The 57,396-nt window shown below is 71.4% G+C and carries 44 protein-coding genes, 8 tRNA genes, 2 pseudogenes and 1 riboswitch (2 of these 55 only partly in view); of the genes and pseudogenes, 27 read left to right on the forward strand and 27 right to left on the reverse strand.

The genetic code is table 11. The annotated features are described in order from the left end of the window. A protein-coding gene (locus N6H00_RS21355) for an adenylosuccinate synthase (RefSeq protein WP_268973413.1) crosses the window boundary here: on the forward strand, positions 1 to 521 show its 3' portion. Its footprint begins 763 nt before the window's first position; only the last 521 of its 1,284 coding nucleotides appear in the window; the start codon falls outside the window, past its left edge; the stop codon is at positions 519 to 521. Positions 522 to 588: 67 nt separating this feature from the next. On the opposite strand, the gene N6H00_RS21360 is transcribed toward N6H00_RS21355, so the two are convergent. Continuing rightward, positions 589 to 2,460 carry a protein kinase domain-containing protein gene (locus tag N6H00_RS21360; protein ID WP_329618689.1) on the reverse strand — a complete coding sequence of 624 codons (1,872 nt, stop codon included), beginning with the start codon at positions 2,458 to 2,460 and terminating at the stop codon, positions 589 to 591. Between the two features lie 1,730 nt (positions 2,461 to 4,190). Next, a pseudogene (locus N6H00_RS21365) lies at positions 4,191 to 5,540 on the reverse strand (serine/threonine-protein kinase); the annotation flags it as partial. Positions 5,541 to 5,893: 353 nt separating this feature from the next. On the opposite strand from N6H00_RS21365, the gene N6H00_RS21370 reads away from it, so the two are divergent. Both N6H00_RS21370 and N6H00_RS21375 read left to right on the forward strand, forming a co-directional pair. Next, positions 5,894 to 6,628 carry a GntR family transcriptional regulator gene (locus tag N6H00_RS21370; RefSeq protein WP_268973415.1) on the forward strand — a complete coding sequence of 245 codons (735 nt, stop codon included), beginning with the start codon at positions 5,894 to 5,896 and terminating at the stop codon, positions 6,626 to 6,628. 127 nt (positions 6,629 to 6,755) lie between these two features. Continuing rightward, positions 6,756 to 7,406 (forward strand): hypothetical protein, encoded by a 651-nt coding sequence (locus N6H00_RS21375; RefSeq protein ID WP_268973416.1) that lies wholly within the window; start codon positions 6,756 to 6,758, stop codon positions 7,404 to 7,406. A 38-nt stretch (positions 7,407 to 7,444) separates the two neighbouring features. On the opposite strand, the gene N6H00_RS21380 is transcribed toward N6H00_RS21375, so the two are convergent. Then, a complete protein-coding gene (locus tag N6H00_RS21380) occupies positions 7,445 to 8,179 on the reverse strand; it encodes an SLATT domain-containing protein (protein ID WP_268973417.1) in 735 nt (244 codons plus the stop codon). Between the two features lie 315 nt (positions 8,180 to 8,494). Here N6H00_RS21380 and purD point away from each other — a divergent pair, with 315 nt between their 5' ends. From purD to N6H00_RS21395, 3 genes are all read left to right on the forward strand, one after another. After that, complete coding sequence (gene purD, locus N6H00_RS21385; protein WP_268973419.1) at positions 8,495 to 9,760, forward strand: phosphoribosylamine--glycine ligase; 1,266 nt, start codon at positions 8,495 to 8,497, stop codon at positions 9,758 to 9,760. 312 nt (positions 9,761 to 10,072) lie between these two features. Then, positions 10,073 to 11,923, forward strand: a complete 1,851-nt coding sequence (locus tag N6H00_RS21390; RefSeq protein ID WP_443073002.1) for a hypothetical protein — start codon at positions 10,073 to 10,075, stop codon at positions 11,921 to 11,923. A 272-nt stretch (positions 11,924 to 12,195) separates the two neighbouring features. Then, positions 12,196 to 13,695, forward strand: coding sequence for a N,N-dimethylformamidase beta subunit family domain-containing protein (locus tag N6H00_RS21395; RefSeq protein ID WP_268973421.1), 1,500 nt, complete (start codon positions 12,196 to 12,198; stop codon positions 13,693 to 13,695). Positions 13,696 to 13,871: 176 nt separating this feature from the next. Here the strand turns inward: N6H00_RS21395 and N6H00_RS21400 are convergent, their stop codons facing one another. After that, a complete protein-coding gene (locus N6H00_RS21400; protein ID WP_268973422.1) occupies positions 13,872 to 15,332 on the reverse strand; it encodes a phytoene desaturase family protein in 1,461 nt (486 codons plus the stop codon). A gap of 230 nt (positions 15,333 to 15,562) precedes the next feature. On the opposite strand from N6H00_RS21400, the gene N6H00_RS21405 reads away from it, so the two are divergent. After that, entirely contained in the window at positions 15,563 to 16,483 is a 921-nt protein-coding gene (locus tag N6H00_RS21405; protein WP_268973423.1) for a phosphoribosylaminoimidazolesuccinocarboxamide synthase, read from the forward strand. Positions 16,484 to 16,606: 123 nt separating this feature from the next. On the opposite strand, the gene N6H00_RS21410 is transcribed toward N6H00_RS21405, so the two are convergent. The 8 genes from N6H00_RS21410 to N6H00_RS21445 form a co-directional block, all read right to left on the reverse strand. Next, positions 16,607 to 16,679, reverse strand: a tRNA-Gly gene (locus N6H00_RS21410). Between the two features lie 127 nt (positions 16,680 to 16,806). Next, on the reverse strand, positions 16,807 to 17,427 hold the full coding sequence (locus N6H00_RS21415; RefSeq protein WP_268973424.1) for a response regulator transcription factor: 621 nt from the start codon (positions 17,425 to 17,427) through the stop codon (positions 16,807 to 16,809). Further along, complete coding sequence (locus N6H00_RS21420; RefSeq protein ID WP_268973425.1) at positions 17,424 to 18,770, reverse strand: sensor histidine kinase; 1,347 nt, start codon at positions 18,768 to 18,770, stop codon at positions 17,424 to 17,426. The genes N6H00_RS21415 and N6H00_RS21420 overlap by 4 nt, the downstream gene beginning before the upstream one ends. Positions 18,771 to 18,798: 28 nt before the next feature. Beyond that, positions 18,799 to 19,623 carry an ABC transporter permease gene (locus N6H00_RS21425; protein ID WP_268973426.1) on the reverse strand — a complete coding sequence of 275 codons (825 nt, stop codon included), beginning with the start codon at positions 19,621 to 19,623 and terminating at the stop codon, positions 18,799 to 18,801. Further along, positions 19,620 to 20,621, reverse strand: a complete 1,002-nt coding sequence (locus N6H00_RS21430) for an ABC transporter ATP-binding protein (protein WP_268973428.1) — start codon at positions 20,619 to 20,621, stop codon at positions 19,620 to 19,622. The genes N6H00_RS21425 and N6H00_RS21430 overlap by 4 nt, the downstream gene beginning before the upstream one ends. Positions 20,622 to 20,786: 165 nt before the next feature. Then, positions 20,787 to 20,862: transfer RNA gene (locus N6H00_RS21435), tRNA-Gly, on the reverse strand. An 80-nt stretch (positions 20,863 to 20,942) separates the two neighbouring features. Then, a tRNA-Gly gene (locus tag N6H00_RS21440) sits at positions 20,943 to 21,014 on the reverse strand. A gap of 104 nt (positions 21,015 to 21,118) precedes the next feature. Further along, entirely contained in the window at positions 21,119 to 21,436 is a 318-nt protein-coding gene (locus tag N6H00_RS21445) for a histone-like nucleoid-structuring protein Lsr2 (RefSeq protein WP_268973429.1), read from the reverse strand. 303 nt (positions 21,437 to 21,739) lie between these two features. On the opposite strand from N6H00_RS21445, the gene purS reads away from it, so the two are divergent. The 3 genes from purS to purL are packed head-to-tail and all read left to right on the forward strand — an operon-like array spanning position 21,740 to position 24,971. Beyond that, positions 21,740 to 22,024, forward strand: coding sequence for a phosphoribosylformylglycinamidine synthase subunit PurS (purS, locus tag N6H00_RS21450; protein ID WP_268973430.1), 285 nt, complete (start codon positions 21,740 to 21,742; stop codon positions 22,022 to 22,024). Beyond that, positions 22,021 to 22,701, forward strand: a complete 681-nt coding sequence (gene purQ / locus N6H00_RS21455) for a phosphoribosylformylglycinamidine synthase subunit PurQ (protein WP_268973431.1) — start codon at positions 22,021 to 22,023, stop codon at positions 22,699 to 22,701. Before purS ends, purQ begins: the two co-directional genes overlap by 4 nt. Continuing rightward, positions 22,698 to 24,971 carry a phosphoribosylformylglycinamidine synthase subunit PurL gene (gene purL, locus N6H00_RS21460; protein WP_268973432.1) on the forward strand — a complete coding sequence of 758 codons (2,274 nt, stop codon included), beginning with the start codon at positions 22,698 to 22,700 and terminating at the stop codon, positions 24,969 to 24,971. The genes purQ and purL overlap by 4 nt, the downstream gene beginning before the upstream one ends. Positions 24,972 to 25,071: 100 nt before the next feature. Here the strand turns inward: purL and N6H00_RS21465 are convergent, their stop codons facing one another. After that, positions 25,072 to 25,470 (reverse strand): nuclear transport factor 2 family protein, encoded by a 399-nt coding sequence (locus N6H00_RS21465; RefSeq protein WP_268973433.1) that lies wholly within the window; start codon positions 25,468 to 25,470, stop codon positions 25,072 to 25,074. Positions 25,471 to 25,548: 78 nt separating this feature from the next. Here N6H00_RS21465 and N6H00_RS21470 point away from each other — a divergent pair, with 78 nt between their 5' ends. The 3 genes from N6H00_RS21470 (at position 25,549) to purM (ending at position 29,217) form a co-directional block, all read left to right on the forward strand. Then, complete coding sequence (locus tag N6H00_RS21470) at positions 25,549 to 26,337, forward strand: maleylpyruvate isomerase family mycothiol-dependent enzyme (protein ID WP_268973434.1); 789 nt, start codon at positions 25,549 to 25,551, stop codon at positions 26,335 to 26,337. Between the two features lie 200 nt (positions 26,338 to 26,537). Beyond that, on the forward strand, positions 26,538 to 28,097 hold the full coding sequence (gene purF / locus N6H00_RS21475) for an amidophosphoribosyltransferase (RefSeq protein ID WP_268973436.1): 1,560 nt from the start codon (positions 26,538 to 26,540) through the stop codon (positions 28,095 to 28,097). 43 nt (positions 28,098 to 28,140) lie between these two features. Then, entirely contained in the window at positions 28,141 to 29,217 is a 1,077-nt protein-coding gene (purM, locus tag N6H00_RS21480; RefSeq protein ID WP_268973437.1) for a phosphoribosylformylglycinamidine cyclo-ligase, read from the forward strand. 104 nt (positions 29,218 to 29,321) lie between these two features. Here purM and N6H00_RS21485 read toward each other — a convergent pair whose 3' ends face one another. Both N6H00_RS21485 and N6H00_RS21490 read right to left on the reverse strand, forming a co-directional pair. Then, positions 29,322 to 29,576 (reverse strand): DUF3073 domain-containing protein, encoded by a 255-nt coding sequence (locus tag N6H00_RS21485; RefSeq protein WP_268973438.1) that lies wholly within the window; start codon positions 29,574 to 29,576, stop codon positions 29,322 to 29,324. A 388-nt stretch (positions 29,577 to 29,964) separates the two neighbouring features. Next, positions 29,965 to 31,119 (reverse strand): Leu/Phe/Val dehydrogenase, encoded by a 1,155-nt coding sequence (locus tag N6H00_RS21490; RefSeq protein ID WP_268973439.1) that lies wholly within the window; start codon positions 31,117 to 31,119, stop codon positions 29,965 to 29,967. A gap of 175 nt (positions 31,120 to 31,294) precedes the next feature. On the opposite strand from N6H00_RS21490, the gene N6H00_RS21495 reads away from it, so the two are divergent. After that, complete coding sequence (locus N6H00_RS21495) at positions 31,295 to 32,131, forward strand: hypothetical protein (protein WP_268973440.1); 837 nt, start codon at positions 31,295 to 31,297, stop codon at positions 32,129 to 32,131. Between the two features lie 492 nt (positions 32,132 to 32,623). Then, entirely contained in the window at positions 32,624 to 32,830 is a 207-nt protein-coding gene (gene bldC / locus N6H00_RS21500) for a developmental transcriptional regulator BldC (RefSeq protein ID WP_003949541.1), read from the forward strand. A 453-nt stretch (positions 32,831 to 33,283) separates the two neighbouring features. On the opposite strand, the gene N6H00_RS21505 is transcribed toward bldC, so the two are convergent. The 3 genes from N6H00_RS21505 to hrpA form a co-directional block, all read right to left on the reverse strand. After that, complete coding sequence (locus N6H00_RS21505) at positions 33,284 to 33,484, reverse strand: DUF6274 family protein (RefSeq protein ID WP_268973441.1); 201 nt, start codon at positions 33,482 to 33,484, stop codon at positions 33,284 to 33,286. A gap of 119 nt (positions 33,485 to 33,603) precedes the next feature. Beyond that, positions 33,604 to 33,678 (reverse strand) — tRNA-Asp (locus tag N6H00_RS21510). 138 nt (positions 33,679 to 33,816) lie between these two features. After that, on the reverse strand, positions 33,817 to 37,743 hold the full coding sequence (gene hrpA, locus N6H00_RS21515; protein WP_268973442.1) for an ATP-dependent RNA helicase HrpA: 3,927 nt from the start codon (positions 37,741 to 37,743) through the stop codon (positions 33,817 to 33,819). Positions 37,744 to 37,843: 100 nt separating this feature from the next. On the opposite strand from hrpA, the gene N6H00_RS21520 reads away from it, so the two are divergent. After that, positions 37,844 to 38,908 carry an ABC transporter permease gene (locus N6H00_RS21520; protein WP_268973443.1) on the forward strand — a complete coding sequence of 355 codons (1,065 nt, stop codon included), beginning with the start codon at positions 37,844 to 37,846 and terminating at the stop codon, positions 38,906 to 38,908. A 227-nt stretch (positions 38,909 to 39,135) separates the two neighbouring features. Here the strand turns inward: N6H00_RS21520 and N6H00_RS21525 are convergent, their stop codons facing one another. Next, the gene (locus tag N6H00_RS21525; RefSeq protein ID WP_268973444.1) at positions 39,136 to 40,227 is read right to left on the reverse strand and encodes a DUF1152 domain-containing protein; all 1,092 of its coding nucleotides are present in this window, start codon (positions 40,225 to 40,227) and stop codon (positions 39,136 to 39,138) included. A 250-nt stretch (positions 40,228 to 40,477) separates the two neighbouring features. Between N6H00_RS21525 and N6H00_RS21530 the strand changes: the two genes are divergently transcribed. Further along, on the forward strand, positions 40,478 to 40,855 hold the full coding sequence (locus N6H00_RS21530; protein WP_268973445.1) for a hypothetical protein: 378 nt from the start codon (positions 40,478 to 40,480) through the stop codon (positions 40,853 to 40,855). 81 nt (positions 40,856 to 40,936) lie between these two features. Here N6H00_RS21530 and N6H00_RS21535 read toward each other — a convergent pair. Then, positions 40,937 to 41,010: transfer RNA gene (locus tag N6H00_RS21535), tRNA-Phe, on the reverse strand. Between the two features lie 4 nt (positions 41,011 to 41,014). After that, positions 41,015 to 41,089 (reverse strand) — tRNA-Asp (locus N6H00_RS21540). Between the two features lie 291 nt (positions 41,090 to 41,380). On the opposite strand from N6H00_RS21540, the pseudogene N6H00_RS21545 reads away from it, so the two are divergent. Further along, positions 41,381 to 41,641, forward strand: a pseudogene (locus tag N6H00_RS21545) (sulfite oxidase); the annotation flags it as partial. A 13-nt stretch (positions 41,642 to 41,654) separates the two neighbouring features. Here the strand turns inward: N6H00_RS21545 and N6H00_RS21550 are convergent. From N6H00_RS21550 to N6H00_RS21560, 3 genes are all read right to left on the reverse strand, one after another. Then, positions 41,655 to 42,476, reverse strand: a complete 822-nt coding sequence (locus tag N6H00_RS21550) for a DUF1684 domain-containing protein (RefSeq protein ID WP_268973446.1) — start codon at positions 42,474 to 42,476, stop codon at positions 41,655 to 41,657. A gap of 202 nt (positions 42,477 to 42,678) precedes the next feature. Next, a tRNA-Glu gene (locus N6H00_RS21555) sits at positions 42,679 to 42,754 on the reverse strand. An 81-nt stretch (positions 42,755 to 42,835) separates the two neighbouring features. Further along, on the reverse strand, positions 42,836 to 44,455 hold the full coding sequence (locus tag N6H00_RS21560) for a metallophosphoesterase (protein WP_268973447.1): 1,620 nt from the start codon (positions 44,453 to 44,455) through the stop codon (positions 42,836 to 42,838). A gap of 126 nt (positions 44,456 to 44,581) precedes the next feature. On the opposite strand from N6H00_RS21560, the gene N6H00_RS21565 reads away from it, so the two are divergent. The 5 genes from N6H00_RS21565 (at position 44,582) to N6H00_RS21585 (ending at position 50,259) form a co-directional block, all read left to right on the forward strand. Beyond that, the gene (locus N6H00_RS21565; protein ID WP_180990685.1) at positions 44,582 to 44,932 is read left to right on the forward strand and encodes a metallopeptidase family protein; all 351 of its coding nucleotides are present in this window, start codon (positions 44,582 to 44,584) and stop codon (positions 44,930 to 44,932) included. 446 nt (positions 44,933 to 45,378) lie between these two features. Next, positions 45,379 to 45,963 carry a hypothetical protein gene (locus tag N6H00_RS21570; RefSeq protein WP_268973448.1) on the forward strand — a complete coding sequence of 195 codons (585 nt, stop codon included), beginning with the start codon at positions 45,379 to 45,381 and terminating at the stop codon, positions 45,961 to 45,963. A 272-nt stretch (positions 45,964 to 46,235) separates the two neighbouring features. Then, a complete protein-coding gene (locus tag N6H00_RS21575) occupies positions 46,236 to 48,668 on the forward strand; it encodes a DEAD/DEAH box helicase (RefSeq protein ID WP_268973449.1) in 2,433 nt (810 codons plus the stop codon). 192 nt (positions 48,669 to 48,860) lie between these two features. Beyond that, positions 48,861 to 48,933 (forward strand) — tRNA-Lys (locus N6H00_RS21580). A 231-nt stretch (positions 48,934 to 49,164) separates the two neighbouring features. Continuing rightward, the gene (locus N6H00_RS21585; RefSeq protein ID WP_268973451.1) at positions 49,165 to 50,259 is read left to right on the forward strand and encodes a right-handed parallel beta-helix repeat-containing protein; all 1,095 of its coding nucleotides are present in this window, start codon (positions 49,165 to 49,167) and stop codon (positions 50,257 to 50,259) included. Between the two features lie 89 nt (positions 50,260 to 50,348). On the opposite strand, the gene N6H00_RS21590 is transcribed toward N6H00_RS21585, so the two are convergent. The 3 genes from N6H00_RS21590 to N6H00_RS21600 form a co-directional block, all read right to left on the reverse strand. Further along, complete coding sequence (locus N6H00_RS21590; protein ID WP_268973453.1) at positions 50,349 to 50,912, reverse strand: hypothetical protein; 564 nt, start codon at positions 50,910 to 50,912, stop codon at positions 50,349 to 50,351. 309 nt (positions 50,913 to 51,221) lie between these two features. Next, positions 51,222 to 51,767 (reverse strand): hypothetical protein, encoded by a 546-nt coding sequence (locus N6H00_RS21595; protein ID WP_268973454.1) that lies wholly within the window; start codon positions 51,765 to 51,767, stop codon positions 51,222 to 51,224. A gap of 166 nt (positions 51,768 to 51,933) precedes the next feature. Further along, complete coding sequence (locus N6H00_RS21600) at positions 51,934 to 52,284, reverse strand: hypothetical protein (RefSeq protein WP_268973455.1); 351 nt, start codon at positions 52,282 to 52,284, stop codon at positions 51,934 to 51,936. A gap of 618 nt (positions 52,285 to 52,902) precedes the next feature. Between N6H00_RS21600 and N6H00_RS21605 the strand changes: the two genes are divergently transcribed. From N6H00_RS21605 to N6H00_RS21620, 4 genes are all read left to right on the forward strand, one after another. Beyond that, positions 52,903 to 53,685: a DUF6227 family protein gene (locus N6H00_RS21605; RefSeq protein ID WP_268973456.1), complete on the forward strand. Its 783-nt coding sequence runs from the start codon at positions 52,903 to 52,905 to the stop codon at positions 53,683 to 53,685. Positions 53,686 to 53,902: 217 nt separating this feature from the next. Further along, a complete protein-coding gene (locus tag N6H00_RS21610; RefSeq protein ID WP_268973457.1) occupies positions 53,903 to 54,256 on the forward strand; it encodes a hypothetical protein in 354 nt (117 codons plus the stop codon). Positions 54,257 to 54,449: 193 nt separating this feature from the next. After that, on the forward strand, positions 54,450 to 55,868 hold the full coding sequence (locus N6H00_RS21615) for a PP2C family protein-serine/threonine phosphatase (protein WP_268973458.1): 1,419 nt from the start codon (positions 54,450 to 54,452) through the stop codon (positions 55,866 to 55,868). Positions 55,869 to 56,125: 257 nt separating this feature from the next. After that, positions 56,126 to 56,261, forward strand: a riboswitch (cyclic di-AMP (ydaO/yuaA leader). An 11-nt stretch (positions 56,262 to 56,272) separates the two neighbouring features. After that, a protein-coding gene (locus N6H00_RS21620; protein WP_268973459.1) for a M23 family metallopeptidase crosses the window boundary here: on the forward strand, positions 56,273 to 57,396 show its 5' portion. The gene runs 106 nt beyond the window's last position; the window shows 1,124 of its 1,230 coding nt (coding positions 1-1,124); it begins with the start codon at positions 56,273 to 56,275; its stop codon lies off the right edge, out of view.

Raw genomic sequence — 57,396 nt, forward strand, 5'->3', positions numbered from 1 at the left:
CGACCAAGATCAACCGCGTGATCGGCATCCTGAAGGCGTACACCACCCGCGTCGGCGCGGGCCCGTTCCCCACGGAGCTGCACGACGAGGACGGCGAGAAGCTGCGCACGATCGGCGGCGAGCGGGGCGTGACCACCGGGCGCGACCGGCGCTGCGGCTGGTTCGACGCGGTCATCGCGCGCTACGCGACCCGGGTCAACGGCCTGACCGACTTCTTCCTCACCAAGCTCGACGTGCTCACCGGCTGGGAGCGGATCCCGGTCTGCGTCGCGTACGAGATCGACGGCAAGCGGGTCGAGGAGCTGCCGTACAGCCAGACGGACTTCCACCACGCCAAGCCGATCTACGAGACGCTGCCGGGCTGGTCGGAGGACATCACCCAGGCCAAGACCTTCGACGAGCTGCCGAAGAACGCGCAGAAGTACGTCCAGGCGCTGGAGGAGATGTCGGGCGCCCCGATCTCGGCGATCGGCGTCGGGCCGGGCCGCGACGAGACCATCCAGATCAACTCGTTCCTCTGAGACCCCGGTGGGGTACCGGTGGCGGTCCCGGTGAGGCCCCGGTGGGGGCGTGGCCCGCGCGCCGGCGTCAGTGTGCCGCGGGCGGGCCGAACACCCCGGCGGGCTGCTGCGGCAGGCCGACGGGCTGGGCGGCCCGCCGCTCCTGCATCTTGGTGATCCGCCGTACCACGACGAAGGCCAGCAGCCCCGCGAGGATGCCGATGCCGTCGTCGACGATGTCGAGGATGGCGGCGGGCCGCTTGTCGTCGAGGCCCTCGCCGACGAGGTCACCGCTCCCGGTCACCGGGGTGAGCAGGAACATCAGCACGAAGAACGTCCACCACCAGTGCAGTACGGCGCGTCCGCGGCGCCCGGTGCCGGGGGGAGTGCTGGCGGTCCAGATGTCATTGGCGATCTGCTTGGGCAGCCACAGCTGGGCGATCGGGATGAACCAGGCGCCCACGGCGTAGCCGCTGCCGAACCGCAGCCGGCCGACGTTGAGCACCGTGGCGTTGATGTACGCGATGCGGAACCAGATCAGCCACAGCACCATGACCACCACCACGCTGAGGCGGATGCCGGTGCCCATCGCGTCGACCGCGTCCTTACGGTTGGCGACCGCCTCGGAGCCGATCGCGCCGGCGTCGTGGCCGAAGTACGCGTCCAGCAGCGCGAAGTTCAACGACATGTCGACCAGGGTCAGCGCCAGCCAGATGCCGAACATGCTCAGCAAGGCGTTGGCCAGACCGCGGATCGGCCTTAGCTGCGCGCCCGAGGACGGGTAGCCGACCGGTGTCTGATAGCCGCCCTGCCAGGGCTGGCTCGGCTGCGGTACGGGCCCCGCGGAGCCGCTCATCGGGTACCCGGGCGCCTGGGGCGTCGCGTACGCGGACGGTGTGGCGTACGCGGACGGGCCGGGCGGTGTGTGCGGGCCGAGCTGCGGGTGGGCGTACGGCGAGGGGCCCTGCACCGGCGCCGTGGCGTTGGGCTGCGCGTTCTCCGCCTCCACCTCCAGCAGTTGGAGCGCGTCCCGCCCCAGCCGGGCGAGCAGTCCGCCCGGCAGCCAGGGCTCGCCGTCATCGGCCACCGGCTGGGTGGCGGCGACCAGGTCGTCCACCGAGGGCCGCTTGGCCGGGTCCTTCTGCAGGCACGCGGTGACCAGCCCGCGCGCCCCCTCGGGGAGCCCCGTCAGATCGGGCTCCTCCTGGGCTATTCGGTACATCAGCGCGTGGATACCGCTGTCCAGGTTGCCGAACGGCTGACGTCCGGTGGCGGCGAACGCCAGCACCGAGCCGAGGCAGAAGACATCGCTCGCGGCGGTGACCGGTTCGCCGCGCACCTGCTCGGGCGACATGAACCCGGGCGATCCGACCACCGCCCCGGTCATCGTCAGATTGCCGCCCGTGGTGGTGCCCACGGCGTCCAGGGCGCGCGCGATGCCGAAGTCGATGACGCGGGGGCCGTCGATGGTGATGAGGATGTTGGACGGCTTGAGGTCGCGGTGGACCAGCCCGGCGTTGTGGATGTCGCGCAGCGCGAGGGACAGTCCGTTCGCCAGGATGCGCAGCGAGTGCTCCGGCAGCGCCCCGAAGTCCTCGGCGACGACGCTGTGCAGGGACGGGCCGCCGATGTAGCCGGTGGCCACCCAGGGCACCTCGGCGTCGGTGTCGGCGTCGAGCACGGGCGCGGTCCACTGGCCGCCGACTCGTCTCGCCGCTTCGACTTCCCGCTTGAAGCGGCCGCGGAAGTCGGCCTGGCGTGCGAGTTCGGCTTGTACGAGCTTCACTGCGACGGTGCGGCCGCGGGCGGAGCGGGCGAGATAGACCCGGCCCATTCCGCCCTCGCCGAGCTTGCCGAGCAGTCGGTACTCGCCGATCCACCGCGGGTCCTGGGCCCCGAGGTTCTCCATCGCGGTGTGGCTCCTGTCCCTGTGCCGATAGTCCCTTGCCGATCGGCCGATCAGTCGAGGCGGGTGAACGTCTGTGTCATCGTCTCATCGCTGTAGTCGTCCGGATCGTCATATTCCACACGCAGCTTGTCATGTCCTGAAGACGTGAAGGTCAGTGACGTGCCGGGACCGCACAGATCTTTGGGGGTGCCCCCAGTGAATTTCGAGGGGCTGAGGACGAGCCCCTTCTCCACCGAGACCAGCACCCGGTCACCCTCGCAGTGGTACTTCTTGCTGTCCGCGACGTCCTGGGCCACCACGGTGCCGACCGCGCCCTGTTTGACGGTGATCTTCAAGGTGGCGTCGGGCTTTCCGAACGCGTCCTTGGCCAGCCAGGTGCCCACGTAGGTGTCGGGGATCGGCTTGCCCCCGCTCTTCGAGGGGCGCAGCGTCGCCTCGGAGGAGCCGTTCGGGACGCTCCACGCGAGGGTGCCGTCGTCGCCTATCCGCAGGGTCTGCTCGCCGACGGCGCTGCAACTGTCCTCGGGAATGCTGGTGGTGACGTCCTCGTCCTCGATGAGGAGCAGGTTGTCCGCCGACTTGAGCTTGGCGGAGTCCTGGCAGAACGAGTCCGAGTCGGAGGTCAGGGTCTCGGCGACGAACGAACCGACCGGGCCCTGGGAGAGGACGACCCGGCGGATCTTGCCGGTGGGCTCGCCGTCCTCCTTGATCTCGCCCTCCCAGGCGCCCAGATACTCGGTGGGCACATCGCCGGTCGTCTCCAGCTTGGTCCCGGACGGACCGGGCGAGGGACCGCCGGAGGGGGTCTGGGAGCCGGACGGGTCCGCGGTGCCGGGCGGGGTGTGGGTCATCGTGTCGTAGTCGGGCTTGGCCTGGTCGCCCTCGTCATCGTTCCCCTTGACCACGACGAGGGCGGCGACGCCCGCGATGAGCAGCGTGGCGACGGCCGCCGAGACGACGATGAGCGTCTTACGGCGCCGCCGCTTGGGCTGCTGCGGAGCGGCTCCCCCGGGCCCGCTCGGTCCGCCTGGCGCGCCTGGTCCACTTGGTGCGCCCGGTCCGCCGAAGCCGGCGGAGGGTGTCGCGGCGGCCTGGCCCTGGGCGGTTCCGAACGAGGTGACGTCGGGCGGCCCGAAGGCGTGCGGCGTCTGGGCACCGCCGCCGTCCGCCGCGACGGCCTGCGGCGGCGCGGCGTTCGGCGGGTAGCCGTACGCCCCGGGGGCCTGCGCACCGGGGGCCGCCCCGGCGTAGGGGCCGGCGGAACCGGGCTGCTGGGAAGCTCCGGCGGCCGCCCCTGCCTGCGGCGGTGCGGGGTGCCCGGCGGCGCCATGCCCTGCGTCGGATGACGGCGCCCCGGCCTGCTCGGCGGCGTAGGGGTTGCCGGAGCCGGGCTGGCCGGGCGCCGCCGCGTCCGCGCCGGACGGTCCGCCGGGCGTCGCGGGTGCGGCCGCGTACGGTGCGCCGTGCCCCGGTGCGCCCCGGTCCGGCCCGGCCCCGCCGGGCGAGCCGGGTGGCGTGGCGGCTGCTCCGGGGGCCGCCCCGGCGTGCGCGGCGCCCGCCACCGGTGCGGCGGCGGGGTGACCCGGAGTCGCCTGGTTCGCGCCTGGGCCCGAGGGGCCCGCTTGCGGTGCGGCGTCCGGCTCCCCACCGGGCCGTGGTGTGGCGGACGGCGCCCCGGACCGGCCCGGGGCGCCGTGGTCCGGGCCCGCCTGCCCGGCGGCCTGTCGCGGGTCGGGCGACGGCGCACCGGCGTTGCCGTGGCTCGCCGCGCCCTGGCCTGCGGCTGCCTGCGGCGTGGCGGACGGCCCGGCGGGCGTCGCGGGTGCGGCGGGGTACGGGGTGCCGGGTCCCGGTGCGCCCTGGCCCGGACCGGCCTGTGGTCCGGGGGCCTGCCCGGGGCTGGACGGTGGCGTACTGGCGTGCGGTCCGCCGGGTGCCGCGGGCCCGGCGGCCCCCGCGCCCGCCTGGCTCGCGGCGGTCTGGCCGCCGGGCTGCCCCGCACCGGCCGGCCCCGGCCCCGGCCCCGCCGACGGCGGGGCGGACGGCGCCGGGGGAAGGGGCGCGGCCGAGGGGAGGGGCGGTGCGGTGGGCGGTGGCGGCGTGGGGGGTTCCGCCGGGGCCAAGGGGTACGACGTGGCCGACGGCGGCGCGGAGGGCGGCGGCGGTACGGCGGGGCCCGCCGCACCGGCCCCGGGCGGTACGGCCGGCCGCGCGGGCATCCCCGGCCCGGCGGGCGTCTCCACCTCGAGGAGTTGCACCGCATGCCGTCCGAGCTGGGCGACGAGCCCGCCGGGCAGCCACGGCTCGGCGTCGTCGTCCGGGCCGGCCGTGCGTTCCAGCAGCGCCTCCAGCGAGGGCCGGTCGTCCGGGGACTTCTTCAGGCAGTCGGTGACGAGCGCGTGCAGCCCCTCCGGGAGCCCCTCCAGGTCCGGCTCCTCCTGCGCGATGCGGTACATCACCGCGTGCACACCGCTGTCGGCCGTGCCGAAGGGCTGCCGTCCGGTCGCCGCGTAGGCGAGCACCGAGCCGAGGCAGAAGACGTCGCTGGCCGGGGTGACCCGCTCGCCGCGCACCTGCTCGGGCGACATGAACCCGGGCGATCCGACGACGGCGCCGCTGCGCGTGAGGATGCCGTCGGTGACGGTCTCCAGCGCCCGCGCGATGCCGAAGTCGATGACGCGCGGACCGTCGATGGTGACCAGGACGTTGGAGGGTTTGAGGTCACGGTGGACCAGACCGGCGTCGTGGATGTCGTGGAGGGCCTGGGTGAGGCCGTGGCCCAGGATGCGGACGGTCCGCTCGGGGAGCGGACCGGACTCGGAGACGACCGCGTGCAGCGAGGGCCCGGCAATGTAGCCGGTGGCGACCCACGGGGTGGCGGCCTCGGTGTCGGCGTCCAGCACCGGCGCGGTCCAGGTGCCCCCGACCCGCTGCGCGGCCCGCACTTCCTGTTTGAACCGCCGCCGGAACTCGGCCTGTTGGGCGAGTTCGGTCTGGACGAGCTTCACCGCCACCGTGCGGCCGCGTGACGAATGGGCCAGGAACACCCGGCCCATACCACCTGCGCCAAGGCGCCGCAGCAGCCGGTAGTCACCGATCCAGCGAGGGTCCTCCGCCCCCAGTTCTTGCATGCGTCGATCGTCCCTTCCCCTGAATCCCCCTGATCAGCCCCCTGGAGAGAATAAGGGCGGCTGAGAGCGAAGTGGACGACGCGGACGATCCGTTATCGGTTCCGTATCCGTCCTGTGTCGCGGCCGACGCGGATGCGGCGCGGCCGCCCCGGACCCCGGGTGGGCCGCGCCGGTGCGGTCCGTCTTCCGGCCGTTGCCCGTTTGCCGTCCAGTCGGTGCCCGACCGCCGCCTGGTGTGTGCCCGGCGTAGACCACCGCCGTACTCTGCGTGTTTCGCGCACGACCCTCGCATATCGTGATGCGAAGGCCGTTCGCATTCATACACCGACGGCCGTGGAAGGAGACGGTCCTCGATGCCCGTGCCCGGCGCCAGCCCGGTCAAGCGGAACACCCTGCGGCAGCAGATCGCCGACGCGCTCTGCGACGAGGTGCTCGCGGGCAGGCTCCCTGCGGGGCGCCAGTTCACCGTCAAGGAGATCGCCGAGCAGTACGGCGTCTCCGCGACCCCGGTCCGGGAGGCGCTGCTGGACCTGTGCTCCCAGGGGCTGCTCGATGTCGAGGAGCATCGCGGCTTCAGGGTCCACGAGTTCACCATCGAGGACTTCCGGTACATGGTCGACGCCCGCACGATGGTGGTCGAGGGGGTCTTCCGGCACTACGTCGACCAGACGCTGCGCGCCATGACCCCGCAGGCGCTGGCCTCGGTGCGGCGACGGGCGCAGGAGGCCGAGCGGGCCGCCCGCTCCGGTGACCTGGACGTTCTCATCGGCTACGACCTGCGCTTCTGGCGGGAGATCTGCGGTCTGGTCGGCAATCCGTACGTGTTGGACTTCCTCCAGCGGCTGCGGGTGCAGACCTGGGTCTTCACGGTGCCGTATCTGCGCCGCGTACCCGATCTGCGCGGCATGCTGTGGGCGGGCCACCGCGAGTTGATGGAGGCGGTCACCCGCGGGGATCCCGAGGATTCCGAGCGGCTGATATCGGCGTACAACGCGCATTTCCGTGCGCTGATCGAGCAGTTGGTGGCGGGTGAGGAGACACGCTCGCGGACCGAGCCGGGAGCCGGGCCAGGGGCCGACTCCCCGTGAGGTCCCCCTGAGGTCCCCCTGACCTCCCCCCGATCTCCCCTGTCCGCGTCCAGCACTCTTCGCGCCGCGTACGCGGGGCATTACGCTGGGCCGACCATCGACCGTACGGATACGAGAGTGAGATCGCGTGGCATGTGACCTCTGGCTGGTCCCCCTCGTCGATGTGCTGTGCCACAGCCCCGACAACCCCTTCGCCGAAGAGATCGCCGCGTACGACAAGGCGCTCGGTGAGGCCGGTCTGCCGCCCGTACCCGTTTTCAGTTATATGCCGGGACTATCCGGGGATGTTGCCCCGGTGGCCGGTTTCGACTACGACGCGCTGCACTTTCTCCGCCGCGCCTATCTGCTCCAGCTGTGCGGACTCGCGGTGACACCGGTGGACGAACTCGGCGGCGACTACGAGCAGTTGCTGGAGATGTTCGAGCCCACGGCCCAGCAGTCGCATCTGGTGTGGCACTACGACCACGCGGGCGCGTATGTCCCCGTCGACTTCCCCGGTCCGCTGTCCAACGACGAACTCCTCGAGGGCGGCGGCCCGTTGGGCTCCAGCCACGGACTGCTGCGCGAACTGGAGGCGGTCGCCCCGGCGCTCGGCATCGACCCGTCCAACCCACCGGCCGCCCCCGCGCCCCCGTCCCGCCCGACGAGCCTCGAGGAGCCGGCCGCGTCGGTCCCGTACGAGGACAGCCCCTTCGCGCGGGAACGGCATGTGTGGCTGGGGCTGCACGCGGCGGCGACGCGCAGTCTGGGCCAGGGCTCGATGATCGTCTTCAGCTAGAAGACCGTCTCCAACGGGCAGAAAACCGGCAGAACGAGTCAGCGAGGCGGCTCGGGAGGACGCTGCCGCGGCATATTGGGCCGGGTGGGGCCCGGCGGCAGCGGAAAGCGGCTCGTGGGGCTCCCGCTGTCCGGGCGGGTGCCCTGGGCCATCAGCGACTGGGTGAACAGCGGCGCCGAACCCGAGCCGAAATCCACCATCCAGCCCGCCGTCTCGGCCCGCACCAGCTCCGACACGTCCTCGCAGAACCGGCGCAGCACCGACAGGCACCGCTCCACGGCCTCGCTCGCGGTGCCCTCGGTCGGGCCCAGCACCTCCCGGACGCTCTCCGAGGCCCAGTCGAACTGGAGCGCCTCCAGCCGCCGCTGCACCGCCTGCGCCGTGGCCATGTCCCGCATCCAGCCGGACGTCAGCCCGAAGAACCGGTCGCCGCCGACGCAGGCGACCGCCAGCAGCAGCGCCAGCGCTCCCCAGCCGGCGCCGCCGTCCAGCGCCCCGATCAGATCCAGCAGCGGCAGCACGCCCCCCACGACGGCCGCCACCGTGGCCCCCACCCGCAGCACCCGGGCGGTCCGCCGCTTCCACACCCGGTCGGCGAGGTACCACCGGGCGACCTCCAGCGCGCCCTCCTCGACCCACCGGTACAACTCGTCGAGCCGCTCCGCGGGCTCGCCCCAGTCGCCGTGCGGGAAGGGCCGGCCGAGCAGGTCACCCTGCTTCCTCGCACCCTCCTGCCGAGGGAGCCCCTCGGGCTGCATCTCCGGCTGACTCACCGTGCAACTCCCTCTGCGGCGGCGTTTCTCCTGGCGCGCGGCTGATGCGCGAACCACCATTCCTACCGCCGAACGGCTGGCCACGTGGACCCGAGCCCGGAATGTCCGCTCGTAAGAGCTGCCCCATCGGGTATAGGACCGCCCACCCCTCACCCGAAAGAGTGCCCCCTCGCCCCCTCTCCTTGGTCGTCCTGCACGCGCAGTTCGGTCCGGGCCCGCTCGCCCCACCGGAGGGGGCCGGTTCCCCGGCGATCGGAGACGTCCTCGACGCCCCGCCGACGGATGGCGTCCGGCCGAGGCCGTAGGGTGCATACCGTGAAGGTCCTCGTCATCGGCAGCGGTGCCCGCGAACACGCCCTGTGCCGCGCTCTCTCCCTCGACCCCGACGTCACCGCACTGCACTGTGCCCCCGGCAACGCCGGCATCGCCGAGGTGGCCGAGCTGCACGCGGTCGACGCGCTGGACGGCGCCGCCGTCGCCGACCTCGCCGCCTCGCTGGAGGTGGGCCTGGTGGTCGTGGGGCCGGAGGCCCCCCTCGTGGCGGGCGTGGCCGACGCCGTGCGCGAGCGCGGCATCCCGGCCTTCGGGCCGTCCGCGCAGGCGGCGCAGCTGGAGGGCTCCAAGGCGTTCGCCAAGGATGTGATGGCGGCGGCGGGCGTGCCCACCGCCCGCGCCTACGTGTGCACCACGCCCGCCGAGATCGACGAGGCGCTGGACGCGTTCGGCGCGCCCTATGTCGTCAAGGACGACGGTCTGGCCGCGGGCAAGGGCGTCGTGGTGACCGAGGACGTCGAGGCCGCCCGCGCGCACGCGCTGGCCTGCGGCCGGGTGGTGATCGAGGAGTTCCTGGACGGCCCGGAGGTCTCCCTCTTCGCGATCACCGATGGCGAGACCGTGGTCCCGCTCCAGCCCGCCCAGGACTTCAAGCGCGCCTACGACGGCGACGCGGGCCCGAACACGGGCGGCATGGGCGCCTACTCCCCGCTGCCCTGGGCCGACCCCAAGCTGGTGGACGAGGTCGTGGCCACGATCTGCCAGCCCACCGTCGACGAGCTGCGCCGCCGCGGCACGCCCTTCTCCGGGCTGCTGTACGCGGGCCTGGCGATCACCTCGCGCGGGGTCCGCGTGATCGAGTTCAACGCCCGGTTCGGCGACCCCGAGACCCAGGTGGTCCTGGCGAGGCTGAAGACCCCGCTGGCCGGGGTGCTGCTCGCCGCCGCCACCGGCCGCCTGGACGGTGAGCCGCCGCTGCGCTGGAGCGACGGGGCCGCCGTGACCGTGGTCGTCGCCTCGCACAACTACCCGGGCACCCCGCGCACCGGCGACCCGATCACCGGACTGGCCGAGGTGGCCGAGCAGGACGGCCCCAAGGCGTACGTCCTGCACGCGGGCACCAAGCGGGACGGCGCGTCCGGTGAGGTGGTGAGCGCGGGTGGCCGGGTGCTCTCCGTCACCGCGACCGGCGCCGACCTGGCGAAGGCGCGCGAGCGGGCGTACCGCGCGGTGGGCCGGATCGGGCTGGAGGGCTCCCACCACCGCTCCGACATCGCCGCGAAGGCGGCGGCCGAAGCGGTCTCGTAACCACTCTCACACCGGCTCTCGCACAAGGTGCCGGAAACCGTCCCGGAGGCCGTTTCCGGCTGTTCACAGGGGGTCCGGCGGCGCCACCGAGAAGTTCCCGGTCGCGCCCAAGGCCATTCCATCGGGTGAGCGCTTCCGCATCCTGCTGACGCGCGCCCGGCCCCCAACTAGTGTGCCGCTCAGGCGAGGTGCGGCAACTGGCCCACCGGCATTGCGGAGTGGGCGGCCGGTGCGACAGTGGGTGGGGAGAAGGCAACGCCGCCGTCGTCCGCTGTTCCACCACCGGCCGGACAGTAGGGGGTGACGAGAACCGTGGCAGGTCCCGAAGCAGGTGCGCTGGAGGCGCGCGTCCGCGCCCTCGCGGTACTGCGCATCCGGAGCGCCGCGCTCGCGGTCGCGCTCCTCCCGGCCGCCGCCGCCGTCGTGCTGCTGGCCGGAAGCGCCAGCGGCCGCATCGGCGGCTCGCACGGCCAGGGCTGGACGGCCCTGCGCTGGGTGGTGACCGGCGGCGCCCTGCTGGTCCTGCTGCTGGCGGCGGCCGTGGCCGCCGTAGTCGTCCGGGCCAAGCCCGCGCTCACCCCGACGGTGCCCATCGCCGAGGAGACGGCGCCCGACCTCTACCAGCTGGTCCGCGATCTGGCCGAGCGCCTGGAGGTGCCCGCGCCCTCGGCCATAGCGCTCACCCCGGACTGCGACAGCTGGCTGGAGGACCGTACGCATCCGGCGTACGCGGGCCGCCGGGAGCGCCGGGACCGCGGCGCCCTCGCGGTGGAGGAGCCCCGCACCGGCCGGGGCGCCAGGGCGCCCGGCCGGCCGGCCGCGGACCGGGTCGTGGACCGCCCCGAGCGGCGTGTGCCACGGGCTCCGGTGCTCGTGATCGGTTCGCCGTTCCTGTGGTGGATGCGGGTGGCCGAGCTGCGTGCGCTGCTCGCCCCGGTGGTGGCGGGCACCGGCCCGTCCGTCCACCCCGACATAGCCTCCGCCCGCCGCTTCGTGCGCGGGCTGGACGCCGCCGTGGCCGTCGCGGCCCGCGGCGGCGAGCCGTCGTCCGGCCCCGCCCCCGTCCTGGTGGCGGCGGTGCGCCGGCCCGCCTTCGGCTTCGTCGGCTGGGTCGCCCGGCTGCTGCTGCGCGGCTGCCGGGACCACGCGGCCCAGATGGAGCGGGCGGTCGCCGCGGCCGCCTCCGAGCGGGCCCAGTCGGTCGACTACGGGCTGCGGATCGTCGCCCAGGAGCAGGTGGGCCTCGCCTACGCGGGCTGGGACCGGCTGCTGACCCGGGTCGCGCTGCCCGCCTGGCGGATGGGCCGCTGGCCCTCCCGGCTGGACGCGGGCGTGGTCTCGGCGCTCACCGAGCTGTCCCGCCGCGACCGGCTCGCCGAGGGGTTCACCTCCCGGCTGAGCGAGCGCCCCGCCTGTGACCTCCTGGAGGAGCCCGGGGCGATGGACGAGGCCACCTCGCTGCTCGCCGCCCGCCTCTTCCACGGCGGCCCGTCGGAGCCGGGCCCCGACTGGTCCCCGGTCGACTGGGACACGTACCCGGAGGAGGTCGTGGACCGCAAATGGCGGCAGGAGGCCGCCCGGCTGAACCGCGTCCTGGACGAGCGGGACGACGCCCACGACCCCGCCGGCGCCGGTCCCGCACCGGCTCCGGTGAGCGCCCCCGAACCGCCCACCCTGGCCCGGGTCATCGACCGGCTCACCGCCGACCCGGCCGGCCCCGCCGACGGCCCTGACGGGCTCGACGGCGACGCGCCCCGGCTCGCCGCCCGGCTCAGCGTCGAGGTGGCCCGCGAGGAGGCCGCCGCCACCCGGGCGCACGGCCGGGACCGCGCGGCGGGTGCGGAGGGGCCCACGGCCGGGCCCGGCGGCGACCCGTGGATCGACGGCTTCGCCCCGGTGTTCCCGCTGCAACCGCCCCGCACCGGCCGTGAGCTGCTCGCCGACCACGTCACCGCCATGGTCTGCTGCGCCGCCGTGGACACCGCGGGCGCGGCCCCCGGCCTCGACTGGCTGGACGGGCCTGCGCTGCTCGTCGGCGGGCGGCGGCGGGCCGATCTGGCCCGTCCGGTGCTGAGCCTGGTCGAGGACGGTGACGACGGGCCGTTGCGGGCCTGGCTGGGCGAGGTGGGAGTCCGTCCGGAGAAGCCCGTCCGGCTGGTGTAGCCGCGCAGGGTGTGCCGCGCATCGGCCCTATGTCCGCCCTTGTCGCGCGTTCGGTGGCTGTTTCGGCAAATTAGCGACAATCGGTGATGGAGTGGGTGCGTAATGTGATGTGCTGGGACCGGTCGCTGTCACCCGGCCCAGGAGTCCCGGCCCACCGGCCCGGACCGTCGAACCGGCCCCGCAGCCCGGCCCACAAGGCCGGACCACGGCGGTGCGGTGTGCGAGGACAGCGAGGCGCGGCGCCGCCGGGTACGCAGGGAGGGGAGCAGTTGATGGGGACGGACCAGATCCGGCGCTGGGAATCGGGGGCGCTCGCCCACGCGGTGACGGATCCTTTCGGCCAGGGCCCGCTGCCCTGGCTGCGGGACAGCGAGAACTACTTCGACGACACCGGCCGTGTGGTCCCGTGGTACGTCGACCACGTCCACCTCTCCGGGGCCATCGACCGGGCGGTCGCCCGGCCCGGTGAGAAGGGCCCCGCCAGGATCCCCGGCCCCCGCACCGCCGACGACGTCCACCGGCAGATCAAGGGCTTCCCCTCCGCCTCCGCGGCCGCCCCCGGCGAGGCCATCGACTTCCGGATCACGGTGGACCCGCCCCAGCAGTTCAGCGTGGACATCTACCGCATCGGCTACTACGACGGCGCCGGCGCGCTGAAGATCACCACCAGCCCCCGGCTGTCCGGGATCGTCCAGCCGCCCCCGCTCACCGCCGACCGCACCGTCTCCTGCCACCACTGGTGGCTGTCCTGGCGGCTCCAGATCCCCTCCTACTGGAACCTCGGCGCGTATGTCGCGGTGCTCACCACCGTGGACGGCTACCGCAGCCACATCCCGTTCACCGTCCGCGACAACCGCCCCGCCGATCTCCTCCTCGTCCTCCCGGACCTCACCTGGCAGGCGTACAACCTCTACCCGGAGGACGGCCGGACCGGCGCCAGCCTGTACCACGCCTGGGACGAGCGGGGAAAGCTGCTGGGCGAGTCGGAGGCGGCGACCACGGTCTCCTTCGACCGCCCGTACGCGGGCGCGGGACTGCCCCTGCACGTGGGGCACGCCTACGACTTCATCCGCTGGGCCGAGCGCTACGGCTACGACCTCGCCTACGCCGAGACGCGCGATCTGCACGCGGGCGGCGTCGACCCCACCCGCTACCGGGGGCTGGTCTTCCCCGGCCATGACGAGTACTGGTCGGCGCCGATGCGCCGCACCGTGGAGTCGGCCCGGGACAGCGGCACCTCACTGGTCTTCCTCTCCGCGAACACCATGTACTGGCAGGTCGAACTCGCCCCCTCGCCCTCCGGCCCGGACCGGCTGCTGACCTGCCGCAAGCGGCGCGGCCCCGGCCGCTCGGCGCTGTGGCGGGAGACCGTGCCCGAACAGCAGTTGATCGGCATCCAGTACGCGGGCCGGGTGCCCGAGCCGAGCCCGCTGATCGTGCGCAACGCCGGCCACTGGCTGTGGGAGGCGACGGGCGCGGAGGAGGGCGACGAGCTGCCCGGCCTGGTCGCGGGCGAGGCCGACCGCTACTTCCCGCGCACCGCCCTCCCCGACCACCTCCGCCGCATCCTGCTGGCCCACTCCCCGTACCAGGACACGGAGGGGGCCACCCGCCACCAGGAAACCTCCCTCTACCGGGCCCCGAGCGGCGCTTTGGTGTTCGCGTCGGGGACGTTCGCGTGGTCGCCGGCGTTGGATCGTCCGGGGCATGTGGATGAGCGGGTGCAGCGGGCGACGGCGAATTTGCTGGACCGGATCTGCAAGCGGGGGTGATGCGGTCGGGTGTGGCGGGGGTGCGGCGGTCGGGCAGGGGTGCGCGGCGCTTTGGTGTTCGCGTCGGGGACGTTCGCGTGGTCGCCGGCGTTGGATCGTCCGGGGCATGTGGATGAGCGGGTGCAGCGGGCGACGGCGAATTTGCTGGACCGGATCTGCAAGCGGGGGTGACCCTCCTACGGCTCCGGGGCGAGGGGCGGGGGCTTCCGTATTCCGAAACGGTGCCGTAGCGCCGACAGGGCGGCCAGATAGCCGCACATCCCGTGCACCCCCGGCCCCGGCGGGGTCGCCGACGAGCACAGGAAGAGCCCGGGGAGCGGGGTGCGGTACGGGTCGAGGCGGGGCACGGGCCGGGCGAGGCTCTGCCACAGCGTCATCGCGCCCGAGCCGATGTCCCCGCCCACACAGTTGGGGTCGTAACGCTCCAGGTCCCGTCCGGACACCCCGCGCGCCGCGAGCACGGTGTCGCCGAAGCCGGGGGCGTAGGTCTCGATCCGGGAGCGGATCAGCTCCACCGGGTCGGTGTCGTCGCCGTTCGGCACATGGGCGTAGGCCCACACCGGACGTCTGCCGGACCGGGCGCGCCCGGGGTCGGTGACGGCCGGGTCGACGAGCAGCACGAAGGGTGCCCGGCTGCGGACCCCGCGCGTGGTCAGGGTCTCCTCCCGGACCAGCTCGCCATGGCTGCCGCCCAGGTGCACGGTCCCGGCGCGGCCCACGGCCGGGTCGGCCCACGGGATCGGCTCGCTGACCAGGAAGTCGGCCTTGGCGGCGGCCGGGCCGTAGCGGAACCGCCGCAGCGCCCGGACGTAGCGGGCGGGCAGCGCCCGCCCGGCGATGTCCAGCAGCCCGGGGACGCCGGTGTCGAGCAGCACCGCGCGATGCCCGGCCAGCTCGGCGAGGTCGCTGATCTCGCGCCCGGTGTGGACGGTGCCGCCGTGCGCGGTGATGTCGTCCGCCATGGCCTCGGCGATCCGGGCGCTTCCGCCGCGCGGCAGCGGCCAGCCGGGGCCGTGCGCCAGATGCCCCAGGAGGGCCGCCACCGCACCGCCGGCCAGGCTGGGCAGTTCGCCCACGGCATGGGCGGCGACCCCGGTGAGCAGGGCGGGCGCCTGCTCACCGGAGAAGCGGGCGGGGCCCAGCCGGGTGCCGTGCACGAGCACCCGTGTGGCCAGCAGCGCCGGCACCAGCGGATCGCGGGGGAGGGTGCGCTGCCCGGACAGGACGAAGTCGACCACGCCCTCGCTGTGCCGCAGCAGCGGCGCCATCAGCCGCCGCCAGCGCTCCCCGTCCGGGCCGAGCCGGGCGCACGTGGCCGCCAGATCGCGGTGGGCGAGCGCGGCGCGCCCGCCGTCCAGCGGATGGGCGTAGGAGATCTCGGGCGCCAGCAGGTCCACCCCGCGCGCGGCCAGGCCGAACTCGCGGAAGAAGCGGGAGGCGGCCGCCATGGGATGGACCGCCGAGCAGATGTCGTGTGCGATCTCCGGGTCGAACAGCGGCTGGGTGCGCAGCCCGCCGCCGATGGCGGCGGCGGCCTCGTACACCGCCACCCGCAGCCCCGCGCGGGCCAGGGTGACGGCGGCCGCGAGCCCGTTGGGGCCGCTGCCCACGATCGCCGCGTCGGCCGCGTCGGCCATGCCGCGTCTCCTCTCCGCTGCGCCTTCCGTCCCCGGCGAGCCTTCCGTCCTCGGCGCGCGTCCCGTCCCCGGTACGCGTCCCGCCGCATGAGTTCCTCGTACGCCGGGTTCGAACCGGCCGGAAGCGGAACCCGAGGTGCGACGGGTGGGGAGGGCGCGCCCCGCCGCAGGTCGCCGCCCGTCCGTGCGGCAGAATCGAAGGGGCTTGGACAAAACCACCAGGAGGAAGCGTGTCCGGATTCGTCGAAAAGCCCGAGCCGGTCGAGGTTCCGGGCCTTCAGCACCTGCACACCGGCAAGGTGCGCGACCTCTACCGGAACGAGCGCGGCGAACTCGTCATGGTCGCGAGCGACCGGATCTCCGCCTACGACTGGGTCCTGCCGACCGAGATCCCCGAGAAGGGCAAGATCCTCACCCAGCTCTCCCTCTGGTGGTTCGATCTGCTCGCCGATCTCGTCCCCAACCACGTCCTGTCCACCGAGCTTCCCCCCGGCGCCCCCGCCGACTGGGAGGGCCGCACCCTGGTGTGCCGGTCGCTGCGGATGGTCCCGGTCGAATGCGTGGCCCGCGGCTATCTGACCGGCTCCGGCCTGGCCGAGTACCGCGAGAGCCGTACGGTGTGCGGGATCGCCCTGCCCGAGGGACTGACCGACGGCTCCGAGCTGCCCTCCCCGATCTTCACCCCGGCCACCAAGGCCGAGGTCGGCGAGCACGATGAGAACGTGGCGTACGAGGAGGTGGTGCACCGGGTCGGTGCCGAGCCCGCCGCCCAGCTGCGCCAGGCCACCCTCGCCGTCTACAACCGGGCCCGGGAGATCGCCCGCGCCCGGGGGATCATCCTCGCCGACACCAAGTTCGAGTTCGGCTACGCGGAGGCGACCGTGGGCGCGGAGGGCGCCGAGCCGGTGCTCGCCGACGAGGTGCTGACCCCGGACTCCTCCCGCTTCTGGCCCGCCGACCAGTGGCAGCCCGGCCGCGCGCAGCCGTCCTTCGACAAGCAGTACGTCCGCGACTGGCTGACCTCCCCGGCCTCCGGCTGGGACCGCACCGCCGAGCAGCCGCCGCCCCCGCTCCCGGCGGAGGTCGTCGAGCGGACGCGGGCGAAGTACGCGGAGGCTTACGAGCTGCTGACCGGCACCAGCTGGGCGTAAGGGCGGAGAAGGACCGAGGGCCCCGGAAACGCGTTCCAGGGCCTTCAGGGCCCTGGACACATCAGGACTCCCAGGAACGACCAAGGGCCCCGGCCGATCGGCCGGGGCCCTTGATGTCCACCGAGCGGACGACGAGGCTCGAACTCGCGACCTCAACCTTGGCAAGGTTGCGCTCTACCAACTGAGCTACGTCCGCCTGCGCCGGACTTCTCCGGTTCGACGCGTCTCTACTATAACCAAACCTCCGACCGGTGAACTACCACCCTCGTGTCGGGGCCGCCCCGGGCGGCGCGACGGCGGCCGCCGCGCAGGCGGCGGAGCGCTCAGAACCAGCCGCGTTCCCGGGCGATCCGCGCCGCCGCGTGCCGGTTCTCCGCCCCCAGCTTCGCCGCCGCGGCCGACAGATAGTTCCGGACCGTCCCCGGGGAGAGCCCGGCGCGCTGGGCGATCTCCGCGATGGAGGCGCCGTCCGTCGCCAGCTCCAGCAGCTCCGCCTCCCGCGCGGTCAGCGGGGAGTCCCCGGCGCCGATCGCGTCGGCCGCCAGGCCCGGGTCGACATAGCGGGACCCGCCGTGCACCGTGCGGATGATCTCCGCCAGCCGCTGCGCGGACGTGGTCTTCGGCACGAAACCGCGCACCCCCGCCGCCAGCGCCCGCTTGAGGTGGCCCGGCCGGCCGTGGCTGGTCACGATCATCGACCGGCAGCCGGGCAGCTCCGACCGGAGCGCCGCGGCCACCGACACGCCGTCCGCCTCCGGCATCTGGAGGTCCAGCACCGCCACATCGGGCCGGTGCGCCCGCGCCATCGCCAGCGCCTCGGGCCCGGACGCCGCCTCCGCGACCACCAGCAGATCGTCCTCCAGCGCCAGCAGGGCGGCCAGGGCACCCCGGATCAGATGCTCGTCGTCGGCCAGCAGCACCCGGATCGCCGCGGTGTCGTTCACACGTCCCCTTCCAGCGGAACCTCGGCCCGCAGCCGGTACACGCCGCCCGCCCTCGGGCCCGACTCCAGGGTGCCGCCCAGCGGCGCCAGCCGCTCCCGCAACCCCTTGAGCCCGTTCCCCGAGCCGCTTCCCGCACCATTCCCCGAGCCGGCGCCCGCACCGTTCCCCGAGCCGCTTCCCGCACCGTTCCCCGAGCCGCTTCCCGCGCCGGTGTCCGAGCCGCTTCGCGCACCGTCCCCCGCACCGGTGCCCGCGCCGACGCCCACCGCGTCCGGCACTCCGTCATTTTCCATCAGCAGCACCGCCGTTCGGTCCCCTCCCGGCCGGGACGCCACCTTCAGCCGTACGGTGCAGCGGGCCGCGTCCGCGTGCCGCAGGACGTTCGTCGCCCCCTCGCGGACCACCCAGCCCAGCGCGGACCGCACCGTCCCGGGCAGCTCCACCCCGCCGCCGTCGCCCTCGATCCGGCAGTCCACCCGGGCCGCCCGCAGCACCGACCGGGCACCGGCCAGTTCCACCTGGAGATCCGCCTCCCGGTAGCCACGGACCACGTCCTGGACCTCCGCCTGCGACTCCCGCGCGATCCGCTGCACCTCCACCATCAGGGCCTCCGCCTCCGGCCTCCCCCGCCGGGCCAGACGCGCCGCCAGTTCGCCCTTGAGCGCGATCAGCGCGAGGTTGCGGCCCACCACGTCGTGCAGGTCCCGGCCGAACCGCAGCCGCTCCTCCGCGACCGCCAGCCGTGCCTGTGCCTCCCGGGACTCGTCCAGCTCCCACATCACCGCCAGCACCCACACCGAGCTGCGGACGGTCAGCAGGCACAGGGCGCCCATCAGGGCCACGGCCACGACGGCCACCACCGGGGCGGAAATCCCGGGCCGGACCACCGCCTCCGCCAGGGCCACCGCCACCGCGAGCCCCGTGTGCACCTCGGTGAACCGGCGGATCGACACCAGCAGCGCGTACGCGGAGGAGAAGGGCGCCACGCTCAGCACGATCAGCGGCACGACCTGCCCGGGTTCCCGCGGCCCGGCGTCGAGCGCCACCGCGAGCCCCAGGCCAACGACCACCGTTGCCACGGCCACGGTGGGAGCCCACGGCTCCACCGGCCGGTCGCGCAACCGGTGGTCGAGCCCCCTGCGCAGCAGCGGCACGGTGAGCAGGAGCTGCGCCAGGGACACGCCGATCATCGTCCACGCGAGCGGAGCCGGGCCGTCCCGCAGCGCCGGCGCCAGGGCGTTGGCCAGCACGATGGGGTAGATCCACGGCACCATGTACAACGTCCACCGGGTGTACAGCTCGACCCGGGTGAGCCGGCTGTGCCCGCGCCATCGCCGTATCACGTGCCCCGTACCCCCGCTCCGCCGCCGCTCAGCGCCTCGGCTCCCAGAAGAACCGCCTCCGTACGGTCCACCATGCCAGCACCGTCCAGGCCACGGACGTCACCAGGGTCCCGAACACCTCCGGCACGCTCATCCCGCCGTCCCATCCGCCCCGGACGAGGGCGACGACCGGGGTCAGCGGCAGCCGTTCGCACACCGCCGCGACCTGGTCCGGCATCACCTCCAGCGGTACGAACAGCCCGCTGGCCAGCATCGACACCAGCATCATCGGCATCGGCGTCAGCTGCGCGGACTCCGCGGTCCTGGTGTAGGCGGCCGTCGCGGCGGCCAGCGCCACCATCTGCGCCAGCCCGATCGCCACCCCGGCCACGGCCAGATACGGGGCCTTCGGGGCCGGTACGTCCAGGGCGATCCCCACGCACACCACCAGCAGTACGCATTGGGCGAGCCCCATCAGGACGGCCGGCAGCGCCGACCCGGCCAGGATCTCGGTGTCGGTGGGCTCTCCGGCGCGCAGCCGCTTGAGCACCAGCTCCTCACGCCGGATCACATACACGCCCACGAGGTTCATATAGACCGCGAGGACCAGGGCCAGGCCGATCGAACCGGGCAGGACCAGCATGCCCAGCGACAGACCCGCCTCCTCCAGGTCGATGTCCTTGGTGACCGAGGTCATGCTGAGCGTCAGCGCGCCGGGCAGCAGCAGGGCGTAGCTGAGCGCCGCCTTGTTCCGCAGCAGCAGCGTCAGTTCGGCGCGGCCGAGGGAGAGCACCCGGTCCTTGGCGGTGGTCCGGGCCGGACCGGCGGCCGTGGCGGTTGTGGTCGTAGTCGTAGTCGTAGTCGTCGTGTTCATCGCGTCGCCCCCGCCGTCGTTCCGACCGTCGCTCCCGTCGTCTCGCGCTCCGGCGGTGCTCCCGCCTCCAGTTGGCGGGCGATGTGCAGGAACGCTTCCTCCAGTGAGGCCGACCGGGCGTCGAGACCGGTCAGTTCGATCCGCCGGTCCCGTGCCCAGAGCAGCACCTCGGTCGCCGTGTGCTGGAGATCCCGGGTGCGCAGCAGTACGGTGCGGTCCGCCGACTCGGAGGTGGTGGCGCCCAGCCGGCCGGCCGGCGGCACCTCCTCGGGGCGGACGCCGGCGGGGAGGGTGAAGGAGAGCCGGGAGGGCCGCTCGGCCACGATGTCGGCGACCCGGCCCGAGGTGGCGATCCGTCCCGCGTGCATGATCGCCAGCCGGTCGGCCAGCGACTCGGCCTCCTCCAGATAGTGCGTGGTCAGCAGGACGGTGGTGCCCTCGTCCCGCAGGGCGCGCACCAGTTTCCAGGTCTCCCGCCGGCTCTCCGCGTCCAGGCCGGTGGTCGGCTCGTCGAGGAAGAGCACCTCGGGGCGGCCCAGCAGCGCGAGCGCCAGGTCCAGCCGGCGGCGCTCACCGCCGGAGAGCATCTTGACCCGGACGTTCCGGCGCCCGGTGAGCCCGACCAGCTCCAGGCCCTCCTCCACCGGCCGGGCGCCGCTGGTGCAGCCCGCCCACATCCGCGCGGTCTCGAGGGCCGTCAGCTCGGGCGGGAAGCCGCCCTCCTGGAGCATCACCCCGATCCGCGGCCGGACCTCGGCCCGTTCCCGGTACGGGTCGTGGCCGAGCACCCGCACCGTGCCGCCGGTCGGGGCGGCGAGCCCCTCCAGCAGTTCCACGGTGGAGGTCTTGCCCGCGCCGTTCGTGCCCAGCAGGGCGAACAGTTCCCCGCGGGCCACCGAGAAGGAGACCCCCCGTACCGCGTCGAAGCCCTGCGCCCCGGCGGGTCCGTATCTGCGCCGCAGGTCGTTCACGTCGATCGCGCTGTCACCGGCATCCATGGCTCCAGGCTTCCGCCGCCCGGACGGCCGGGGTAGTGCGCGCTGTCATCAGTCCCGATGACAAATGTCATCGGGTGACGGCCGGACCGAAGAGGCGCCGAAGAAAGGGGACTTGATGAGGGGAAACACACAAGGCGCCGGTCGATTCGACCGGCGCCTCATATCTGGAGCGGACGACGAGATTCGAACTCGCGACCCTCACCTTGGCAAGGTGATGCTCTACCAACTGAGCCACGTCCGCATGCCTCCGATCAGCTTTCACCGATCGGCGCGTGCACCACTCTACCTGATCCTCTTCGCAAGAGGGTGGCAGGCGATGAGAGCGGGTGACAGGGATCGCACACTGCGCCTCCCCCTTGGAAAGGGGGCGCTCTACTACTGAGCTACACCCGCATGGTGTCTTCCTCGGGGTTTCGGCCTTTCGGCCTTGCCCCTCGGCGTGCTCCAGACTCTAGCGGATCACCCGGGGTGCTGTGCAACTCGGCTGAACGGGCCACTCAGGCGGACTCGTTGAAGGCCTCGTAGACCTTCTTGGGAATGCGGCCGCGCGGGGGCACCTCCATGCCGTGCGACCTGGCCCAGGCGCGCACCGCGGCCGGGTCCGGGGCGACGGCGGTGCGGCGGTACGTCTTGCCCGAGCGGGCCCGCTTGCGGCCGGCCTCCACGTACGGCGCGAGAGCGTCGCGCAGTTTCGACGCATTGGCAGAGTTGAGGTCGATCTCGTACATCTTGCCGTCGAGTCCGAACGTGACCGTCTCTTCCGCTTCGCCTCCTTCGAGGTCGTCGGAGAGCGTGACCACTACGCGCTGCGCCACGGATATCGGTCCTTTCGGGCTGCATCGATGCGTTGACGTGCAAAGATGTCAGCTGTCCAGTTGTTGTCGAACAATGCTTTTTCATTTGTACAGCTACTGGCATTGCATTGTGAACCCCGGTAATTCCATCCGCGTGTCATGCCGCGACCCGGACCTTACGTTTTTCCATGACCTTTCCCTGTCAGGTGCCGCCGACGATGCTTAAACGTGACCGAACCCCTGTTATCTACTCGCGTAGATTTTTCGCCGGGGTAGGCTTGGGCTACCGCCTTACGCACCAGCACCACACCACCGGGAGTGCCAGTGGCACGCGTCGTAGTCGACGTCATGCTCAAGCCGGAGATCCTCGACCCCCAGGGCCAGGCGGTGCAGCGAGCACTGCCCCGCCTCGGTTTCGAGGGGATCGCCGATGTCCGTCAGGGCAAGCGCTTTGAACTCGAGGTGGAGGGCCCGGTCGATGACGCCGCCCTCGCCCGTATCCATGAGATCGCCGAGACCTTCCTCGCGAACACCGTGATCGAAGACTTCTCCGTGAAGGTCGAGGTCGGCGAGGGTGCCGACGCCGCCGCCGGGAAGGCGGGATCGTGACCGCGCGCGTCGGAGTCGTCACCTTCCCCGGCACGCTCGACGATCGCGACACCCAGCGCGCGGTCCGCACCGCCGGACTGGAAGCCGTACCGCTGTGGCACCGTGACAAGGACCTCAAGCAGGTCGACGCGGTGATCCTGCCGGGCGGCTTCTCCTATGGCGACTATCTCCGGGCCGGAGCGATCTCCCGGTTCTCCCCGGTAATGGAGTCGGTGATCGACCAGGCGAAGGCCGGTATGCCGGTGCTTGGCATCTGCAATGGCTTCCAGGTTCTCACCGAGACCCATCTGCTCCCAGGTGCGATGCTGCGGAACAACCATCTGCACTTCATCTGCCGTGATCAGAAGTTGCGAGTGGAAAACGCGGAGACCGCCTGGACCCGCTCCTACGAGCAGGGCCAGGAGATCAACATCCCGTTGAAGAACATCGACGGCCGCTATGTCGCCGATGAGCGCGTCCTCGATGAACTCGAGGCCGAGGGGCGCGTCGTCTTCCGCTATCGGGAGCTCAACCCCAACGGCTCGCTGCGCGACATCGCCGGTATCTCCAATGCGGCCGGCAATGTCGTCGGCCTCATGCCCCACCCCGAGCACGCCGTCGAACCGCTGATCGGCACCGGTCGCACCGACGGCCTCGGATTCTTCACCTCGATCCTCAAGAGGCTGGTCAGCGCATGACCCTGGACACCACTAAGCACGCGGCGCAGACCCCGGACGCCGAGCAGCCCTGGGCCGAGCTTGGCCTCAAGCAGGACGAGTACGAGCGCATCCGCGCCATCCTGGGCCGCCGCCCCACCGGCGCCGAGCTCGCGATGTACTCCGTCATGTGGTCCGAGCACTGCTCGTACAAGTCGAGCAAGGTCCATCTGCGGCAGTTCGGCGAGAAGGCCCCCGAGAGCGATGCCCTGCTCGTCGGCATCGGCGAGAACGCGGGTGTGGTCGACGTCGGCCAGGGCTACGCCGTCACCTTCAAGGTCGAGTCGCACAACCACCCCTCCTACATCGAGCCCTACCAGGGCGCGGCCACCGGTGTCGGCGGCATCGTCCGCGACATTCTCGCCATGGGCGCCCGCCCGGTGGCCGTCATGGACCCGCTGCGCTTCGGCGCCGCCGACCACGCGGACACCAAGCGGGTGCTGCCCGGCGTGGTCGCGGGCATCGGCGGCTACGGCAACTGCCTGGGCCTGCCCAACATCGGCGGCGAGGTCGTCTTCGACCCCTGCTACCAGGGAAACCCGCTGGTCAACGCGCTCTGCGTGGGTGTGATGAAGCATGCGGACATCCACCTCGCCAAGGCGGCCGGCGCCGGCAACAAGGTGATCCTCTACGGCGCCCGCACCGGTGGCGACGGCATCGGCGGCGTCTCCGTGCTGGCCTCGGAGACCTTCGACGCTGCAGGCAATAGTGCCTCCGGCACGGGGAAACCCGCCAAGCGCCCCGCCGTCCAGGTCGGCGACCCCTTCCAGGAGAAGCTGCTCATCGAGTGCACCCTGGAGGTCTTCAAGGAGGACCTGGTCGAGGGCATCCAGGACCTCGGCGGCGCGGGTCTGTCCTGCGCCACCAGCGAGCTGGCCAGCGCCGGCTCCGGCGGGATGCGGGTCGAGCTCGACACCGTGCCGCTGCGCGACTCCTCGCTCTCCCCCGAGGAGATCCTGATGAGCGAGTCGCAGGAGCGCATGTGCGCGATCGTGCAGCCCGAGAAGGTCGACCGCTTCCTGGAGATCTGCGAGAAGTGGGACGTCATAGCCACCGTCATCGGTGAGGTCACCGACGGCGAGCGGCTGGAGATCTACTGGCACGGCGAGCAGATCGTCGACGTCCCGCCGCGCACCGTCGCCCACGAGGGCCCGGTCTACGAGCGCCCCTACGCCCGCCCCGAGTGGCAGGACGCGCTCCAGGCCGACGACGCGGCCAAGCTGCCGCGTCCGGCCACCGCCGAGGAGCTGCGCGAGCAGGTCCTCAGGGTGGTCTCGTCCCCGAACCAGGCGTCCAAGTCCTGGATCACCGACCAGTACGACCGGTTCGTCCAGGGCAACACGGTCCTCGCCCAGCCCGAGGACTCCGGCATGGTCCGGGTGGACGAGGAGACCGGCCTGGGCGTGGCCGTCGCCACGGACGGCAACGGCCGCTACGCCAAGCTCGACCCGTACGCGGGGGCACAGCTCGCGCTCGCCGAGTCGTACCGGAACGTGGCGGCGTCCGGCGCCAAGCCGCTCGCCATCTCCAACTGCCTCAACTTCGGCTCGCCGGAGGACCCCGCGGTCATGTGGCAGTTCGCGGAGGCCACCCGGGGCCTGGCCGACGGCTGCCTGACCCTGGGCACCCCGGTCACCGGCGGCAATGTGTCGCTGTACAACCAGACCGGGGAGACGGCCATCCACCCGACACCGGTCGTCGCCGTCCTCGGGGTCATCGACGATGTGGCCCGCCGCACCCCGATCGCCTTCGCGGAGGAGGGCCAGCTGCTCTACCTGCTGGGCGACACCGCCGAGGAGCTGAGCGGGTCGGCCTGGTCGCAGGTGATCCACGACCACCTGGGCGGACTGCCGCCGAAGGTGGACCTGGAGCGTGAGCGGCTGCTCGCCGAGATCCTGATCTCGGCCTCGCGCGACGGCATGGTGGACGCGGCCCACGACCTGTCCGACGGCGGTCTGATCCAGGCGCTGACCGAGTCGTGTCTGCGCGGCGGCAAGGGTGCCCGGATCGTCGTCCCCGACGGCCTGGACCCGTTCGTCCTGCTGTTCTCCGAGTCCGCGGGCCGGGCGATCGTCGCCGTACCGCGCAGCGAGGAGGTCCGCTTCAACGACATGTGCGGGGCGCGGGGGCTTCCGGTGACCCGTATCGGCGTGGTCGACGGCGACGCGATCGAGGTCCAGGGGCAGTTCTCCATCCCGCTGGCCGAGCTGCGGGAGTCGTACGAGTCGACGATCCCGGGCCTGCTGGCCTGACCTCGACGCATGGCCTGACCTTGCGAGGGACCGTACGGCCCGCCCCCTGCTGGCAGGGCGCGGGCCGTACGGTCCGTTCGTGTCCGTCCGTCATGTGCCGTCAGGTGCCCCAGAAGGCGTTCAGGGCATCGATGTCCTCGGCGCATTCGTCGATGTCGGTGATCTTTCCGCCGACGATGGTGAAGAAGTCCCCGTTCTTCATGTCCAGGCCGCGGTTGCCGCGCTCCGCGCGCAGATGGTGCACCGCCATCGCGTGTCCGCGACCGTCGCACATCACCGTCTCCAGGTCGACCCGCATGGTGCCGCCGGTCTCCTCGGACATCGTGCGGTACAGATCCATGCAGGCGTCCCGGCCCTTGTGATGGCCGGAGATCGTGTTGTCACCCGGCACATGGTGGACGACGTCCGTCGTGACCAGCGTCGCCACCGTATCCAGATCGCCCTCCGAGAAGGCCGTACAGGCGCGACGCACCAGGGCGCAATCGGGGTGCTCGCCCATGGGATTTCACACCTTTCGTACCGATGGATAACCCTTCTTCCTCCATCCTGCTCCTTCCCGGGCCTCTAAGCTCTCCGCATGCCGTCTCGTGCCCGTGCCCGCAGCTATGACCCCGCCAAGACCCGGACCGCCGTGATCGCGCAGCTGCGGCGGGTGCGGGAGGCGGTCGGGGGACTGGACGAGACGGGCCTGGACGCCCCGACCCGGCTCGGCGACTGGACGGTCCGGGAGCTGATCGCGCACCTGGGGATGGCCGTTCGGTCCGTCGTCCGGCTGCTGGAGCAGCCCGCGCCGCCCGCGCGGCAGACCACCGTCACCGGCTGGGCCACCGCGACGGACGCGCATGCCGACCGGATCGACGCGGACACCCGCGCGCTCGCGGCCGGCGCCGACCCGGGCGAGCTGCTGGAGCGTGCCGAGGAACGGTTCGCGGAGACGACCTCCGTGGCGCCCGGTGACCGGCTGCTGGCCACCCGTGTCGGGGCGATGCGGCTCGACGACTACCTCGTCACCCGCTGTGTGGAGCTGGTGGTCCACGCCGACGATCTGACGGCCGCCACCGGCGTCCCCGTCGCCCACGACCGCCAGGCGCTGGCCACCGCCACCCGGGTGCTCGCCGACGCCCTCGCGGCGAAGGCGCCCGGCGGCTCGGTCGAGGTCCGGATTCCCCCGTTCGCCGTGGTCCAGTGCGTCGAGGGCCCCCGGCACACCCGGGGCACCCCGCCGAACGTCGTCGAGACCGACCCGCTGACCTGGCTCCGCCTCGCCACGGGCCGCCTGACCTGGGCCGAGGCCCTGGAGTCGGCGCCGCTGACGGCGAGCGGCGACCGCGCCGACCTCTCCGCGCACCTCCCCGTGCTGGGGTAGTCACGGTCCGTTCCGTCCGGATGTGATCCTTGCCCCAGCCAGCCGTCTCAGCACCTGGACCGCTGTCCTCCGGACCTTCGGCCGTGCGCAGGTGGGGCGCGGGTTCCGGGGCATCCGGGGCGGTGCGCGGGAATGTGACATGCGCCCCCTCGCGGGTCCCTCGTTCGGAGGCACCGCGGAACTGGCCTAGACTCGATGACGTGCCACGTGGTGACGGACGACTCAGCCACGACCTACTCCCCGGTGAGAAGGGCCCCCAGGACGCTTGCGGCGTCTTCGGAGTCTGGGCGCCGGGAGAAGAGGTCGCCAAACTCACCTATTTCGGGCTGTACGCACTGCAGCACCGCGGACAGGAGTCCGCGGGCATCGCGGTGAGCAACGGCTCCCAGATTCTCGTCTTCAAGGACATGGGCCTGGTCTCACAGGTCTTCGACGAAACCTCCCTCGGCTCCCTCACGGGCCATATCGCGGTCGGCCATGCCCGCTACTCCACCACCGGAGCCTCGGTGTGGGAGAACGCGCAGCCCACCTTCCGGGCCACCGCGCACGGTTCGATCGCGCTCGGCCACAACGGGAACCTGGTCAACACCGCCGAGCTGGCGGAGCTGGTCGCGGCCCTGCCGCGGGACGGCGGCCGGGCCACCCAGGTCGCGGCGACCAATGACACCGATCTGGTCACCGCCCTGCTCGCGGGCCAGGTGGACGAGGACGGCAAGCCGCTGACCGTCGAGCAGGCGGCCCCGGTCGTCCTGCCCAAGGTCAAGGGTGCTTTCAGCCTCGTTTTCATGGATGAGCACACGCTGTACGCGGCGCGTGACCCGCAGGGAATCCGCCCGCTGGTCCTCGGCCGCCTCGAGCGCGGCTGGGTGGTGGCGTCCGAGACCGCCGCCCTGGACATCGTGGGCGCGTCGTTCATCCGTGAGATCGAGCCCGGCGAGATGGTCGCCATCGACGAGGAGGGGCTGCGCTCCACCACCTTCGCGCAGGCCCGGCCCAAGGGCTGTGTCTTCGAGTACGTGTATCTCGCCCGCCCCGACACCGACATCGCGGGCCGGAACGTGTACCTCTCCCGCGTCGAGATGGGCCGCAAACTGGCCAAGGAGTCCCCGGCCGACGCCGACCTGGTGATAGCGACCCCGGAGTCCGGCACCCCCGCCGCGATCGGCTACGCCGAGGCCAGCGGCATCCCCTACGGCTCGGGCCTGGTGAAGAACGCGTACGTCGGCCGTACCTTCATCCAGCCCTCGCAGACCATCCGCCAGCTCGGCATCCGGCTGAAGCTGAACCCCCTCAAGGAAGTCATCAAGGGCAAGCGCCTGGTCGTGGTCGACGACTCGATCGTGCGCGGCAACACCCAGCGCGCCCTGGTGCGGATGCTCCGTGAGGCCGGGGCCGCCGAGGTCCACATCCGGATCTCGTCCCCGCCGATCAAGTGGCCGTGCTTCTTCGGCATCGACTTCGCCACCCGCGCCGAGCTGATCGCCAACGGTCTCTCGGTCGAGGAGATCGGCAAGTCGCTGGGCGCCGATTCGCTGGCGTACATCTCCATCGACGGCATGATCGAGGCGACCACGATCGCCAAGCCGAATCTGTGCCGTGCCTGCTTCGACGGTGAGTACCCGATGGAGCTGCCGGATCCGGAGCTGCTGGGCAAGCACCTCCTGGAGTCCGAAACACAGGCCCCGAGCAGCGCCGACGCCGATGGTGTGAGGTCGCTGACCGCTGGTGTCGGCGGTGCCGACGCCCTGCGCCGCCCCTGAGCGCCGCACGCCTGTCGTCCCCGATACGAAAGATCTCAACGTCATGACACGCCCGTCCGAGTCCGGGTCCACCTACGCCGCCGCGGGCGTCGACATCGAAGCGGGCGACCGCGCCGTCGAGCTGATGAAGGAGTGGGTGAAGAAGGCGAGCCGCCCCGAGGTCGTGGGCGGGCTCGGCGGATTCGCCGGCCTCTTCGACGCCTCCGCCCTGGCCCGCTACCGGCGTCCGCTGCTCGCCTCCGCCACCGACGGGGTGGGCACCAAGGTGGACATCGCCCGGCGGGTGGGTGTGTACGACACCATCGGCCGGGACCTGGTCGGCATGGTCGTGGACGACCTGGTGGTCTGCGGCGCCGAGCCGCTCTTCATGACCGACTACATCTGCGTCGGCAAGGTCTACCCCGAGCGCGTCGCCGCCATCGTCAAGGGCATCGCCGAGGGCTGTGCGCTGGCCGGCTGCGCCCTGGTGGGCGGCGAGACCGCCGAGCACCCGGGGCTGCTGGGCGCCGATGACTTCGATGTCGCCGGGGCCGGTACGGGCGTGGTCGAGGCCGATCAGGTGCTCGGCGCGGACCGTATCCGAACGGGTGATGCGGTGATCGCCATGGCGTCGTCCGGACTTCACTCGAACGGGTACTCACTCGTTCGCCATGTGCTCTTCGACCGGGCCGGCTGGGCGCTGGACCGCGAGGTGCCGGAGCTCGGCCGGACGCTGGGGGAGGAGCTGCTGGAGCCCACCCGGATCTACTCGCTGGACTGCCTGGCCCTCACCCGCACCACCGAGGTGCACGCCTTCTCGCACATCACCGGCGGCGGGCTCGCCAACAACCTCGCCCGGGTCATCCCGGACGGGCTGCGCGCGGTCGTGGACCGCTCGACCTGGACCCCCGGCGCGATCTTCCAGCTGGTGGGGCAGGCCGGTTCGGTCGAGCGTCTGGAGCTGGAGAAGACCCTCAACATGGGCGTCGGCATGATGGCCGTCGTCCCGGCCGACTCCGTCGACGTGGCGCTCACCACACTCGCCGACCGCGGGGTGGACGCCTGGGTCAGCGGTGAGATCACCGAGCGGACGGCCGAGAGCGCGGACGCGGTGACGCTGACCGGTGACTATGCGCGCTGATCCGGCCGCGCCCGCTGCGCGGGCAGCACAGAAGCCGGTCCGAGGCGGGTACCTCGGACCGGTGGAGGTGTGCGGCGAAAAGCCCAGCGCCTCGAACGGGTGGTTCAGGCGCGGCGACGCTGCGGGGACGGATCGGACTGGTCGTCGTCCTCGTCCTCATCGTCGTTGTACAGATCCGCGTACTGTGCGTACGGGTCGTCGTCCAGCTCATCGTCCTCGAACCGCTCGCCATTCGGTGGCTGGCTCGATGTCGATGCGCCCAGCTCCTCGGCCAGGCGTGAGAGATCCGTCCCACCGCTGTTGTACTTCAGCTGGCGGGCGACCTTCGTCTGCTTGGCCTTGGCCCGGCCGCGCCCCATGGCTCGACCCCCTCAACGACGGGGCTCGACGGCCCCAGAGTCTTGACACGCGTTCACGTTCATAAATCGGAGCGGGCTCTCGGGAGAGACCGGTCCGTAGGGCTTCAACGGTACCTGCTTCTGTGGCCATACGGTACGTCGCCCACACGACGTGCCACGAGGCAGAACCCGCGAGGAGCCCGTTCCTCGCTGGTCAGCTGCGATTTTAACGTGTCTTGGGCGCCGACCCGCCGACAGGCCGTGAGGGATCTCTCGCCAATGGCCCTCCGGGGGCTTCCGCGTCCCCCGTCCGGCGGCCTACGGCAAGGTCCCGCACGGCCCGTCCACGCCGCTTCCCGGAGGCCGCCGAGCGGTCCCGGGCTGCCTCAGCCTGTCTCAGCCTGCTGTCTCAGGCGTCGTGGCCCTCGGCCATCCGGTGCTCGGCCAGCCGGTCGGCGGCCGCGGCCGGCGGAATGCCGTCGGTCCGTGCCCGATCGAATATGGCCAAAGTCGTATCGAAAATCTTTGCTGCCTTTGCCTTGGCCCGATCGAAATCGAAACCGTGCAGCTCATCGGCCACCTGGATGACGCCACCGGCGTTCACCACGTAGTCGGGCGCGTAGAGGATGCCGCGGCCGGCCAGGTCCTTCTCGACGCCCGGATGGGCCAGCTGGTTGTTGGCCGCGCCGCACACCACCTTCGCGGTCAGGACCGGCACCGTGGCGTCGTCCAGGGCGCCGCCGAGCGCGCACGGAGCGTAGACGTCCAGGTCGGCGCGGATCAGCGCCTCGGTGTCCCGGACCGCCTGGACCCGGGGGTGGCGGGCCAGCACACGGTCCACCGACTCGCCGCGCACATCGGTGACCACGACCTCGGCGCCGTCCTCCAGCAGGTGCTCCACCAGGTGGTGGCCGACCTTGCCGACCCCCGCGATGCCGACCCGGCGGCCGCGCAGCGTGGGCTCGCCCCAGCACGCCTGGGCGCTCGCCCGCATGCCCTGGAAGACGCCGAAGGCGGTCAGTACCGAGGAGTCGCCGGCGCCGCCGTGCTCGGGGGAGCGGCCGGTGGTCCAGGGGCACTCACGGGCGATGACGTCCATGTCGGCCACATAGGTGCCCACATCACAGGCGGTGACGTAGCGGCCACCGAGGGAGGCCACGAAGCGACCGTAGGCGAGCAGCAGCTTTTCGGTCTTGATCTCCTCGGGATCGCCGAGGATCACGGCCTTGCCGCCGCCGTGGTCGAGCCCGGCGAGCGCGTTCTTGTAAGACATGCCGCGGGCCAGGTTGAGCGCGTCCAGGAGCGCCGCTTCTTCGGGGTGCTCCTCGGAGGCGTAGGCGTGGAAGCGGGTGCCGCCGAGGGCCGGGCCCAGGGCGGTGGAGTGGAGGGCGATGACGGCCTTCAGGCCGCTTTCCCGGTCCTGGCAGAGCAGGACCTGCTCATGCCCGCCGAGATCGGACCGGAACAGCGTCGAGAGCGGTGAGAGAGGGTTCGGTGCGCGACTCTCCGTCGGACCGTCGACGCTGACGGTGTGACGTACGTCAGTCACGGTGGTGACTCCCATAGGTCGGGGTAGACGCCCTCCTTGCTGGTGGGGAGGGCCGTGGCCAAGAGCGTAAGCCCTGGGGCCGCGCAGATCGGCCATGTCCCCGACGAGTCCGGATGGCGGGCATGGGACGATGCCGTCAGGTGGGGGTAAGGGAGCCCCTGGCGGTGGTCTCAGCCTTGAGGGAGCGCGTGTGACCTTGGCGTCTTCGGTGATTGTCCCGTACGCGGCGTATCTCCGGGTCTATGAGCCACTGGCAGCGTTCCCGGAGCCGGAGAGATCGCACTGGGCGCGGTACGCCAAGCGCGACGACCTGCCGGGCGCGCAGGACGAGCTGCGCCGCTCGCTCGCGGACCTGCTGCCGGTGCCGCCGGTGGCGGTCCCGGTGCACGAGAGCGCGGACGCCTTCGTGACGGCCGTGGACGGCGTCACATGCGTCTGTCCGTGGCGCACCCGGCTGAGGGGCTGGCTGGCCCTGGAAGAGCTGCCGGAGCGCCTTCCCGGGCCCCTCCTGGACGCGGCCCTGCCCCCGGTGGTGCGCCGGCAGGCGGTGGCGGACTACGAGCGGTGGCTGGAGCGCAACCCGGACGCCCGGCCGTGGATCCGCTCGGCCACCTGGCATGTGCCGGTGCGCTGGTTCGTGCTCTTCTCGGACGAGGAGCGCGAGTACACCAAGGGTGACGACGGTCTCATCCTCCGTTACCGCACCCCCATGGTCCAGGCGCGGCGCCGGGTGGCGCGTGGCCTTAAGGTGCTCAAGGAGGCCCTCGGCGAGGGGCCGCTGATCGACGGGCTGGTGGACGTCGGCCGGTGGCTCGAGGAGTTCCACCCCCGGTCACTGGTCGAGCTGGACTACGGCGGCCTGGTGCACACGGTGCCGGCCGGGCAGCTCGAGGACGACCATTCGGCCGCGGATGTGGCGGAGGGCCTCGCGGCGCTGCGCGACGGGGACGGGGAGCGGGCGGGTGCCGCGTACGAGCGGCTGACCGACCGCTGGAGCACGGTCCGCGGGCGGCAGAACGCCAGCTGACCGGACCGGTGTCCGGACCGGCGGTCGAACGGGCCTCCGGCACAGAGGGGACGTAGGTCCCGATCCGGGCCATTGCCCCAATCGTGACCTAAAGCACGGACTTCGGGCCTTGCGGCAATCCCCCATCCTCGTGTCAAAATAGGACAACGAGTCCGGGAGGGGCTCCTTCCGCCCAACTATGGGCGGATTCATCGGTATTGCACTCCTTGACGGATCTGATGACCACTGATCCTGTTGTGACTGATCGTCACGGCCGCGTGACTGTCCGCTATGACATGGTCCATCGGCTTCCGTTGAGGTTGGACACCTGAGAGGGCAATTCCATCGGTTTGGCCGACGGGGCTGGACAGATGGTGTAGTTGTAGTGCCGAGGACAAGCCGTTCGTCCTATAACCGACTCGGCTCGCGTCCGCCATTTCGGGCAACGCGGGTCAAGGTGCAGAATTTAGAGGAAAGAACCGTGATGGTTCGGTTCTCCCGAGGAGGCCGCTCATGACCGCTCGCACCCCTGATGCCGAGCCGCTGCTGACCCCGGCTGAGGTTGCCACGATGTTCCGCGTGGACCCGAAGACGGTCACGCGCTGGGCCAAGGCAGGCAAGCTCACGTCCATCCGCACGCTCGGAGGGCATCGGCGCTACCGCGAAGCGGAGGTCCGTGCACTTCTTGCGGGCATCCCGCAGCAGCGCAGCGAGGCCTGAACAACCGCATAACCGGGCATTTCCGGGCCCCCCAGCCCGGCTTTCGCCTGTAAAGCTCCACCACGACGGGTGCCTGCCCCAACAGGCCCTCCACCGCTCGACATGGGTGCGTCGTTGATCGCGCTGGACTCCGCCGGGTCCGGCGCGATCTTTTTATGTCCGGCGACGCAGGCCCGCGACGGCCTTCCGGAGGTACCCTCCGCAGGGCTTCAAGTGGCCCTGGAGTGCCGATCGTTCGGCCCGCCGAAGGCGGTCCGGAGGCGGTCCGGAGGGGACTTCCGAGGTGTCCCCGGGGGGCATGGACAGACGGTGCAATTGCACATATTAAATTGACCCGCGGTAAGCGGGGTGTAAGTTCCCTCACTCCGGAAACCCATTCGGTGACTCCTGTCACACTAACCAGCTGTTGCCTTGGGGTAGCTGATTGCGGTAGGAGGCAACTGCCGTAAGGGATCATGGAGTTGGCGGGGGCGCCGTGGCCGTCTCCTCGCGGTCGGCCCGGCCCATGGCCTCGTCGGCCCCCGAGGGCTCCATCGCCAGCCGCAGCAGGCGGTGGCAGACCGGACAGTGCCGGGTGAAGTGGCGGTAGCTCGCTGCGGCCGCCAGATGGGCCCGCAGCAGCGCCCTGGTCTCATGCTTCGCGGACGTCGTCATACGCCGCACCTCCCGCGCACCCCCGAGCACACCTTTTAGTCTGGGTACCGCTGCCTGCGGTGGGCCGTCAAGATGCGAAAGGCCCGGATCCATGAACGGATCCGGGCCTTCCGGGAAAGCGGTCCTGACGGGATTTGAACCCGCGGCCTCCACCTTGACAGGGTGGCGAGCACTCCAAACTGCTCCACAGGACCAACACCGACGCCTGCGGCTTCGCCGCTGTGCGTCGCGCGGTGTGCGCTGCGTTGCAGACTCTACAGCAGGTCAGGGGGTGCGGTCGAACTCGCGCCCGGCGGGGCCCCGGCGGCCCGCCGGAGCCCCCTGGGGCACCTCTACGGCGCCGCCGCGTCGATGGCCTTCACGATGCGCTTGTCGGATACCGGATAGGCCGTGCCGAGGGCGTGCGCGAAGTAGCTGACCCGCAGCTCCTCGATCATCCACCGGATCTCCAGCGCCTCCTGGGGCACCGGGCGCCCCGGCGGGAACTGCTCCAGCAGCCAGGCGTACTCGTCCCGCATCTCCCGCACCTTCGCCATCCGGGCGCGGTCCCGGTCGGCGTTGACCGGGAGCTGCTGGAGCCGCCGGTCCACGGCCACCAGATAGCGCATGAGGTCCGGAAGCCGCCGTACGCCGTGCGCGGTCACGAAACCCGGTGTGATGAGCTCCGAGAGCTGCTCCCTGATGTCGGTGAGGGACGGCAGCAGAACGGGGCTGCGGGTGGCCTTCAGCCGCCGCTCGCACGACTGCCAGGCCGCCAGCACCTCCTGGACCTTGCGCACGGTGTCCAGCGTGGCGTCCATGATGTCGGTGCGCACCGCGTCGAAGAGCTTGCGGAACGACTCCTCGTCCCAGACCGGGCCGCCGTGGGTCGCGATCAGCCGGTCGGCCGCGGCGGCCACGCAGTCGTCGAAAAGCGCCTGCACACTGCCGTGCGGACTGCTGGCAAGCGCCAGCTTCGCTTGGTTGGAGAGCTTGCCCTGGACGAACTTGGCGGGGTTGGACGGCAGCTGGAGGAGGATCAGCCGGCGCGTCCCCCGCCACATCGCCTCCCGCTGCTCGGCCTCGGTGTCGAAGAGCCGCACGGCCACCGACGCGCCCTCGTCGACGAGCGCCGGATACGCCTTGACCGGCTGGCCGCCGCGGCGCGTCTCGAAGGTGCGCGGCAGCGTCCCGACCGTCCACCGGGTCAGCCCGCCGCGCTGCTCGATCCCCACGGCCTCCTTGGAGGACTCGAACGCCTTGGAGATCGCGGCCCGCGTCTTCGGCCGCAGCCGCTGCCGCAGCGCCTCCAGGTCCTTGTCCTCGGCGAGCTTGCGGCGCCGCTCGTCCACCACCCGGAAGGTGATCTTGAGGTGGTCGGGGACCTTCGCCAGGTCCCAGTCCTCCGGCTCGATCCGCACGCCCACCATCCGGTGCAGCTCGCGCCCCAGCGCCGCCGTCAGCGGTTCCTGGAGGGGCACGGCGGCGTCCAGGAAGCGCTTGGCGTAGTTGGGCGCCGGGACGTAGTGCCGGCGGACCGGTTTGGGCAGCGAGCGGATCAGCTCGGTGACCAGGTCCTCGCGCAGCCCCGGGATCTGCCAGTCGAAACCGTCAGCGGTGACCTGGTTGAGCACCTGGAGCGGGATGTGGACCGTCACGCCGTCCGCGTCCGCGCCCGGCTCGAACTGGTAGGTCACCTTGAACTTGAGCCGTCCCTGGCGCCAGGAGTCCGGGTAGGCGTCCTTGGTGACGTCCTGCGCCCGCTCGTTGATGAGCATCGACTTCTCGAAGGTGAGGAGCTCCGGCGCCTCGCGCCGTTTGTGCTTCCACCAGGAGTCGAAATGCGCGCCCGAGACCACGTGCTCGGGGATCCGCTGGTCGTAGAAGTCGAAGAGCGTCTCGTCGTCCACGAGGATGTCGCGGCGCCGGGCACGGTGCTCCAGCTCCTCGACCTCGCCCAGCAGTTTGCGGTTGTCGTGGAAGAACTGGTGATGGGTGCGCCAGTCGCCCTCCACCAGGGCGTTGCGGATGAACAGGTCGCGGCTGGTCTCCGGGTCGATCCGGCCGTAGTTGACCTTCCGCTGGGCGACGATCGGCACACCGTAGAGCGTGACCCGCTCATACGCCATCACCGCGGCCTGCTTCTGCTCCCAGTGCGGTTCGCTGTAGGTGCGTTTGACCAGGTGCTGGGCGAGCGGCTCGATCCACTCCGGCTCGACCCGCGCGTTGACCCGCGCCCACAGCCGGGACGTCTCCACCAGCTCGGCCGACATCACCCAGCGCGGCGGCTTCTTGAACAGCGCCGAGCCGGGGAACACCGCGAACTTGGCGCTGCGCGCGCCCAAGTACTCGTTCTTGTCGGTGTCCTTGAGACCCACATGGGAGAGCAGCCCCGCCAGCAGCGAGGTGTGGATGTGGTCGGGCGCCGCGTCCTGCTCGGACATGTGGATGTCCATGGTCTTGGCGACCGTGCGCAGCTGGCTGTAGATGTCCTGCCATTCGCGTATGCGCAGGTAGTTGAGGAACTCATTGCGGCACATCCGGCGGAAGGCGGACGAGGACAGCTCCTTCTGCCGCTCCCGGATGTACTTCCACAGGTTGAGGAAGGCCAGGAAGTCGCTGGACTCGTCCTTGAAGCGGGCGTGGCTCTGATCCGCCTGCTGCTGCTTGTCGGAGGGACGCTCGCGCGGGTCCTGGATGGACAGCGCCGCCGCGATCACCATCACCTCGCGGACACAGCCGTTGCGGTCCGCCTCCAGCACCATCCGGGCCAGCCGCGGGTCCACCGGCAGCTGGGCCAGCTTCCGGCCGACCTGGGTGAGCCGCTTGCGCGGGTCCTTCTGCTTGCTGTCCAGGGCGTGCAGCTCCTCCAGGAGCTGGATGCCGTCCTTGATGTTGCGGCGGTCCGGCGGATCGATGAAGGGGAACTTCTCGATGTCGCCGAGGCCGGCGGCGGTCATCTGGAGGATGACGGAGGCCAGGTTGGTGCGGAGGATCTCGGCGTCGGTGAACTCCGGGCGGGTGAGGAAGTCGTCCTCGGAGTACAGCCGGATGCAGATGCCGTCGCTGGTCCGGCCGCAGCGGCCCTTCCGCTGATTGGCGCTGGCCTGCGAGATCGGCTCGATGGGCAGCCGCTGGACCTTGGTGCGGTGGCTGTAACGGGAGATCCGGGCGGCGCCCGGATCGATCACGTAGCGGATGCCGGGGACGGTCAGCGAGGTCTCGGCGACGTTCGTCGCCAGCACGATCCGGCGGCCGGTGTGTCTCTGGAAGACCCGGTGCTGCTCGGCGTGCGACAGCCGGGCGTACAGCGGAAGCACCTCGGTGGCCGGGAGCTTCTTCTTGTTCAGCGCGTCGGCGGTGTCGCGGATCTCCCGCTCACCGGAGAGGAAGACCAGGATGTCGCCGGGGCCCTCGGCCTGGAGCTCGTCGACCGCGTCGCAGATCGCGGTGATCTGGTCGCGGTCGCCGTCCTCCCCGCCCTCCTCCAGCAGCGGGCGGTAGCGCACCTCGACCGGATACGTACGTCCGCTGACCTCGACGATCGGGGCGTCGCCGAAATGCCGGGAGAAGCGCTCCGGGTCGATGGTGGCGGAGGTGATCACGACCTTGAGGTCGGGGCGGCGGGGCAGCAGCTGGGCCAGATAGCCGAGCAGGAAGTCGATGTTGAGGCTGCGCTCATGGGCCTCGTCGATGATGATCGTGTCGTACTGGCGCAGCTCGCGGTCGGTCTGGATCTCGGCCAGCAGGATGCCGTCGGTCATCAGCTTGACGTGGGTGTCCTTGCTCACCTGGTCGGTGAAGCGGACCTTCCAGCCGACGGACTCGCCCAGCGGCGAGCGCAGCTCCTCGGCGATGCGCTCGGCCACGGTACGGGCCGCGATCCGGCGGGGCTGCGTATGGCCGATAAGGCCCTTGACGCCGCGCCCGAGCTCCAGGCAGATCTTCGGGATCTGGGTGGTCTTCCCGGAGCCGGTCTCCCCCGCGACGATCACCACCTGGTGATCCCGGACGGCCTCGAGGATCGCGTCCTTCTTCTGGCTGACCGGCAGCTCTTCCGGATAGGTGACGGCCGGCACGGCGGCGCGGCGGTCCGCGACCCTCAGCTCGGCACGCGTGATCTCCTCGGCGATCTCCTCGAGTACGGTGGCTCGGGCCTCGGGCTTACGGATCCGGCGCACTCCGTCGAGGCGGCGCCCCAGCCGCTGCTGGTCGCGCAGCATCAGCTCGGGCAGCCGCTCCAGCAGGGCGGGCAGGGCGGGGGCAGGCGTGGTGGACATACGGATCCCAGGATCTCACCTTCCGAAAACGGCTGGCGAACCATTTCCGTCCGCGCCGCGTCGCGCGGTATGTCCGAGATAGTCGCTTTAGCGTGGCCTCATGGCCGATGACCTGGCGCAGCGCCCAGACCCCGAGCGTCGATCACCACGATCGGTGTGGACCTCTTTCAAACGGTCCCCGTACTTCCCCGCGACCGTCATCGTGCTGATCATCTCCGCGGGCGCGGGACTCTTCGCGGGCTCGTACACCTACGCCTTCGCCAACCCCACGCCCCGGAAGATCCCCACCGCCGTGGTGATCACCGACGACGGCACCGCCGCCCCGCGGCACCGGTTCATCGCCGGGATGGAGAAGGCCCTGAACGCCTCCCTGCGGCTGCACGCCTACCCCTCCGACGAGCAGGCCCGCTGGTCCCTGGAGGAGCAGCGGGTCTTCGCGGTCCTGCGGATGCGCGACCACGGGGTGCGGCTGGACGTCGCCGGCGCGGCGGGGTCGAGCGTCGCCCAGGTGCTCACCCAGGCGGCCGTGAAGGTCGGCCGGGCCGCCAGGGTCCCGGTCGAGGTCACGGACGTCAAGCCGCTCCAGCGCGGCGATCCGCGCGGCCTCGCGGTCTTCTACATCTCCCTGGCCGCCACCATCATCGGCTTCCTCGGCGCCATCCAGCTCAGCGTGAACGCCTCCGGGCTCAACCCGGGCGAACGGATCCTCTTCATCATCGCGTACGCCCTGCTCGGCGGGTTCACGATCGCGGCGATCGTCGACTGGGGGCTGGGCGCGCTGCGGCTCCCGTTCCCCGAGTCCTGGGCGATCCTGGCGCTGACGATGCTCACCTCGGGACTGGTGTTCTCGATGTTCAACGTCCTCTTCGGACGCTGGGCGCTCATCCCCACCTGGGGTCTGATGGTGCTCCTCGGCAACCCCTCCTCCGGCGGCGCCGTCTCCTGGCCCCTGCTCCCGTCCCTCCTCGGCACCATCGGCCGCTGGCTCCCGCCGGGCGCGTCGGTCAACGCCCAGCACACCGCGATCTACTTCCGCCAGCACCAGCACGCCTTCCCCTTCCTGGTGCTGGCGGGCTGGTGCCTGGTGTCCGCGGTGGTCTTCTGGACCTGGCGCCACCGCCACCCGGGCGGCCGACCGCCGAGGGCGACGCCGACGAGGTGCTGAGGAGGGAGGGGTACGGACGCGGGCGCGGGGCGCGGTGCGCCGGACGTCGGGCAGACGAAAAAGACCCTCCCCTGATGATCAGGGGAGGGTCTTCATACCGGAGCGCCGAGCAGGCCTTGCACCTACATCCCTCGTTTGGAGACGAGTATCTTTCCTTAGACGACCGACGCATCAACTCCCGCCCCTCGGGGCGGCGTTGCGAGATCAACTGTACCCCATCCGAGCGATCACAGTCGCCACAGCGGGGCGTCATACCGTTCGGGCTGCGTCCCGATCAGCAAAGCCCGCAGGTCGGCGCGTTGGGCACCGCTGAGACCGAGGACCTCGGTGAGGCGGCGGAAGGTGGTGTGGCTGACCCCGCGGGCGTGGGCCTCCTCCGCGTATCGGGCGACCTGGACGAGCACGGCCCTGGGCCGGAAGGGTCCCTCGGGCGTCGCCCGGAACCGCGCGGCCTTCTCCCGTTCGTAGTCGATCTCCGAGTATCCGCAGACATCCCGGCAGTGCGCCTCGGCCTCGGCGAGGCCGGTCGTGTCGGCGATGGCGCCGGCGAGCAGGTTCCGGCGGAACGCGGCGTCGAGATCCGCCTCGTGCACCACGGGCCCGTCGTCCGTCAGCGGGATCGTCAGCCCCGCGTCCCGTACCTCGCACAGCCCGCGCACGCCCCGCGCTGCCGCCGTGAGCATGCCGGTGGCCTCCGACGGATGCCATTCCATGACGGGGCCGATGGGCGCGACGTCCTCGGCGGTCAGCGTATGGACCACCGCCCCGAGCCGTTCGCGCAGCACCGCCACCGGAATCTCCCCGTCCAGCCCCGGCCCGGCGACCAGCAGCCGGATCTCCGCGTCGACCTGGGCACACGCGGCGAGCGACAGCGCGTCCCCGAGCGGGCTGCGCAGCGTCGGCTCATCACCCCGCGCGAGGATGTCACCGCCCACGTCCAGCAGGTCGACCGACGCCGGGGCCAGGTGCTCGATCACCTCTTCCAGCTGCCGGACCATGCCCGTCACCCCGTGGTGGGGATCGAGCAGGGCGAAGGTGTGCGGCAGCTCGGCGGCCAGCCGGGGCAGTGTGGACCCGGCCGGCGCCACCGGTTTCGCGTCCTCGGGCACGGCGTACACGCTGGGTGTCAGTGCCCGCAGCCCGGTGAAGCCGGCAGCTCCCCGGGGCCCGGGAACGGGGTCGACGAGCAGCCGGTCCCAGGCGTAGGTCAGGACCACGGCCCGGTCGTCGGCCGTCCCCTCCCGGTACAGAGCCCGATCGATCACCGCGGCGGCAACGGCGTCCCCGCCACCTCCGCCCGCCACGATCAGCCGCGTCATCCGCCCAGCGTACGGCCGGCACGGCCGACACCGGCGTAGCCGCCCGACCCTTCTGGCCACCGAGCTCCGACGGCGCGGGTGCTCCCGTACGCCCCGCACGCTTCCCACCTTCGTGGGATTTGCATACTTTCAGGCCTTGCTCTCCGCATTGCCTGGTCACGCTTCTCACGGTGTCGGCCCCGCCAGGGGCCCGTGACGAAGGGAGGACACACATGCGTGGAAGGCTCGTCATCGCTGCCGCGCATTGACCATGGCGCTGACGCCAGGCGTCGCGTCGGCAACACAGGGCGGCGAGGACAGCGGGGTCCAGCACAGCGGCGTCCAGACGACCGATTCCCACCGCGTCGAGGCGCCCGTCCCCCACGAAACCCCCCGCCCCGGCGCCGGAGTGCCCGGATACGAACTGGTCACACTGCCCAATGAGAACGTCCCGAACTTCCAACGGCGCACCGTGTACTGCCCCCAGGGAAAGAAGGTCATCGGCGGCGGCGCCGAGGCACGGGGCGACACCGCCATCCTCGTCGGCAGCTTCCCCACCGACGACGGAAGGGGCTGGATCGGCCTGGGCCGGCAGACCGCCACCGACAACGTGGGCATCAGCGTCTTCGCCATCTGCGCCTACGTCTGATCGACGCGGCGCAGTGACCACACGACGAAAAGCCCCCTCCGGATATACCGGTAGGGGGCTTTGCCCTGGTGAGGGCTGCGGTGGCTGGGGCCGGGGTCGAACCGGCGACCTTCCGCTTTTCAGGCGGACGCTCGTACCAACTGAGCTACCCAGCCGCAGCGGTCCTGACGGGATTTGAACCCGCGGCCTCCACCTTGACAGGGTGGCGAGCACTCCAAACTGCTCCACAGGACCTTGCGTGTACGAGCACGAGTCTCGCACATGGTGGCGTGTGCTCCCAACGGGATTTCTCGCCGTGGATTCACACTCCTTTGCGACGTTCGAACCGGGGCTTGATTTTTCTCCGCCGCGTCGTTGTCGCTGGATCAGCGTATCAGACCTCCGACCCTGTTCTGACCGCTCACCGGGCGGTGGGGAGGGCAGGCGGACCGGCGGGGGAGGCGAATGCCACGCGTGGTCGATGGGTGCGGTGCGTAATCGTCGTGGGTGGTTTCGCCATCGGCCGTAGGGCTGACGCTGTATCGATCCGGCGCCGGTGGAGTACGGGATGTCCAGGTCAGCACGGACGGCGGCGTCACCTGGCGGCCGGCCCGCCGCCGGGACGCCCCGCGTCCGGACGGCTGGGTGCGGTGGAGCCTCCCATGGCGGCCCTCCGCCCCGGGGCCGGCCGAACTGCTCGCCCGCGCCACCGACACCGCGGGCCGCAGCCAGCCCGATCAGGCCGTCTACAACACCCAGGGCTATCTGTTCGACGCCGTCGTCCGGCATGCCGTGACCGTCGTCTGACGCCGGAGGCGGGTCAGGGCTGTCCGCCGCGCTCCAGGGGGATGCGCTCGCCCGCCTCGATCGCGAGCGGCAGTCGGTTCTCGGTGGGCGGCAGGGGGCAGGTCGCGAGGTCGGTGTAGGCGCAGGGGAGGTTCGTGGCGCGGTTGAAGTCGAGGGTGACCCGGCCGGCGTCGTCGGGGGCGTCGATCTGGAGGGAGCGGTTCGCCGCGTACGTGGTCACGCCGGAGGTCGCGTCGGTGAAGAGCACCAGGAGGCTGCCGGGGCGCCTGCCGTTGAAGGCGGTGAGCCGGAAGGTCTCGCCGTTCAGTTCGAACTCGACCTGTCCGGGCGCGTCGTAGACATGCTCCAGTCCCTCCACCGCGGCGCCCACGGTGACCGCGCGCGGCGCGTCGAAGGGGAGGTAGCGGCCGGTGCGGACCCAGCGGGGGTCGGGGGTGTAGGCGGGGGTGCGGGTGTAGGCGGTGCGCAGCGGATTGCCGGGGTGGCGGGGGCGGATGATGTCGTGGCCGCCGCGCTTGGCGACCTCGATCACCGCGTCGCCGTACCTCGGGTACAGGCTGTCCCGCTCGGCGATCACGCCGAAGACGTACCGGCCGCGCACCACCGTGCCGCCGACGGTCAGCTCCTCGCCCTCGGCCAGCTCGACCACCACGCCGTCCGGGCCGCTGGACCAGGCCCCGGGAGCGTCCTCGAAGCGGGCCGGCTCCGGGCTCAGCCATCGCAGGCTGGTGATCGCGAGAAAGCCGTGCGGACTGGCGAGCGCCTGCTCGTGGTCGCGGTGCCACCGCTGCCACTCCTCGGCGAAGCTCACCCGGTCGACATCCTGGACGGTCATCTGCGCTCCCTCGTGTGGGGTCTGCGGCGGGTCCGCTGCGTACAACCACGTCGGGGAGGAAGCCATTCCGGGGGCCGGGGGGGCCGGGGGCTCCGGTGGCTTCTGCGCGGACAAATCCGCGGGTACGGATTGGCGCGTACAGATCCGCGCGTACAAAAAAGTCACCGGCAGGTACGTTCCGACCTGCGGTGACTACATAAGGTGGTGCCCCCAACGGGATTCGAACCCGTGCTACCGCCTTGAAAGGGCGGCGTCCTGGGCCACTAGACGATGAGGGCCGATGGCCCACCTGGGCGCCTCGCGGCGCTTTCGGGGACGCGAGAAGCATATGGGATGCCGGTGAGGTTCGCCAAAACGGTTTACGGAGTGGTGGGCGTCGGCGTGGCCCCCGGCCGGTTCTCGGCCGGCAAATGGCGGCTGACCTCCGCCTTCGCCAGGCCCAAACCGCCCAGATCGATCTCGTCCCACGCCTGGAGCCGTCGGGTGTCCCGGTCCAGATAGAGGACCGACGCCTGCACCTTGTCCGGTGTGCCGTCGTCCACCGCACGCAGCCCGCTGCCGCCCGTCGACCCCTCCGTCATCAGCCGGGTGCCGCCCGGCAGCACCTCCGTACGGCGGTGGTGGACATGCCCGGTGAGGGCCAGCGGCACGGTGCCGTCGGTCTCCCGGGCGGCGATCGGGTTGTGGGCGAGGGCGATGTCGACCGGGGCGCCGGTGGCCTTGCGGGCCCGGATCGCCTCGGCCAGCCGCCGTCCGGCGCGGTGCTCGACCGCGTCGCCGGCGGCCGCGGCGGACCGGTCGGGGGTGAACTGCGGGTCGCCGATGCCCGCGATCCGCAGCCCGCCGACGGTGATCACCTCGCCGTTGTCCACGACATGCGCCCCCTTGCGCCGGGCGAGGTAGCGCTGGGTCGACGCCGAGTCGTGGTTGCCGCGTACCCAGACATAGGGGGCGCCGAGGTCGGAGACGGGTTCGAGGAAGCCGTTCTCGGCGGAGGTGCCGTGATCCATCGTGTCGCCTGTGTCGACGATCACATTGATCTTGTACTGCCGCACCAGCGATTCCACGATGTGCCAGGCGGCCGGATTGAGATGGACGTCCGAGATGTGCAGCACCCGCATGGTGGTCGGGTCCGGCTGATACGCGGGGAGCGTCGAGGTCGCCTCGTAGAGCTGGGTGACGTTGGTCACCATCCGCGCCAACTCCCGCTGGTAGACGTCGAAGTCGGTCACGATGCTGCGCGCGTTGCCGACCATCGAGGGGGCGCTGGAGAGCAGCCCGGAGTAGCGCGGCTCCAGTACGGACTTCGGGTTCCAGGTCGCGTATACGGCGCCCCCGGAGGCGATCAGCAGCGTGAGCGCGAGCCCCCCGGCGGCCATCGCCCGGCGCGGGCGGCGGTAGACGGCCAGGCCCAGCGCGGTGGCGCCGAAGACGACGGCGACGCAGGAGCGGAACGCGAGGTCGAGGGTGCCGTGGGTGACATCGCCGGCGACCTCGTCCTGTAGCCCGGAGAGCCGCTCGGGATGGTCGACGAGGGCCTGGGACCGTACGGGGTCGAGCCGGTCCACATCCACGTCGAGGCGGAGCGGGGCGTGGTGGCTGTTCAGCTCGAGCGCGCCGAGCGGGGCCACGTTGATCTTGGTGCCGCCGGTGAGGGACGGCCGCAGCGCCATCCGGGTGTCCATGGGGCCCACGGAGATGTGGACGCTGCCGACCACCAGCAGTCCGATCCAGGCGCCGAGGACGGTCACGGCGGCCAGCCCGGCGGCGCGAACGACGGGGCGAGGGCGCGCGGTGGGATCGAGCGCCGCGTGGTCGAGCGCCGTCGGATCGAGGGACGGGGTGGATGAGGGGAGGGGCGATGGGCGGCGGAGGAGACGGAAGCGGCGGAGGGGGCGGAAGCGGCGGAGAGGGACGACGGCCGCGGTACGTGCGCGCTGAGCGGTGGCGCGGAGCAGCCGGAGCGGTTCGCGGGCCATTGATCCCGTATGCCCGGCCGCGCGAAGGCGTATGCCTGGGCGCGCGAAGGCGTATGCCTGGGCGGTGGCGCGGATACCTTGGCGCGGACCGCGCCTTTCCGGGCCGGGCTGCCCGACAATGGCCTCGTGCTGGAGATGACGCGCGAGGAGTTCGAGGAACTGGTCGCCGAGGCGCTGGACCGGATCCCGCCGGAGCTGACACGGCTCATGGACAACGTGGCCGTGTTCGTGGAGGACGAGCCACCGGCGGACGACCCCGAGTTGCTCGGGCTCTACGAGGGGACGCCGCTCACCGACCGGGGTGAGTGGTACGCGGGCGTCCTGCCGGACCGGATCACGGTCTACCGGGGGCCGACGCTGCGGATGAGCGAGACGCGGGAGGACGTCGTCCAGGAGACCGAGGTGACCGTGGTCCATGAGATCGCACACCACTTCGGGATCGACGACGCCCGGCTGCACGCGCTGGGCTACGGCTGACCTTGGGCACGACTGGCGTTGGGCACGGCTGGCCCCCACCCCGGGCTACGACTGGCCCGGCGCCTGGCTGTTACCGGCCACGGCTGATCTCGGTGACGGCTGATCCCGGGCATGGCTGTTTCCGGTGCCGGCTGATCCCGTTTTCGGCTATTCCCGGTGACGGCGGCTGCTCTCGGGCACGGCCGATCCCGGGCATGGCGGTCCCCGGGCACGGCCGATCCCGGGCATGGCGGTCCCCGGGCGCGGCCGATCCCGGTGACGGCTGATCCCGGGCACGGCTGACCCGGGCTACGCCCGCCGCCGGACATCGGCAGGGTCCGGGCTACGGCCGACGCCGGACGTGCGGTCTACGGGACGGGCCGGGTCCGTACCGTATGCGTGTCCTGGGCGGGGCGGGGCCAGTTGGGCAGGGCGTCACATCACTGCCGCCTGGAGGTGTCCCGCGCATGCCCGGATTCCCCGCTCCTCGCACCGCCCGTTCCCCTCGGACCTCCCGGCACGCGCCCCGTGCCGCGACGCGCGGGGCGGCGCTCGCGGCGCTCGTGGCCGCGGCGATGGCGCTGGGCGGCTGCATGAGCATCTCCGACGATCCCGAGCGGCCGGACAAGCACCGCGGCTCCCACCAGAAGGGCGAGGCGGCGGACACGGGCGGCGCCGTGGTGCGGTCGGACAGCAGGGGGCATGCGGATGCAGGCTCCGATCAGGATGACAAGGGCGGGAAGGACGGGAAGGGGGAGAAGGGGAAGAAGGAGGGGGAAAAGGGCGAGCATCGGAAGGACGGCGAGGACCGGTCGGCCTCGGCCTCCGCCACCGACCCGGAGGCCGCCCCTTCGGCCCCGTCCGGCCGGGCCGGGGCCCCGCACCACCGCCCGGCCCCCTCGGCGCCACCGCAGCCGGGCGGCGCCGACCCGTCCGATGCGGCCTCCGCGCCCCGGCCGTCGAGCCCGCCGCCGAGCGCACCGGACCCGAAGCCGACCGACGCCGAGCCCGCGACCCCGCCCGCTTCTCCGTCCGATCAGCCGGCGGGCTAGGCCAGGGGACGCAGCACAGGGGACGCAGCACAGGGGACGCGGCACGGGGGACGCGGCGCAGGAGACACGGCGCGAACGGAGCGCATTTGCTCTTGAGGGGGGAAGGTGCGTATGGTGGTAGATCGTTTGATCCCATTTGCCCGGCGCCTTGGAGAAGTGCGCCGTGAGGCGCGTTCCTTGCTATCCCGTGGCTGACCGCATCGAGGCGGTTGTTTGCGACATCACACGGAGTTTGGGCGCGTGCCGAGACTCCGGAAGGTTTCGCATTTCGCATGTCCGTTTCCACTGACCACGCCGTCATGCCCGCCCTCGACGAGCCGACTGAGGCGACCGCGTCGACTGAGCTGACCGCGTCGGCCGCGGCGGCCGAGCAGGCCGTACCGACTGAGCAGGCCGTACCGAGCGAGCCGACCGCGTCGGCCGAGCAGGCCGACCAGACGCCGTCGTCCGAGCACACCGCTCACGCCGAGCCGTCCGAGCACGCCGCCACGGAAGCCCCCGAGACCCCTAAGGCGCCCGACATCACTTTCGCCGACCTCGGCCTTTCCGAACAGATCGTCCGCAAGCTCGCGCAGAACGGCGTCACCACGCCCTTCCCGATCCAGGCCGCGACCATCCCCGACGCCCTCGCCGGACGCGACATTCTCGGCCGCGGCCGCACCGGCTCCGGCAAGACCCTCTCGTTCGGCCTTCCGCTGCTGACCACGCTGGCCGGCGGCCACACCGAGAAGAAGCGCCCCCGCGGTCTGATCCTCACCCCGACCCGTGAACTCGCGATGCAGGTGAGCGACGCGCTTCAGCCTTACGGCGATGTGCTCGGCCTCAAGCTGAAGGTCGTCTGCGGCGGCACCTCGATGGGCAATCAGATCTACGCCCTGGAGCGCGGTGTCGACATCCTCGTCGCCACTCCGGGCCGGCTGCGCGACATCATCGAGCGCGGTGCCGCGTCCCTCGACAAGGTGCAGATCGCGGTCCTCGACGAGGCCGACCAGATGGCCGACATGGGCTTCCTGCCCGAGGTCACCGAGATCCTCGACCTGGTGCCGCAGGGCGGGCAGCGGCTGCTGTTCTCCGCGACGCTGGAGAACGAGATCGACACCCTGGTCAAGCGCTACCTGGTCGACCCGGTCACCCACGAGGTGGACCCGTCCGCGGGCGCCGTCTCGACCATGACCCACCATGTGCTCGTCGTGAAGCCGAAGGACAAGGCGCCGGTCACCGCCGCCATCGCGGCGCGCAAGGGCCGCACCATCATCTTCGTGCGGACCCAGCTGGGCGCCGACCGCGTCGCCGAGCAGCTGCGTGACGCGGGTGTACGCGCCGACGCGCTGCACGGCGGCATGACGCAGGGCGCCCGCACCCGCACCCTGGCCGACTTCAAGGACGGGTACGTCAATGTGCTCGTCGCCACGGACGTCGCCGCGCGCGGTATCCACGTCGACGGCATCGACCTGGTGCTGAACGTGGACCCGGCCGGCGACCACAAGGACTATCTGCACCGCTCCGGCCGTACGGCGCGGGCGGGCCAGAGCGGCACCGTCGTCTCGCTGGCCCTGCCGCACCAGCGCCGCCAGATCTTCCGGCTGATGGAGGACGCGGGCGTCGACGCCTCCCGCCACATCGTGGGCGGCGCCGGAGCCTTCGACGAGGACGTGGCCCGGATCACCGGTGCGCGTTCGCTCACCGAGGTGCAGGCGGAGGCGGCCTCGAACGCCGCCAAGCAGGCCGAGCGCGAGGCGCAGGACCTCACCCGGGAGCTGGAGCGGGTGCAGCGGCGTGCGGTCGAGCTCCGCGAGGAGGCCGACCGGCTGGCCGCGCGGGCGGCCCGCGAACGCGGCGAGACCGTCGTTCCGGCGGAGTCGGCGGAGTCGGCGGAGTCGGCGGCCGAGGCCGGGGCGGCGGTGGCCGAGGCCACGGTGACGCTGCCGGCGCAGCGTACGGCGGAGCCCGTGACCGTGCCCGCCGCCCAGGCGGCGGCCGCCGAGGGCACGGGCACCGCCGAGGCGCCGCGCCGCTCCTCGTACGACCGGGACCGGCGCGATGACCGCCGCGATGACCGTCGGGACGATCGCCGTGATGACCGTGGTGGCCGTTCCTTCGACCGCCGGGACAACGACCGTGGCTTCGGCCGGGACCGCCGTGATGACCGTCGGGACGACCGCGGCTTCGGCCGGGATCGTCGGGACGACCGCCGTGATGACCGTGGTGGCCGCTCGTTCGACCGCCGGGACAACGACCGTGGCTTCAACCGGGACCGGCGCGATGACCGCCGCGACGACCGTCGGGACGATCGCCGTGATGACCGTGGTGGCCGTTCCTTCGACCGTCGCGACAACGACCGTGGCTTCGGCCGGGACCGCCGTGACGATCGCTCGTTCGGCCGCGACCGCCGGGATGACCGCGGTGGCTTCGGCCGCCGTGACGACCGTGGCGGCCGCCCGTACGAGCGCCGTGATGACCGTGGTGGCCGTTCCTTCGACCGCCGGGACAACGACCGTGGCGGCCGTCCCTTCGAGCGCCGCGACCACAACCACCGTGGCGGGGACCGTCCGTTCAACCGGGACCGCCGCGACGACCGCCCGGCCCGCCGTGACGACCACCGGGGCGGCGGCACCGGCGGCCGTTCCTACGAGCGCTCCCACGGTTCGCACGACCGGTCCTTCGACCGCCGTGCCGACAAGCCGCGCTGGAAGCGCAACGGCTGATCGGTCCGACCGGAGATCCTGACCGGAGAACCTGGTCGGAGAGCCGATCGGGGAGCCTGGTCCAGGCGTCTGACCGGCGTCCGGCCGAGGCGTCAAGAGGGCCGTGCAACACCGTGCTGTTGCACGGCCTTTCGCTCCCGGAGGGTATTGGCTCGGGTGTTGGCCCCTGGCCGAGCTATGCTGCGGGGGTGCGGGTCATTAGCTCAATTGGCAGAGCAGTGGACTTTTAATCCATTGGTTCAGGGTTCGAGCCCCTGATGACCCACCTCGGAGACCGCAGGCACCATCGGTGACCTGCGGTTTCCTCGTTCCTGAGGGTCCGCTGCCCGCTGTCCGCCGCCCGCTGCCCGTCGTCCGGGCCCCGGAGCCGGGCGGGGCGTCCCGCCTCGTACGCAAGATCGAGTCTCACTCGACCGGCGCTTGAGCGGGTGCCGATCGCTGCTCGACCGCAGAGCCTGAACCTGCTGCTGCTCAGGAACGCGTAAGGAGACGGCTCGTGCGACTCGTGACAACGATCCGGGGGTTGATCCCCATCATGGCGCTGGCGGTATCGGCATGGGCGGTTTCCGCTCCGGCCTCCGCCGAGGGGAAGGGCGGCGGGGGAGGGGACGGCGAGCAGGCGGTCCCGGTGCCCTGCGGGGACGCGGCGGCGCTGGTCGCCGCGGTCAGCGAGGCCAACAGCTCGGCCTCGGGCGGGGGCGTCGTCCTGGCCACGGGCTGTGTGTACACCCTGGGTTCGGCGGCGTACACCGGTCCCAACGGCCCCGACGGACTGCCGCTCATCACCCGCGACGTAAGCATCACCGGCATCCAAGCGACCATCAGACGCAGCGCGTCCGCCGCAGACTTCCGGATCGCGGAGGTCGCGCCCGGTGGAAGCCTTACGGTCAACGGCGTGACCCTTTCGGGCGGCCGCGCGACCTCGGGGGCGGGCACCGACGGCGGTGGCGTCCTCGACCGGGGCACGCTGCGGCTGGCCCAGTCCACGGTCACGGGCAACACCGCCAGCAACGTCGGCGGTGGTATCGAGGTCGCCTCGGGCGGCTCGGCGGTGCTTTCGGGCACGGATGTGACGCATAACTCCGCTGGGAACGGTGGCGGTATTCACGTCAATACCTCGGCCACTCTCAGTGTCTCGGGCGGCACCATTTCCGACAATATCGCGGACAGCTCGGGCGGCGGCCTCGAAAACTATGGAACAACGCTGCTGAGCGCCGTCACGGTGCAGCGCAACAGAACGACGAACTTCGAGGGCGGAGGTATTGTCACCTCGATCGGAGATCTCACGATCAACGGCAGCCGGGTGCTCGAGAACACCGCCGGCAGTTTCGGTGGCGGTATCGCCAATATGGGCAGCGCGCTGCGGGTGCTGTCCACCACAGTGTCCCAGAACGTCGCCACGCTGAACGGCGGCGGTGTCTTCCAGCACGCGGGCACCACACAAATGATCAGCGACGCCGTCACCGGTAATACGGCCAATGGCGGTCAGGGTGGCGGGATCTTCACCGACGGCGGCACGATCTCGCTCACCGCGACCACGGTCTCGGGGAACAACCCGAACCAGTGCGTACCGGCCCTCGCGGGGTGCTGAGAAAAGAAGCGTGACGACCGCTGAACGCCGCGGCGCCCCCGGAAGTCCTGCTTCCAGGGGCGCCGCCTGCCTGACCGCGTGCTCGACCGTCAGTGCTTGCAGTCCTTCTTCTTCGCCTTGGCCTTGGTGTGGTGCTTCTTGGCCTTGTGCGGGTCCTTGGCCTTGTGGGACTGCTTGACCTTGTGCGAGTGCTTGGCCTTGTGCGGCTCCTTGGCCTTGTTGTGGTGCTCCTTGGCCTTGTGCTGCTCCTTGGCCTTCTGCTTCTTCGGCGGGTTCTGATGCACGACCACGATCGGCTCCTCCGCGACCGCGATGTTGGTGCACTTGGCCCCGGCCTCGACGTTGCCCGTCGGGGAGGCTCCACCCATCTGGGAGATGGCGCCGGTGGTCGTGTCGCAGTCGTTGGCCTGGAGGACCGAGCCGCTCACACCCCTGGCGAAGTTGATGCAGTCCGCGCCGGTGGTGATCTCCCTGGTGGGAGCCATGCCCCCGACCTGGGTGGTGGCGCCCTGGTCCAGGTCGCAGGAGTTGAGCTGAGCGGTGCCGCCGACGTGCGGGGAGAGACCGTGGGCGCTCGCGCTGCCGGCGCCGCCGACGACCATTGTGCCCGCGGCCGCCGCGGCCATGAGAGCTACCTTCTTGCCGATCTGCATTGTGCTGGTGCCTCCATATCAGGGTCTCCGCGAATGATCCGCAGACACCTCATCAACGAGATACCAAAGATCGGGATCCGGAATTACCGAGAGCATCACCCGTCCGCCACAGTAAAGGTATATTCAGTCGGTGGTGAAGTCGGTGGAACCATCCGGGTCGAGCCGAGAGGGGCCGGCCCATGGCGGACGGGCCGTGAATCATCACAACATGAACGCGACCCCGGGGTAATTTCCCCAGGGCCGCGTTCATGATGAGCGGGGCGCTCCCGGAGCTCGGGGTGAGTTCCGGAGGTGCTCAGCGATTCAGGGCTACTGGCGACCGCCCTGACTGCCGCTCTTCCCGCTCTTCGCGCCGTCTGCGCTCTTCTTCTGCTTTCCGTTCTCCGGTTCGGAGCTCGCCACATTGACGCAGTTGGCCCCGTTTTTGACCTCGCCGGGGCCGATGGTGATCGGGCCGACCACCGAGGTCGAATCACAGTCGTTGGTCTGCTTCCTCACGTGACCCGACTTGCTGATGTTGACGCAGTTGGTCCGGTTGTCGACCTCGCTTCCGGGGGCCAGCGCGATGGTGATCGGACCGATGACGGAGTGGGTACGGCAGCGGTTCTTCTGCTCCGTCACGCCCGACTCGGCGTAATTGACGCAGTCGGTCTCATTGCTGATTTCGGTCGGACTGGCGGCGACCGTGACGGGGCCGATTGCGGAACTGGTGTCGCAGCGATTGCTCTGGCTCCCGCCGTTGGCGCCGGCCACGAGGCCGGGACCGGGGTCGGCGGCGTCGGCTCCGCCCGTGCCGCTGATGAGCAGCGCGCCCACGGCCGTCACAAGAAGCGCCGTCCTTTTGCGCATGTGCATAAAGCCTCCAAATTGGCTTTCCGGGCGGTGCGCTCAGCACTGTCGCCGGAAGCCCTTTTCGTGGCAGCGGCCCTGGAAGGCAGACTTCCAGGGCCGCGATTCCCAACGAGGGGATGCCTCACGGTGTGGCCGCCGCGGGCGGGAACACCGTGAGAGAGTCAGCGACTCAGGGGGTGTCGTTGACGGCGATGTTGGTGCACTTGGCGCCGACATTGACATCGCGCGTCGGGGAGGCTCCACCCATCTGCATGATGGGCCCAGTTGTGGTGTCGCAGTTGTTCTCCTGAAGCACCGCCTGCCCCTGGATGTTCGTGAAGTTGACGCAGTCGGCCCCGACCTCGACCTCCCCCGTGGGCGCCATACCGCCGACCTGGGTGATGGCACCGGTGTGCGTGTCACAGTTGTTGATCTGCGCGATCAAGTCGTCGTGGTTGTTGGCCAGGGCGCCGCCCGCGCCACCGATGACCAGAGCGCCGGCGGCCGCGGTGAGGAGAACTGCCTGCTTGCCGATGTTCACTTGATTCCTCCGTCTGGGTTGCTCCGCGAATTCACGGACGCATGACACAACGAAGCTCATCAGTTAAGGCTTCGGGGTGCCAGTCAGCTTCACCCGTCCGGCATAGCGCGGCTCTTCCGGGGCGTGTTCTCCGAGAATCCCGCTAAGGGGGACCAATACACGAGCCATTTGGCCCAGCGAACATCTGAGTTTCTTTTATGTGGATGGCGGAGACGGTCGTCGGGCGGACGGATCCGGGAGACGGGAGCGGCGGGACGGATCCGGGGGCGGCCCTCGGCCGCTCGACCGCCGACCGATGGCGCGGAGGCGGTGGAGGCGGCGCAGGCGGTGGGGTGGCGCGCCGATGGCGGGAGCGATGGCGCGGAGGCGGCAGGGAAGCGGCGGGGAGGCGTCCCCGTGGTGACCGGCCGGGTAGCCCAGCCCCCCTGCCTCCGGACTTGTTCGACCGGTCGGACGAGTGATACATCCAGGCTTTCCGGCGCAGGAGTGAGTGAGGCACAGTCAATCGACAGCTTCGCCGAACCGCAGCGCGGCGTGTGTTCACGCCGCTACGCTAAGTGCGCGAGGTGGTCGCCCGGGGGGCGCGGCGAATCAACGCCGGGAGGCGGGAGGAGAGACATGGGGCACTCAGGAGCGGACGGGACGCCGTCCGAGCTGATGGACGGGCTGCTCGCCCGTGCGCAGAACGGCTTCGAGATCGGCGAGGCGGTGCTGGCCCAGGCGCGGAGCGCCCTGATGCACCAGTCCGAGCTGCGGTCCTGCCGGCAGTGCAACGAGCAGCGCGGCCAGCTCGGGTACAGCACCTATCGGCATGTCTTCCTGCTCCCCGACGGCAGCAGCCTGCTGCTGTGGGAACTGGAGCACAACACCGGAGACGACACCGGCGAGGAGAACCGCCCGCTCCACGAGCTCTACGCGGACGAGGACGCCCTGGCGCTGGCCGAGCGCCGCGTCCATGAGCGCATCGGTGGCGCCCGCTGGGAGGAACTCGACGGATTACCCCTGTGGCTTCCCGATCAGCTGCTGCACACGGCCGAGCCGGTGGAGAGCTCGCGTGCGTATGTGGCCGACGATTCGGCCGACCACGCCCGCCGTGTCCTGCGCCGCGCGGAGAACGCCGACCGTCCGGGCGAGGAGACCGAGCGGCTGCTGGCCACCGCGTTCGCCCATGACATCGCCCTCGCGCCCAAGCCCCGGCGCCGCTCCGGCGGGCCCGATGCCACCTGGTGCCGCTTCTATGAGCACGCCTTCCTGCTCGCCGGAGGGGACGAGATCGTGCTGTGGGAGCTGGAGCACAATCTCACCCGCGACGGACGGCTGGTGTGCGAGGTGTACCTCGACGAGGTTTCGGCGGAACTCGCGGCCGACCGCCACGCCCGCGCGCTCGGTGTGGACTTGTAATCATTTGATCGTTAGATCTTATTGGGTGATGCATTTGCGCGCCTCCGGTGCCGCGCGGATCGCCGTTCGTTCAATGTGAGCGTCTGGTTTGTTCGCGGATCGGCATTTCTGGAGGAACCAAGTGAACATCGCAATGAAGGCAGCTCTCCTGTCCGTAGCGGCAGGCGCTCTGGCCCTGGGGAGCGCGGGTGGAGCGTCCGCCCACGGCCTGGATAGCTTGGGAGCGATCCAGACCAACGCGTGTGACACGGCCACCGGCGCCATCATCAGCGGCGCCCTGGGCGCCCCGACGGGCGACACCGATGTCGGCTCGGAGTGCATCAACTTCACCAACTCCGACGCGGCCGTCCAGAGCAACGACTGCGACACCGCGACCGGCCCGATCGCCGCCTTGGGCGGGCTCTCCCCGACCGGCGACATCAACGTCGGCAGCAAGTGCGCCAACATCGCCGTCGACGACACCTCCGACGACACCAGGAGCCACGACAACAAGGGCTACAGCACCAAAAACCACGACAACAAGGGCTACGACACCAAGGGCTACGGCGGCGGCCAAGGTCACGGATTCTGAGCCCTGGCGAACGCCATGCGTGGCGAGTGGCCCCGGAGGCATGCCCTCCGGGGCCACTCGGGTTCCAGCACACCACAACCACCGTTCTGGAAACGTCGCTGACGCCCCCACATGGCCGACACCGACTCGCATCGCGGCCCGGCACCCGCAAGCCTGATACCGGGGCACGGACCAGGGAAAGCGAGAGAAGCCGGTGCGGGTGCGAGGGAGCAGGGCTCGTACGGGCGCCCGTGCGGAGTGGCGTACGGCCTGGTCACGGCTGAGCGGCCCGCGCGTCCGCAGGCCCCGTAACCGCCTCCATACGCGTCTCGACCTCAGCGCCTCGACCGGTGCCTCCGCCCACGCGTCCACCTCGTCCACCCCGTTCACCTCGTCCGCCCCGTTCACCCCGGAGGCCGGCGCGGCTCCCGGTGCGAGGTCCGGCGCGGCCGAGGAGGCGGACGGGGGGCCGCCGGGCCGTCGGCTGGCCCGCTGGGTCCCCGCCGTCCTCGTCCTCGGCGGCATCGCCTACGACCTGGCCGCCCCGCCCGGCTACACCGCCTCGCCCTTTTTCGCCTCCGCCCCCTTGGTCGCCGCGGCGCTCTTACCGTTGCGCCAGACCGTCGTCACGGCCGTCGCCGCCGTCCTCGCGACCTGTCTGCTGGCGGAGTTGCACGGCGTGGCGGACCCGACCCAGGCGGCCACCGAGATCGTCACGGTCGCGACCGTGACCGTGCTCGCGCTGGTGATCAACCGCATCGTGCGGCTCGGCTACCACCGGCTCGCCTCGGCGCGCGGTGTCGCGGAGGCGGCTCAGCGCGCCGTCCTGCCCGCGCCGCCGGACCGTCTCGCCGGGCTGGAGATCGCGGCGCGGTACGTACCGGCGGAGAAGTACGCGGCGATCGGCGGTGATCTGTACGCGGTCCAGGACACCCCACACGGCGTACGGCTGATCATCGGGGACGTACGCGGCAAGGGGCTGCAAGCCGTGGAGGTCGTGGCGATCCTCCTCGGCTGCTTCCGGGAGGCGGCGGAGCAGGAGTCGACCCTGGAGGCGCTCGTGGGCCGGCTGGAGCGGGCGCTGCAACGCGAAGGCGCCCGGCGGGCCGACCTCGAGGTGGTCGAGGGCTTCACCACGGCCGTGGTGGCCGAGATTCCGCGCGGCGACTCCACCCTGCGGCTGATCAACCGGGGCCATCCGGCGCCGCTGCTGCTGGACGAGGACGGCGCGCTGCGCGCCCTGGAACCGGAGGCACGGGCGCTGCCGCTGGGCATGGGGGAGATGGACGGCTGGCCGGACCGGGTCAAGGAGCTGGGGTTCGCGGAGGGGGAGACGCTGCTGTTTTTCACGGACGGGGTGACGGAGGCCCGGGACCGGAACGGCGAGTTCTACGACCCGGAGGAGCGGCTGCGCGGCCAACGCTTCGGTGAGCCGCAGGAGCTGGTGGACGCGTTGGTGGCCGATGTGGAGCGCCATACGGGTGGCGGGACGCCGGACGACATGGCGCTGCTGGCGGTCCGCCGGACCTCGGCCCGCGGCAACGGACGGGCGAACGGCAACGGACGGGCGAACGGGGACGCGGGCGGTCGCGACGGCCGTACGAGCGCCGGCGGCCCCGCACACGGTGCGTAACCAACCGAGCTCCCTCCGCATAACAATTGACACACGATCAGTCGGCCCGCGTTTTTGCCAACCCTTGCCCGAGGCGTTGACTCGCCCCCATCTGTCCCTCCATGGGCGCTAAGTTCATGCCAAAGGTGCGCGGATTCCTCGGAACGGCTTGGAATCACATCCCGCTCTCTATTAACGTTCGATAACGCAGCGCGGTCGTCACAACCGTCGCAAGGGCGGCACCGTGCGCCGTCGCCGAATCCCGTACGCACAGCGGCAGCACCGCACCACCAGCAACACCAAGGGAACCGGGGAACCAACAACCTTGGGGTGAATCGGGCCGAACCTGACCCGTAGGAGACCTTCCTGCTCCGAACCCGTCAGCTAACCCGGTAGGCGAGAGGGAAGGAAAGGAGTGCGCCTCCGTGGCGTCCAACAGGTCTGTCCTGGACGAGGCTCCGTATCGCACAGGGGGAGGCGGTTCGGGGACCGCCACCGCCTACGGCCCCGGCTTCGACGCCGGCGGCGAGACGAGCTCCGGGGGTGGGATGAGCTCCGGGGGTGGCCGCTTCGCCCCCGACGACCGGTACTTCGCCCCCGGCGATCGGCAGGCGGACAGGGACGCGCCCGAGACCCCGGGCGCCGGTTTCGAAACCGAGTCCTGGGATGAGTGGAACCCCACCGAGGACTCCATCGCTCCCGTACGCGGCCGGCACCGTGTGGTGAAGCAGCGGGGCGGGACCATGGCGCGCAGCGGCGCCGTCCTCGGGGTCGGCATGATCGCGGCGGTCGGCGCGGGCGGTATGGCCAGCGCCAAGGACCGTCCGGCCGCGCCCATATCCCTGCCCGACCTCGGCCATGTCGCCGACGAGGTCAAGGCCAGTCTGCCCGCCGTCAAGGACCTGCCCGGCATCGGCTCCTTCATGTCGGACGACAGCGACAGCGACGGCGCCCAGACGACCGCCGCCCCGCTCTCCCAGGCCGGTCTGACCAGCGCGGACGAGCAGCGCGGCACCACCGACGCGGGCGAGGCGCTCCGCGCCCGCATCCTCCAGCAGGCCGAGAACCAGCAGAACGCGGCGGACGAGGACAACCGCACCGCCGCGGCGAAGGCCGCCGCCAAGGACGCCGCCGACAAGGCCGCGGAGGCGGCCGCCCAGGCCAAGGCCAAGGCCGAGGCGGAGAAGAAGGCCGCCGAGCAGCGGGCGAAGGAGGCGGCCGAGAAGAAGGCCGAGGCCGCGCGCCAGGCCAGGCTCGCCGCCGCGTACACCCTCCCCGTCGGCTCGTACACCCTGACCGCGAGCTTCGGCCAGGCGGGCGACATGTGGTCGGCCGACCACACCGGCCAGGACTTCGCCGCCCCGACCGGCACCCCGGTCAAGGCGGTGCACGGCGGCACCATCACCCAGGCGGGCTGGGCCGGCTCGTACGGCTACCGCATCGTGCTGACCCTCGACGACGGCACCGAGCTCTGGTACTGCCACCTGTCCTCGATGGTCGTCACCTCCGGCAAGGTGACGACGGGCGAGACCATCGGCCGCGTCGGCGC

Source organism: Streptomyces sp. S465, from assembly GCF_026898115.1.
GTDB classification, from domain to species: Bacteria; Actinomycetota; Actinomycetes; order Streptomycetales; family Streptomycetaceae; genus Streptomyces; species Streptomyces luomodiensis.

What these genes read in the sequence shown, in the direction of transcription:
- N6H00_RS21465 (WP_268973433.1), bottom strand. Translation starts at nt 25,470, where the DNA reads ATGGGCGAGCACCCCGATTGCGCCCTGGTGCGTCGCGCCTGTACGGCC.
- N6H00_RS21470 (WP_268973434.1), top strand. Translation starts at nt 25,549, where the DNA reads ATGCCGTCTCGTGCCCGTGCCCGCAGCTATGACCCCGCCAAGACCCGG.
- purM (WP_268973437.1), top strand. Translation starts at nt 28,141, where the DNA reads ATGACACGCCCGTCCGAGTCCGGGTCCACCTACGCCGCCGCGGGCGTC.
- N6H00_RS21430 (WP_268973428.1), bottom strand. Translation starts at nt 20,621, where the DNA reads ATGGATGCCGGTGACAGCGCGATCGACGTGAACGACCTGCGGCGCAGA.
- N6H00_RS21505 (WP_268973441.1), bottom strand. Translation starts at nt 33,484, where the DNA reads ATGACGACGTCCGCGAAGCATGAGACCAGGGCGCTGCTGCGGGCCCAT.
- purL (WP_268973432.1), top strand. Translation starts at nt 22,698, where the DNA reads ATGACCCTGGACACCACTAAGCACGCGGCGCAGACCCCGGACGCCGAG.
- N6H00_RS21575 (WP_268973449.1), top strand. Translation starts at nt 46,236, where the DNA reads ATGTCCGTTTCCACTGACCACGCCGTCATGCCCGCCCTCGACGAGCCG.
- N6H00_RS21550 (WP_268973446.1), bottom strand. Translation starts at nt 42,476, where the DNA reads ATGACCGTCCAGGATGTCGACCGGGTGAGCTTCGCCGAGGAGTGGCAG.
- N6H00_RS21570 (WP_268973448.1), top strand. Translation starts at nt 45,379, where the DNA reads ATGCCCGGATTCCCCGCTCCTCGCACCGCCCGTTCCCCTCGGACCTCC.
- N6H00_RS21395 (WP_268973421.1), top strand. Translation starts at nt 12,196, where the DNA reads ATGGGGACGGACCAGATCCGGCGCTGGGAATCGGGGGCGCTCGCCCAC.
- N6H00_RS21605 (WP_268973456.1), top strand. Translation starts at nt 52,903, where the DNA reads ATGGGGCACTCAGGAGCGGACGGGACGCCGTCCGAGCTGATGGACGGG.
- N6H00_RS21425 (WP_268973426.1), bottom strand. Translation starts at nt 19,623, where the DNA reads ATGAACACGACGACTACGACTACGACTACGACCACAACCGCCACGGCC.
- N6H00_RS21485 (WP_268973438.1), bottom strand. Translation starts at nt 29,576, where the DNA reads ATGGGGCGCGGCCGGGCCAAGGCCAAGCAGACGAAGGTCGCCCGCCAG.
- bldC (WP_003949541.1), top strand. Translation starts at nt 32,624, where the DNA reads ATGACCGCTCGCACCCCTGATGCCGAGCCGCTGCTGACCCCGGCTGAG.
- N6H00_RS21595 (WP_268973454.1), bottom strand. Translation starts at nt 51,767, where the DNA reads ATGCACATGCGCAAAAGGACGGCGCTTCTTGTGACGGCCGTGGGCGCG.
- hrpA (WP_268973442.1), bottom strand. Translation starts at nt 37,743, where the DNA reads ATGTCCACCACGCCTGCCCCCGCCCTGCCCGCCCTGCTGGAGCGGCTG.
- N6H00_RS21400 (WP_268973422.1), bottom strand. Translation starts at nt 15,332, where the DNA reads ATGGCCGACGCGGCCGACGCGGCGATCGTGGGCAGCGGCCCCAACGGG.
- N6H00_RS21490 (WP_268973439.1), bottom strand. Translation starts at nt 31,119, where the DNA reads ATGGGAGTCACCACCGTGACTGACGTACGTCACACCGTCAGCGTCGAC.
- N6H00_RS21520 (WP_268973443.1), top strand. Translation starts at nt 37,844, where the DNA reads ATGGCCGATGACCTGGCGCAGCGCCCAGACCCCGAGCGTCGATCACCA.
- N6H00_RS21530 (WP_268973445.1), top strand. Translation starts at nt 40,478, where the DNA reads ATGGCGCTGACGCCAGGCGTCGCGTCGGCAACACAGGGCGGCGAGGAC.
- N6H00_RS21525 (WP_268973444.1), bottom strand. Translation starts at nt 40,227, where the DNA reads ATGACGCGGCTGATCGTGGCGGGCGGAGGTGGCGGGGACGCCGTTGCC.
- N6H00_RS21590 (WP_268973453.1), bottom strand. Translation starts at nt 50,912, where the DNA reads ATGCAGATCGGCAAGAAGGTAGCTCTCATGGCCGCGGCGGCCGCGGGC.
- N6H00_RS21370 (WP_268973415.1), top strand. Translation starts at nt 5,894, where the DNA reads ATGCCCGTGCCCGGCGCCAGCCCGGTCAAGCGGAACACCCTGCGGCAG.
- N6H00_RS21560 (WP_268973447.1), bottom strand. Translation starts at nt 44,455, where the DNA reads ATGGCCCGCGAACCGCTCCGGCTGCTCCGCGCCACCGCTCAGCGCGCA.